The organism is Nocardiopsis sp. LOL_012 (genome assembly GCF_048060475.1).
Taxonomy (GTDB): domain Bacteria; phylum Actinomycetota; class Actinomycetes; order Streptosporangiales; family Streptosporangiaceae; genus Nocardiopsis.
Genome location: NZ_JBHMIV010000014.1, coordinates 1 through 55,821 on the forward strand (window position 1 = coordinate 1; position 55,821 = coordinate 55,821).

The window sequence follows — 55,821 nt, forward strand, 5'->3', positions numbered from 1 at the left end:
GGTGGTCTGCGGGGACTCGGGCTCGGGGGCGGCCGGTGCGGGTGCCGGTGTGTAGGGGCGGCCGCGCGCGGGGGCGGCGAGGTCGCGCGGGGAGGACCGGAGGAGGTCAGCGCTAAACTGAGCCATGTCGGCAATCCTTGTCGTGAAAAGAGTTGTAGTTGCTGGCCACGGCCCCGAGCGCTGAGAAACGCTGCGGGGTCATTCTTCTGCTCGGTTCTTTCGAGAAGAAGCGTAGGGCATGTTCGGGGTCGATGGCACCGCTACCGCGAAGTCGTCGCCTTTAGTCCTTGATTTCGCTGTTCCCCCAGTTCAGTGCCTATTTCAGGCTTAGATATAAAGCAGTATGAATTGATATGTATGCCTGATTTGTTCATGGTTGTTCGAGGGGTGTCGCTGGATTCTCAGCCGCCCACGGTCCCGGCTTCGACGACCTCACCGTGGTCGCTCTCCACCACCACGTGCACGCCCCTCGGCACCTTTCCGTCGAGCGCGGTGAGCAGGTCGTCGGTCGACGGCAGGTCGTCGGGGGTCCGGACGTCGATGTACATCGTCTTCGACACCATGTCGACGTCGCTGACGGAGGCTCCCGGGGTCTCGGAGAGCCACTGTTCGGCCGCCTTCTTGGCGTGTCCGCTCCAGGAGGCGATGAGGAACGTGGTGGTGGTGTTGACCGCCATGGGGATGAACACGGCGATGAACAGCAGGACCAGGACGGCCCGGGTCCGGCGGGCGGTGTTGCGCCTGGCGCCGCCGGGGCCGTAGCCGACGAACGCGAACACCACCATGCCCGCGGTGGCCAGGCCGAAGAAGTTCGACAGGAACAGCACGAGCGCGCCCAGCGCGGGCCACAGCGCCCCGTGTTCCAGGCACACCCCGACCACGACCAGCGGTGGAACCAGGGAGATGGCGATGGCTACCCCGGGCAGCACGGCCGCGACATCGCGTCGGGCCAGTGCGACGGCACCCGCGAAACCCGTCGCGATGGCGGCCAGCAGGTCCATCAGGCGTGGTGACGTGCGGCCGGAGATCTGGCTGTTGGAGAGCAGGTCGTAGCTCTGGGGCAGGGACAGCGACATCACCGTGCCGACCCCGATCACCATCAGGCAGCCGAGGACGACGACCTTGAACGACCCGGTCCCGCGCCGCTGCAGGGAACCCAGCGCCATCCCCATGATGGGGGTGGACAGCGGGGCGATGATCATCGCCCCGATCACCGTGGCCGTCGCGTCGGTGATCACCCCCGCCGCCGCGATGACCGACGACAGCAGCAGCATGGTCCAGAACGAGGAGCGCTTGGCCCGCGCGTCCCCCACGGACAGGTCGAGATCCTCCGCCAGTTCGTCCACGGTCCGGCGCTGGGACTCGGGGACGACGCGTTCGAGAATTGCGCTGAGCATGGGCCGAGTATCGCCGCCTGTGCGGCCCCGACCAGGGGTGACACGTCGGGGACCGCGGTCTTCGCGCTGTGTTCGCCCTCGCTGTCCACAGCCTCGGCGGCCACTGTTCACGCGAGGTATACATGGTGTGTATAGTCGCGGCTACGTCACTCCCGCAGACCCTTCTCGGGTTACTGGAGACCGGCCTCCAGCACGGAAGCGCGGCTACGACGTGCTCTTCGAGGTGGCCGGAGGCACGGAGGACCCGCTGAGCGGTATGCGGAGCATGCTGCTCGCCGGGGCGGTCGCCTGCCTGGCCGTGGTGGCGGCAGGGCTGCTGGTGGGAACCGTTGGAGCAGGTGCGCGAACGCAAGCGCGTCCACGCGGTGCTCACCGCGTTCGGTACCCGTAGGCGGACCATGGCGGGCTCCCTGCTGTGGCAGACCGCTCTGCCGCTGCTGTTGGGCATGGCCGTCGCGACGGCGGCGGGGCTGGCGCTGGGCGCTCTGCTCATGAGGCTTGCCTTCGTGCCCGTCTCTTTCGACGGGGTGTGGGTGCTGGCCCTCGCGGGCTCGGGCGCCGCCGTCGTCCTCGCGGCGACGCTGCTGGCCCTGCCCGCGATGCTGCGCACGATGCGTCCGGAAGGACTGCGCACGGAGTAGCGTCCCGGGCGGCAGGCAGCAGACACCGGACGTCGGGGAAAGGAACGGCGATGCCCGACTACACCGTGACCGTCACACGCGAGGGGGACCTGTGGGCCGTGATTATCGACGGCCTGCCCGAGGGCGTCGCGGGTGCGATCGACTACACGCGCCTGGACCGGGTGCGCGACGAGGTGCCCGAGGCGATAGCGGACCTGACCGACTCCTCCCCCGAGGACTTCACGGTCACCTGGCGGTGGGAGAGGGAGCCGTGAGCGCGGTGTCCCGCGTCAGTCGGGGGCGGGGCCGGTGGAGTCGCGGATGACCAGGTGCGAGGGGAGCAGCACGTTCCGGTCGGGGGCCTGGACCGTGGAGCGGGACCGGTTCTCCAACAGCAGTTCCACCGCCCAGCGCGCCGCCTCGTCCTGCGGCCCGGCCAGGGTGGTCAGCGCGGGCACGCAGAAGTCCGCGCCGAAGATGTCGTCGTAGCCCACCACGCTGACCTGCTCTGGCACGGCCACCCCGCGTTCGGCCAGGCGGCGCATCACCCCGATCGCCAGCAGGTCGTTGTGCGCCACGACGGCGGTCGCCCCCGTGACCAGCGCGGCGTCGGCCGCCGCGCCGCCGCCCTCCACGTAGGGCGGGAACGGGCCCAGGCGCCGGGCCTCCAACCCCAGGTGTTCCGCGCTCGCGCCGAGCGCCTCCCACCGCTGTCCGGCCAGCCACGAGTGGTGCGGTCCCGACAGGTACACCATGGACCGGTGCCCCAGTGAGGCGAGGTGCTCCACGATCTGGCGGCTGCCGTCGCGGCTGTCGACCACGGCGCTCGGCAGGCCCCTGACCTCGCGGTTGACCAGGGCCAGGTTGTGCTCCTCGGCCAGTTCGCAGATGCTCTCGTCGCTCATGCGGCTGGAGGCGAGGATGAACCCGTCCACGGACCGGGCCAGGTGCTCGATCTTGCTGCGCTCGGTGTCGGCGGACTCCTCGGTGTAGCTCAGGATGAACGAGATCCCCGCGGCGGCGGCGCGCCGCTCGGCGCCCCGGATCGTGCCGAAGAAGTGCGGGTTGGTGACGTCGGGCACCAGCATCGCGACGGTGGCGGTCCGTCCCGACTGCAGGGCGGTGGCCAGCGGGCTCGGCCGGTATCCCAGGCGTTCGGCGACTTCGAGAATGTGTTCCCGGGTGGCGGTGTTGACCCTGCGGGGGGTGCGCAGCGCGCGCGAGACCGTGGAGGCGGCGACGTCCGCCTCGCGCGCCACGTCGTAGATGGTGATCCGCTTCGGGGAGTTCATGGGCCTTTTCTACTCTTTATGGCAACTTTTGGCAATCGCTTGCCATGGAACGAACACGAAACCTAGGGTTCACAGAAGCTTCTAGTGAGGGGCGTCACGCGGCCCTCACCTGCGCAGACGTCCGTAACAGTCGAGTGGAGCCCCTCCGGATGGCAGACACACCCCCACAGCCCGACAACCGGCCGCCGCGGTCACGCCCGCGTCCGGTGCGTTGGCTGGAGACGGCCGAACTGGTCACCGGAGCCCTGCTCCTGGCGATGGTGTTCGTGCTCATGCTCGTCCAGGCCACCCAGCGCCACCTGCCGGTTGAGGGCTGGGCCTGGACCGGTGAGCTGGCCCGCTTCGGGCTGGTCTGGCTCACGTTCTCACTGGTCGGCTACCTGATGGGCCGCGACGAGCACATCACGCTCAAGGTAACCGACCTTTTCCTGGGCGACCGCGCGCTGCGCGTCGTGTGGGTCTTCGCCAACCTCGTGGTCGCCGCGGTGGGCGTGCTGCTCTTCCTGGAGGCGGTCGAACTCGTCTTCGGCGGGTCCCCGCAGAAGACCTCGATCCTCCAGATCCCGCTCACCTGGGTCTACGTCATCCCGCTCGTCGGCGTGACACTCATGACGCTGCGCGCCGTCGCCAACGCGGTCCTGCTGCCCGCACCTCCCCAGCGCGAGCACCGCACCACCGAGGAAGGGGAGGCCGCCTGATGGAAGCCCTGCTCGTCATCACCGGCATCCTGGCCCTGCTCCTCCTGCGGGTGCCCATCGCCTTCGCGATCCTGGGGCCGTGCCTGGCCTACATGCTCATCGGCGGCCAGTCCACCGGGCTGAGCCTGCGCACCGCGGCCATGGAGGCCAACAGCTTCCCGCTCCTGGCGGTCCCGCTGTTCATCCTCCTCGGCGTCGTCGCCAACCACACCGGCATCGCCGACCGCCTCTTCGGTTTCGCCCGGGTGCTGCTCGGCCGTACCCGCGGCGGCCTGGGCTACGTCAACATCGGTGTGAGCGTCGGCTTCTCGTGGATCAGCGGCGCTGCCCTGGCCGACGTCGCGGGCATGGGCAAGATGATGGTCCCCGCCATGACCAAGGCCGGGTACCCCCGCCGCTTCTCCCTCGGTCTCACCGCCTCGACCAGCCTGATCAGCCCGATCATGCCGCCCAGCATCCCCGCGATCATCTACGCGTCGGTCGCGGCGGTCTCCACGGCCGCGCTGTTCGCGGCGGCGGTGGTGCCCGCGCTGCTCACTGCAGGCGGGCTGTCCCTGCTCGTGTTCCTGTGGGCGCGCAACAAGCCCCACCTGGCCGGTGAGAAGGCCGAGAAGGGCGAACTGGGCCGCGCCACCCTGCGCGCGCTGGGCCCGCTGGGCGCCCCCGTCATCCTGCTCGGCGGCATCCTCAGCGGACTGTTCACCCCGACCGAGGCCGCGTCGGTCGGTGCCGCCTACGTCCTCGTCCTGGCTTTGTGCTACCGCAAGCTCAACGGACGGGCCCTGTGGACGATCGCGGTGGAGACCGTCACCACGGCCGCCTCGATCACCGTCATCCTCGCCGCCTCCGGCCTCCTCGGCTGGGTGCTGGCGCGCGAGCAGGTGCCTCAGCAGGTCGCGTCCTTCCTACTGGGCGTCACCGACAACGCCACGGTCCTGCTGATCCTGGTGGCCCTCGTGCTCATCCTGATCGGGACCGTGCTGGAGCCGATCGCCGCACTGGTGATCACCGTTCCGGTCCTGCTCCCCGTCGCCGTGCAACTGGGCGCGGACCCCGTCCACTTCGGCGTGATCACCATCATCTGCCTGATGATCGGCCTGCTCACACCGCCCATCGGAGGGGTGCTCTTCGTCCTCGGGTCGGCGACCCGAACGCCCATGCACGAGGTGTTCCGCGGCACCGCGCCGTTCCTCGTCCCGCTCGTGGCGGTCCTGCTGCTGCTGATCCTGTTCCCCGACCTGGTCCTGTTCCTTCCCGGACTGCTGAACCTCTGACCCGACCGACATCCGTCGCACCCTTCACTAGGAGGAATCCCCCGTGAGCAAGACACGTTTCCTGGCCCTGATCCCCGCCGTGGCACTCGCCGCGACCGCGTGCAGCGGTTCCGGCGGAGGCGGTGAGGACACCGCGGACGGCGACATCACCCTCAGCTTCTCCAACAGCTACACCGAGGACCACCCGCACACCCGCTGCGGCATCGACCTCGTCGCCGAGCGTGTCGCAGAGTCCGACTCGGGCATGTCCGTCGACACCTTCCCCAACAGCCAGCTCGGTGCCAACACCGAGACCTTCGCCTCCGTGATGTCCGGTGACATCGACCTGGACGTGCAGGGCTCCTCCGCGCTCAGCGCCTCCTACTCGCCGATCGGGGTCATGGACTCCGCCTACGTCTTCCGGGACGCCGACCACCTCTTCTCCTTCTTCGACTCCGAGGCCTCGGCCGACATGAAGGCGGAGTTCGAGGAGGCCACCGGAACCAAGATCCTCGACGTCTGGTACTTCGGCGACCGCCACTTCACTGCCACCGAGCCGATCCGCAGCCCCGAGGACCTCGACGGCCTGCGGATGCGCTTCCCCGACTCGCCCACCCACCTGGCCAACGCCGCGGCCCTGGGTGCCGACCCGACCGCGGTCGCCTTCGAGGAGGTCTACCTCGCCCTCCAGCAGGGCACGGTCGACGGCCAGGAGAACCCGATCCCGACCATCGAGGGCATGAACTTCGTCGAGGTCCAGTCCCACGTCAGCCTCAGCAGCCACTCCGTGGGCTCGCAGATGATCGTCGTCTCCGGCGAAACGTGGGACTCCCTGTCCGCCGACCAGCAGGAGACCCTCCAGCAGGCCGTCAGTGAGACCCGCGCCGACAACCGCGCCTGCATCGAGGAGGCCGAGCAGGAGATCACGGACCGCTGGGAGTCCGAGGGAGCCATCGAGATCGTCGACGACGTGGACGTCGAGACCTTCCGCAGCCAGGCGCAGGAGTACTTCGCCGAGAACATGGACGCCGAGCAGTACGCGCTGTACGAGGCCGTCCAGGAAATCGAGTAGGCGAAGCGGGACGAGGGGGAAGAAAGGCCACGACGCATGCTGCGTTCCATTGCCACCGTGTCACTCAGCGGGACCCTGGAGGAGAAGCTCCAGGCCGCGGCCCGGACCGGGTTCGACGGTGTGGAGATCTTCGAGAACGATCTCATCGGGTCGGCGCTGCCGCCCCGGGAGATCCGGGCCCTGGCGGAGTCGCTGGGACTGACGATCGATCTTTACCAGCCCTTCCGTGACTTCGAAGGTGTGGAAGAGGCACTGCTGGAGCGCAACCTCCGGCGCGCCGAGGCCAAGTTCTCCCTCATGGTCGAGCTAGGCGTCGACACGGTCCTCGTGTGCTCGAACGTCGCCACGGCGACGGTCGACGACGACGCCCGCTCGGCCGCCCAGCTCCGCAGGCTCGCCGAGACCGCGGAGCCCTACGGGGTCCGCGTCGCCTACGAGGCGCTGGCGTGGGGGACCCACGTCAGCGACTACCGCCACGCCTGGCGCCTCGTCGAGATGGCCGACCAACCGGCCCTGGGCACCTGCCTGGACAGCTTCCACATCCTGTCCCGCGGCCACGACCCGGCGCAGATCCGCGACATCCCCGGGGAGAAGATCTTCTTCCTCCAGCTCGCGGACGCGCCCCTCATGCCCATGGACGTCCTGCACTGGAGCCGCCACCACCGCTGCTTCCCCGGCCAGGGCGCGTTCGACCTCACCGCGTTCACCGGCCACGTCCTGGCCGCCGGCTACCGGGGACCCCTGTCCCTGGAGGTGTTCAACGACGTCTTCCGCGCCTCCGACACCGAGCGCACGGCCGCCGACGCGTTCCGGTCCCTGGCGGTGCTGGAGGACGACGTGGCCCGGGCCGGGGCCCGCGCTGATTCATCCGATGGTCCGCCTGTCGAGCTCACCCGCCTGCCCACCCCGACACGGGCGCGGGGATACGCGTTCGCCGAGGTCGCCGCGCCCGAGCACTCCATCGACACGGTGCGCGGCGCCCTGCGCGCCCTGGGACTGCGCCACACGCGCGACCACCGCTCCAAGCCGGTCCAACTGTGGAGCGGCGGGGGCGCGCGCATCCTGCTCAACGCCACCGACCCCCAGCTCGGGCACACCTGGAGCGGCGACGCCGCGGTGACGGCGCTCGGGGTCGACGTCGACGACGCCCGCGAGGCGATGCGGCGGGCCGAGCGGCTGCTGGCCCCGCCGCTGCCCCGGCGGCGCGACCCGGCCGAGTCGGAGCTGGACGCGGTCGCCGCACCCGACGGCACGTCGGTCTTCTTCTGCCCCGCCGACGCGGCGGAGACCGAGGGCTGGCTGGCGGACTTCTCCGTCCCCGGCCCGGACACCGAGGAGCCCGGGGAAGGGGAGGCGCCGCTCACCGGGATCGATCACGTGGGCCTGTTCCAGCCCTTCGACCACTTCGACGAGGCGTCGCTGTTCTACCGCTCGGTGCTGGGCCTGACGCCCGACGACGGCGTCGAGCTGGCGGCTCCCGACGGCATGGTGCGCAGCCGGGCGATGAGCCGGGACGGTGCCGTGCCGCGGATCGCGCTGAACGCCTCCCTTCTGGGCCGGGGACCGTTCGAGGACCCGCGCGGGGGGCCGCAGCACATCGCGTTCGCGTGTGCGGACGTGTACGCGGTCGCCGCCCGGATGCGGGGCCACGGCGCGCGCCCGCTGCGCATCCCGGACAACTACTACGACGACCTCGCGTGCCGGACGGAACTGGAGCCCCAGGAGATCGCGCGCATGCGGGAGGCCGGTGTGCTCTACGACCGTGCGGGCGACGGCGAGTTTCTGCACTTCTACACACCGATGCTCGACGGGCGGCTCTTCCTGGAGGTCGTGCAGCGCGTCGGTGGGTACGCGGGCTACGGCTCGGCCAACAGCCCGTTCCGGATGGCCGCCCAGAGAGCGGAGGAGAGCCGGTGAGTGACTCCTTCCTCGTCGGGCTCATCGGGACCGGGATCGGCCCGTCGCTGACCCCGCCGATGCACGAGCGCGAGGCGGCCGAACTCGGGCACCGGCTCATCTACCGGACCATTGACATCGCCGAGCTGGGCCTGCCGCCCGAATCGGTGGGGGACCTGGTCCGTACCGCCCCCCACCTGGGGTTCAACGGGCTCAACATCACCCACCCCTGCAAGCAGTTGGTCCTGCCGTCCCTGGACGGGCTCACCCCCGAGGCCGCCGCCCTGGGCGCGGTGAACACGGTGGTGTTCGACGCGGGGCGGGCGGTGGGCCACAACACCGACTGGTCGGGGTTCGCCCGGTGCCTGGAGCGCGGGCTGCCCGATGCCGCGGTGCGTGACCGCGTGGTGGTTCTCGGTGCCGGGGGCGCGGGTGCGGCCGTGGTCTACGCCCTGCTCGACGCGGGTGTGGGCGAGGTGACCGTGGTGGACGTCCGCGCGGAGCAGGCCGAGGAGTTGGCCGAACGCCTCGGCGCGCACTTCCCGAAGGCGGTGTGCCGGGGGCGTGGGACGGGGGAGCTCCCGGACCTGCTGAGCCGGGCGGACGGCATGGTCAACGCCACGCCGATCGGGATGGCGCACCATCCGGGCAGCCCGGTGCCCGGGGACCTGCTGTGCCCGTCGATGTGGGTGGCCGATGTGGTCTACCGTCCCCTGGACACCGAACTGCTGGGGCTGGCCGCGTCGCGGGGCTGTGTGACGGTGTCGGGCGGCGAGATGGCGGTGTTCCAGGCCATCCACGCGTTCGGCCTGTTCACCGGCCTGGAGCCGGACAGTGGCCGCGTGCTCGCGCACTTCCACAGCCTGCTCGACTGAGCCGGGTGTTCGGGAGGGCCGCCGGAGTGCTGACCGGCGGCCCTCCCGTCGTCTCCGGTGCTCAGCCCTCGCTTCGGCCCGACCGCTCACGCGGCCCCTTCGGCGTCGTGGGCGAGGGCCGAGGGGGTCAGTCTGCCGACGATGGCCGGGGCCTCGTGGACGAGGGACCCGTCCTCCACCGCCTCGACCATGAAGCGGGCGTAGTCCACGCGCCGGGTGATGTTGCTGGCCAGGACGGGGTCGCCCACGTGTCGGCTCCAGACCGGCAGGCCCTGGCTCTCGCCCTCCTCCAGGTCGCTACCGCGCACCACCGTCCACCGGGTGTCACTGTCGAAGACCCGTCGGCACGCCTCCACCTGGTCGTCCACGTCCACGACGCGCAGGAGCTTGGCCAGCCGCCCGAAGACCGCCTCGTAGAGCTTGAACCGGCGGCTGTACACGTCCTTGCCGTCGCGGCTGATGTGCCAGCCGCAGGAGAACACCAGACGGGCACCGGGACGCGCGTGGTCGAGTACGGCCTGGGCCGTGCCGGAGGCGTAGTGGTGCACGCCCCACGGCACCAGCACCGTGAGCACGGCGTCGCACCCCTCCACCGCCCGGGCGATGACCGCTCGGTCGTCGGTCATGCCGGGGACCACCGTGATCCGGTTCTCGAACTCGGCGAGCTTGTCCGTACTCCGCTCCCGGCAGACTCCAGTGACCTCGTATCCGCGCTCCAGCGCGTGGCGCACCATGTGGCGCCCGAGCTTCCCGGACGCGCCGACCACGCAGATCCTCTTCCCCGCCCCCGGAAGTCCGGTCCGTTCTCCGTGTGCCATGGCCCTCTCCCCACTCTCGACTTACACCGTAAGTTACAGCCTTGCGGTGTAAGGTTGTCAAGGTTCGCGAACGAGGAAGGGAGACCTGTGTCCACGGATCCGGATGGTGCGCCGCGCCGCGATCCGCTCAGCGAGGAGGCGGTGCTGCGCACGGCGGTCGCCATGGCGGACGAGTCGGGCGCCGGAGTGCCGAGCATGCGCGGGCTCGCCAAGCGGCTCGGGGTCGAGGCCATGTCGCTCTACCACCACGTCCGCAACAAGGAGGCGGTCCTGGACGGCATGGTCGACCTCGTCTTCGACGAGATCGAACTCCCGCCGGAGGGCGCCGACTGGCAGGAGGCGATGTGGCGGCGGGCGGCCTCGGTGCACGGCGCCCTGCTCCGCCACCGGTGGGCGGTTGGCCTGATGGACTCGCGGACCAGTCCCGGACCCGCGACCCTGCGCCACCACGACGCGGTCATCGGCTGCCTGAGGTCGAACGGTTTCTCGACCGCGGGGGCGGCACACGCCCTCTCCGTGCTGGACGGGTACGTCTACGGCTTCACCCTCCAGGAACTCAGCCTGCCCTTCGCCTCGCCCGAGGAGTTCGAGGACGTGGCGGGATCCATGGCGCAGCGGGTGTCCCGGGAGGAGTTCCCGCACCTGGCCGAGATGATCGCCGACCGGGCCGTCGGCTACGACTACTCCGAGGAGTTCGGTATCGGGCTCGACCTGATCCTCGACGGGCTGTCGCGGCGGCGCGAGCACTGGCGCTGACCCATCCCCGTCCGGTCGGGTGTGATGCAGGGATCCCTTACGGGACAGGCGGTTCGTCTTGCGGAGGAAAAGGAGGTCGCCCGCTTCTTCGAGGAGGCGGAACTGCTGGAGCCCGGTGTGGTGTCCGCGTCGCCGTGGCACCCGAGTGCGACCGGGGCCGGTGGCATCAGCGAGGTCGACCAGCACGGGGACGTGGCCTGAAAGCGCTGAGAGTGCTCGCGTTGTGACCCTTCAGTAAAAATGCTCTTTGTGCATGAATGCGCATCGTGTATTTATTGACGCCTCCGGGAAGGGGGTCATCAGCGGTGGACGGCCCGCCGCGTACCCGCCCGTGCGAAGGACGTGGTGACGATGGCCTCCCCAGGACAGACGTCGAACATGAGGATCAGCCCCACCGAACTGCGCCGGTTGATACCCGCGGACCTGCTGGAACGGGACAAGTGCCCGTTCGACCCGCCCGAGGGGCTGCGTGAACGCCGTGGCCGCGGCCCCGTGCAGCCGCTGGAGCTGGCCAACGGCGCCACCGCCTGGCTGGTCACCGGGATCGAGGAGGCCCGCACCGTCCTGAGCGATGTGCGGTTCAGCTCGGACCGGACACGCCACCCGGCGGCCACCAAAGCGGATGGGGCCGCCCCCGACGGAGGGGACACCGCTGAGCAGGGCCGCACCGACGGGATGTTCATCTTCATGGACCCGCCGGAGCACACCCGGCTGCGGCGGCTGCTCACCGGCCAGTTCACCGTCCGGCGGATGCGGGCGCTCGAACCGCACATCCGCGACATCGCCGTCGAGCACATCGAGGCGATGCGCGCCGCCGGCACCGGGGCCGACCTCGTCCCGTCCTACGCGCTGCCGATCCCCTCGCTGGTGATCTGCGAGCTGCTCGGGGTCGACTACGCCGACCGCGCGCAGTTCCAGGAGCGCACCGCCGTCACCCTCGACTCCAGCGCGCCCGCCGAGGACCGGGCCCGCGTCGGCCTGGAACTGTACGCCTACATCCAGGAACTGGTCGCCGCCAAGCGCACCCGGCCGGGCGACGACATCCTCTCCGGTCTCATCCACGACACGGACCCGCCGCTGACCGACGCCCAACTGACCGACATGACCCTCGTCCTGCTCGGCGCCGGCCACGAGACCACCGCCAACATGCTCGCCCTGAGCGCCTTCGTGCTGCTGGAGAACCCCGACCAGTTCGCCGCGCTGCGCGGGGACCCGGCGCTGCTGGACCACGCGATCGAGGAACTCCTGCGCTTTTTGTCCATCATCCAACTGGGCGTCACCCGGGTGGCCGCCGAGGACCTCACGGTCGCCGGTACGCGGATCCCCGCGGGCTCCACCGTCATCATCGCCACCCCCGAGGCCAACCGCGATTCCCGGCACTGGGAGGGGCCCGATCTGCTGGACGTGCGGCGGCCCCGCGCCTCGCACCTGGCCTTCGGCCACGGCGTCCACCAGTGCCTGGGCCAGCAGTTGGCGCGGGCGGAGATGAAGGCCGGACTGGGCGAGCTGCTGAACCGCCTGCCCGACCTGCGCCTGGCGGTCCCGGCCGAACAGGTGCCGCTGCGCGACGAGATGCTGGTCTTCGGTGTGCACTCCCTGCCCGTGACCTGGTCCTGACAGCCGCCCCGTAGTCTGGCCGACAGGTCGGTCGTGAGGGAGGGCGTCACTGTGGTTCGGTCAGCGCGGTCGGCCGCCGCGGTCCCGGCAGGGGCCGGACGGCGGGAGCGCAAGAAGGCGGCCACCCGCACCGCGCTGCTGGAGGCGGTGCTGCGGCTGGTCGAGCGGCACGGTGTGGAGGAGGTGACCGTCGAGCGGATCACCACCGAGGCCGACATCGCCCCGCGCACCTTCTTCAACTACTTCTCCGGAAAGGAGGAGGCGATCGTCGCGCCCCTGGAGTTCGGGGCCGAGTCGCTCATCGCCGGGTTCCGGGACCGACCGCGGACCGAATCGGTTCTGACCGCCCTGCGTCAAGCCGTGCTGACCGTGCTGCCCGACACCGACCTGGGCCGGGAACGGGTCTGCGCTCTGCGGCTGATCGTACGGGCGCCCTCCCTCAAGCCCCAGCGGCTGGCCGTGTTCTCCGCCCAGGAAAGGGTGCTCTCCGAGGCCGTCGCCGAGCGCGTCGGGGCTGTGTCCGGTGATCTCTACCCCGACCTGTGCGCGGCGACGGCCCTGACGGCGATGCGCGTCGTCGTGGAGGGGTGGCTGGACCAGGCCGAGGGCGTCGGCGCCGCCCCTTCCCTGGCCGTTCTGCACGAGAGGGTGGAGGAGATGTTCGTCGAACTCGCCGCCGGGTTGGACCGGCCGGGCACGGAGTGAGCGCGCTCCCGGGTCCGGTCGAGGGATCCGCACCCGGGGCCGGGGCTCAGCGCGGCACCGGCAGCGCGCGGTCGAGGAACCGCTCCGCCATCCGGCGGTAGCCGTCGGTGTCGGGGTGCAGGCCGTCGGGCAGGGCGGAGGCGTCGCCGGGACCGAACAGGTCGAGGCCGTCGACGACGTGCAGGCGGGTGTCGCCGCTCTCCCGGCGCACGGCGGCGTGGTGGTGCAGCAGTTCCCGGATCCGGCCCAGGGACAGGGCGCCGTCCGCCAGCGGCTCGGGGCGGTCGACGGTGCGCACGCGGCCGTCCGGTCCGAGGAGGGTAGGCCCGGGACGGTCCTCGGCGGCCGGGCAGACGATCGGCGTGACGACGAGGATCGGGGTCTCGGGGTGGCCGTCGCGGACGGTGTCCAGGAAGCCGTGGAACGCGGGGACGAACGTGCGCAGGCGCATGGTGTCGCCGTTGACCACGTTGATCCCGAGTTCGAGGCTGATGGTGTCCGCGGGCAGGTCGCGGATGGTGCGCGCCATGAACTGGTCGAGGTGGCACTGGCCGCCCAGGCCGAGGTTGAGCAGGGAGTGCCCGCTCCGGCGGGCGACGATCGCGGGCCAGGTGGCTGTGGGGCGCTCCGCCTCCGAGCACTGGCTGATCGAGCTGCCGTGGTGCACCCACAGGGGGCCGCCCCCGGGGGCCGGCTCCAGGGACGCCCCCTCGGGGACGCGCGCGTCGATCAGCTCCAGCGCGGCCGAGGCGGGGAACCAGATCTCGACACGGCGCGGACCGTCCGCCCGGCCGAGGTCGAACCGTACGGTGACCGGGTCGGCCTCACGGCGCTCCACCTCCGCGCCGGTGGCGGGGTCGACGACGACCACGGTCGCGGTGTCCACCACCTCCGGTTCATGGAGGCGGCCGTCGACCACCGCGTCGAAGGCGCCGCCGCCCTCGGGTCGCGTGCCGCGTGGCAGGCGCACGGTGAGCCGCACGTCGAGTTCGATCTCCGGCGCGTCGGTGAGGGCCTCGATGCGTACACCCGAGGTCGTGGCGCTCATCTGGTCGAACCGGGGTTCGCCCAGCAGGGCCCGGCCCGTGGCTGGCGTGCGGTGGAAGACGGCGCCGCTGGGGCCTTGCGCCGTCTCGATCGCGCCGACGACGCAGTCGAGGAGGGGTGCGAGTACGGAGGGCACGGGGCCGCCCTTTCCTTGTGGTGGTGTCCGGTGGGGAATCGGTGTCAGAGACCGCGTGCGGGGTCCAGCAGCACGGAGCGGGCCTCCATCCAGTTCTGTCCGGTGAGGCGGCGGAACGCCTGGACGAGGTGCTCGCCGAAGTCGAAGGAGGGGTCGAGGAGCCACTGTGCCTGCAAGCCGTCCCAGACCGCGACGAACTGGCGGGAGACCTCGGCCGGGTCGAGGCCTGGATGGGCCAGCCCGGCCTCCTGGCGGTGGCGCACCAGGCGGGTGAAGCCCGAGGCGACCTCCCGGTTGCGCCGGGCGAGGAACTCCTGGGCCGGGTGGTCGGGGGAGGTGGCACGTCCCAGGAGCGCGGTGTGCAGGCGCATGATGTTGGCCCGTTCCTCCGTGGTGGCCACGAACTCGCGCAGGTCGTCCAGGATCGTGCCGGGGGAGCCGGGGAAGGGGCGCAGCGCGGCCTGTTCGTCGGACAGTTCCAGGGCCGCGACGAGCAGGTGCTCCCTGGTGGGGTAGTGGTACAGCGCCGTGGCCTCGCTGGTCGCGGCGCGTCGGGCGACCTCGGCGACGGTGACCCTCGCGTGCCCCTTCTCGCGCACGGTGTCGAGGACCGCGCGGGCGATGCTCCTGCGGCGCTGAGCCGAACGTGCGTAGGGGCCGCGCGACCCGGCCGGGGTGGTGGTCATGGGGATCACTGTAGGCCGACCCAAAACTTCTTTCCACTCGACTTTCATTCGGATGACATTGGCTGATCGCCCGGATTCTGCTCACTTCATCCTTGATCGCGCGTTATTTATTAGTACATACTCAGTTTTCATGAGGCCCGCGTCACATGAGGCTCATGAGCGTCGCCCAATGGGACAGGACCGCCGAACCGAAGGAGCCAGCCTTGACCACGCATCCCGACACCGCCCGCCTCACCCTGGAGGAGAGGGCCGCGCTCGGCAGCGGCGCCGACTTCTGGACGAGCAGGGCACTGGGCGGGATCCCCTCGCTCGTGCTCACCGACGGGCCGCACGGGGTGCGCCGCCAGGCCGGAACCACCGACCACCTCGGCCTCGCCGAGAGCCTGCCCGCCACCTGCTTCCCGCCCGCCGTCGGCCTGGCCCAGAGCTGGGACCCCGGCCTGGTCGGACGCGTGGGCGCCGCACTGGGTGCCGAGGCGCGGGCGCTGGGCGTCGACGTGCTCCTGGGGCCGGGGATCAACATCAAGCGAGACCCGCGCGGCGGGCGCAACTTCGAGTACTACTCCGAGGACCCCTTCCTCACCGGAGTCCTGGGCGGCGCCTGGGTGAGCGGCCTCCAGGGCATCGGCGTGGGCGCCTCCCTCAAGCACTTCGCGGCCAACAACGCCGAGCACGACCGGATGCGCTCCAGCTCGAACGTCGATCCGCGCACGCTGCGCGAGATCTACCTGCGCGCCTTCCAGAGGGTGGTCCGCACGTCCGCCCCGTGGACGGTGATGTGCTCCTACAACCGGATCAACGGCGTCTACACCTCCGAGGACCGCTGGCTGCTCACCACGGTGCTGCGCGAGGAGTGGGCGTTCGACGGCGTGGTGGTGAGCGACTGGGGCGCGGTGCAGGACCGCCCCGCCGCCGTCCGCGCGGGCCTGGACCTCCAGATGCCCGGCGACGGCGGCCGGAGCGACGCCCAGCTCGTCGCCGCCGTGCGGAGTGGCGACTGCCCGGCGGAGGCCGTCGACACGGCCGCCTCCCGCGTGGCGGCGCTGGCCGCCAAGGCAGCGGAGGCCCGCCCGGACACGGCGGGGCCCCTTGAAGTCGGTTCCGCCGACGCCGAGGCCCACCACGCGCTCGCCCGCGAGGCGGCGGCCCGGTGCCTGGTCCTGCTCAGGAACGAGGGCGGCCTCCTGCCGCTCGAACCGGGCGGCTCCGTCGCGGTGATCGGTGAACTGGCCCGGAACCCGCGCTACCAGGGCGGAGGGAGCTCCCACGTCAACCCCACGCGGGTGGACGCCCCGCTGGAGGAGATCCGCGCGCTGGCCGGACTGGTCGCCTTCGCCCCCGGCTATGCCGTCGGCCGGGACGGTGAGGCGGAGCCGCGCGGAGAGGCGGAGCCGCGCCGGGAGGCGGTGCGCATGGCGCAGGGCGCCGACACCGCCGTCGTCTTCCTCGGGCTGGCCGAGCACCAGGAGTCCGAGGGCTTCGACCGGGAGGACATCGAACTCCCCGCCGACCAGCTCGCACTCCTCGCCGACGTCGCGGCGGCCCAGCCCCGCACGGTGGTCGTCCTCTCCCACGGCGGCGTGCTCCGGCTCGCCCCGGTGGCCGACCTCGCTCCGGCGATCCTCGACGGCGCCCTCCTGGGCCAGGCGGGCGGCGGGGCGGTCGCCGACGTCCTGTTCGGCCGGGTCAACCCGTCCGGGCGGCTGGCCGAGACCGTGCCGGTCCGGCTGGCGGACGTCCCGGCCTACCTGAACTTCCCCGGGGAGAACTCCGCGGTGCTCTACGGCGAGGGGCTGTACGTGGGCTACCGCTGGTACGACGCGCGGGACACCGATGTGGCCTTCCCCTTCGGGCACGGTCTGTCCTACACCTCCTTCGCCTACTCCGACCTCGTGCTGGAGTCGGACGCGGCCGGGGTCCGGGCGCACCTGACCGTCACCAACACGGGCGACAGATCCGGTCGCGAGGTCGTGCAGTTCTACGTCGCCAAGCCGGACTCGGCGGTGTCCCGGCCGCCGCGCGAGCTGAAGGGCTTCACGGACGTGACGCTGGAGCCAGGCGGCAGCGAGCGTGTCTCGGCCCTGCTGGCCAGGGAGGACCTGGCGTACTGGGAGGTGCGGGCCGACCGCTGGGTGGTGGAGGGCGGCGCCTACACGGTGTCGGCCGGTGCTTCCAGTCGCGACCTGCGCGCCACCGCCACGGTCGAGGTGGAGGGGGACGCGCTGCGGCTGCCCGTGACACTCGACTCCACGCTCGGCGAGGTGATGGCCGATCCCAGGGCCGCCGCCGTCCTCGTCGAGCACGCCGAGGCCCTCACCGGGGGCGGTGACGGGTACGCGATGGGCACCGACATGGTGCGCATGATGGCCTCGATCCCCCTGCGCCGCCTGCTCGCCTTCGGGCAGGGGGACACCGCCTCCCTCGAAGCGCTCATCGCCGACCTCAACAGGGAGGGGTGAGGCGAGGTGCCGTGCCCGGCCGTAGGCGGCACGGGTCAGCACGTGCGTGCACGGTTTCGGCGGCCGTGGCGGCGCCGATCACGTTCGGCCGCACGGGGTGTCCGGGCGCCGGGTGCTCTGGTGTGGACACGGCTCATGGAAGGGTCCGTCTTCGGAGCCGCACGAACACAGATCAAGCCAATTGATTTGTCAAGGGCGGTGGTCCGTGCCCGTGCACAACGGCATGCCCCGTGGTCTCGGCCACGGCAGCGGGTGCCGGAACGGCCGACCGCACCCCGGAAGGGGGTTCCGCCAGTACCCCGAAGAACGGGCACTCCCCTCAAAAAGGGTTGGCCGGTTCTCTGGAGTGGCAAGGAAGGCATGAGTGGTGTTTCTTCGCTCCTGCTCCACCTAATGACTCGGGGGTAACCGATGAGAGCGACATTCATGTACGGCGCGGGCGACGTGCGGGTGGAGGAGGTGCCCGACCCCGTCATCCAGCAGCCGACCGACGCGATCGTGCGCGTGGTGCGCGCCTGCGTGTGCGGCTCCGACCTGCACCCATACCACGGGATGCCCGCCTCTGGGGACCCGGCCCCGATGGGCCACGAGTTCCTCGGCGTGGTCGAGGACCCGGGCTCGGAGGTGGCGAACGTCAAGCGGGGCGACTTCGTCATCGGCACCTTCGCCTACCAGGACAACACCTGTGACTTCTGCCGGGAGGGCTTCCAGACCGCCTGCCCCAACGGCGGCTGGTACGGGGCCGGCGGTGTGGGAGGTGCCCAGGCTGAGGCCGTCCGCGTGCCCCAGGCCGACGGCAGCCTCGTCAAGGTGCCCGCCTCCGTCGACTCCGACCTGCTCCCGTCGCTGCTGACGCTGTCGGACGTCTACCTCACCGGCTACCACGCCGCCCACATGGCCCGGGTCGCCCCGGGCAAGACGGTCACCGTGGTCGGCGACGGAGCCGTCGGGCTCTCGGCCGTCCTCGCCGCCAAGCGGAAGGGAGCCGAGCGGATCATCCTCATGGGCCGCCACAAGGTCCGTACCGACCTCGGGGTCGAGTGGGGCGCCACCGACGTGGTCCCCGAACGGGGCGAGGAGGGCCTGGCCAAGGTCATGGAGCTGACCGGCGGCCAGGGCTCGCACGTGGTCCTGGAGGCGGTCGGCCACATGCCCGCCTACGAGATGTCCTACGGTGTTCTGCGGCCCGGCGGCGTCATCTCCCGTGTGGGCGTCCCGCAGTACGAGGAGGCCCCGATCGGGTTCGGGTCCCTGTTCGGCAAGAACGCCACCCTCAACGGCGGCCCCGCGCCGGTGCGCGCCTACATCGACGCGGTGCTGCCCGACGTGCTGGAGGGCCGCATCGACCCGGGGAAGGTCTTCGACCAGACCGTGGACCTGGACCACGTCGCCGACGGCTACCGTTCCATGGACGCGCGCGAGGCGCTCAAGACCCTCGTGGTCCCCTGACCGGGACGGCGGGCCCCGGGGCCTCCTGCGCCCGCCTTTCGTCATCACAGGTCATATCCGCCGTTCAAGGGGTCAGGTGGCCCGGGGGCGCCGTACTGCTCATCGGTGACCCGCTCCAGCCACACCGTCTCCGGGGCGTCCGGATCGCCGGACCCCTCCCACAGGGCCAGGTGCTCCATGAAGGCGTCCGGAGCGGCGCCGTGCCAGTGCTCCTCCCCGGGAGGGGTGTACACCGTGTCGCCGCCGGGCCTCGATGACGGGCCCGCCCCGGGACTGGATGAGCGCGATGCCCGACACGATGTGCAGGGTCTGCCCCAGGACGTGGGAGTGCCAGTGCGTGCGGGAGCCGGGCGCGAAGCGCACCAGGTTCAACCGGGCCCGGGACGGCTCCCGGCCCGCGTCGACCACGTCCCACCAGGCGTCACCAGTGAACACCTCCCCCGGTGCCTTGGTGCTGGGCTGCCGATTCAGGATCTCCACGGGGTGACTCCTCGGATACGTGGATCGTGTTGGCCACCATTCAGGCACGCCTGACCGCTTCCCGTGTGGAAGACACGGCCGTCGCCGCCGATTTCCCGAGGCGGTCCGCCCGAAGACGAGCCGAGCGCTGCCGCACGGAGGCGGGAGCCCCTGGCGTTCGGGGTAACGGCACGACCTCCCCCGCCGCCGGGACGCCTAGCCTGGAGGCATGGACCAGGACGACCACCGCGCCGAGGTCCGCGAGTTCCTGAGCTCGCGGAGAGCGCGCATCACACCCGACCAGGCCGGGCTGCCCGCCTACGGCGGAAACCGCCGCGTCAAGGGGCTGCGCCGGGAGGAGGTCGCGATGCTCGCCGGGGTCTCCATCGACTACTACGTCCGGATGGAGCGCGGGAACCTCTCCGGCGCCTCCAACGGGGTTCTGGAAGCTCCGGCCCGCGCCCCGCAGTTGGACGGGGCCGAACACGAGCACCTGTTCACCCTCGCCCGGACCGCGGGCCGCAGCCGCCGATCGCGCCCCAAGCCCCCGGACAGCGTGCGGCCGCCGGTCCAGTAGATGTTCGACGCCATCACCGACGCGCCGGCCTGGGTGCGCAACGGCCGCCACGACATCGTGGCCATGAACCGCCTCGCCCGCGCCCTGTACTCACCCGTCCTCGCGGACCCCCGGCGCCCCGCGAACACCACCCGGTTCGTCTACCTCGACCCGGCCGCGCGCGACTTCTTCGTCGACTGGGAGAGCGTCGCCAACGACGCCGCCGCCATGCTCCGCCTGGAGGCGGGCCGTAGCCCGCAGGACCGGCTCCTGTTCGAACTCGTCGGTGAGCTGTCCACCCGCAGTGAACTCTTCCGGCAGCGCTGGGCCTCCCACGACGTGCGCTACCATCGCAGCGGCCGCAAACGGCTGCGTCACCCGGTCGTGGGCCAGTTGGACCTGGACTACGAGTCGATGGAGCTGATCTCGCAGCCCGGCCTGACCCTCAACGTCTACACCGCACCACCGGATGGCCCCGCCGCCGACGCGCTCGCCGTGCTCGCCTCCTGGGCCGCCACCCAGGAGACGGCCGACGAGGCGTCGGCGGGGGAGTAGCGCTCTACTCGGTGGCCGAGGCTCAGACCAGCGTGAACGTGGCCCGTGCGAACCGGGGGCCGGAGTCGGCCGCCGACGGCCGGTCGGCCACCACACGGACCACCGGGACCCCGTCCCCGGCCCAGGCCGGGGTGCCCCTCAACCATCGCAGCTTCTCGGTCACGTCGAAGCTGAACGTCAGACCTTCCCCGTGCGGCCCCGCTCCGACGTTCTCGAAGAAGGTCAGCAGCCCCACGAAGGCGAAACCCCTCGGGTCGGTGTCCTGCCGGTCGCCGCCGAGGAAGACACTGAAGGGCGGGCAGGGGCCCCGGGAGGCCCGCACATCCTCGAAAGTGAGCAGGACCCGGCCGCCGCGGTCGCCTTCCGCGGCCCTGTGGAGCATCTCCGTCCCGCCCGGTGCGGGCTCGGCGGTGACGGTGGTCCGTGCGGTCAGACGTGTCTCCCCCTTCGTTGCCGCGACCGGTGTGTCCGTTCGCCGCGGCGGGAACGTGGCCGGAGCGAACCTCGACCCGGCCGTGCCGGTGCCGTCGGTCAGCGAGTCGTACGTGTAGGTGTCGGAGGGGAACGCGAACAGGTCGCCGCGCAGAACTCGCCTGGACCCGTCCGCGTCACGCAGCAGATAGGGCTCGCCGGGTCCCCTGCGGCCGTGACCGGGCCGTACCGCCGGCCACCGCCAGCCGGTGGGCAGGGTGTGCGAGGGGTCGGACAGCCAGGCGTCCCACAGACGGTCGATGTTGCAGTGGTGCAGCCAGAACAACGGGTCCCCGGCGGCCGTGGGTGTCCGGCCCATCAGTCCGCCGACCGCGCTGTGCACGGCGTCGTGCGGCTGCCGTTCGAACAGGCGGGAGAATCCGAGGGGAGCACCGGGGGCGTCCCGGGGCGGGCGGAAGTGCCGCTGTGCCATCGCCTCACCCGGATCCACCTGGGCTGGAGACAGGGGTTCGGCGTCCCTGGACCGGCCCCCGGAGTCGTGCGGGGGGAGGTAGAGCGGGTTCTCCTCCGACCTTCCTCCGGGGCCGCGCAGGGTCCGCTGCCGAAAGGGGAGCGGGATCCTGCGGTACTCCGCCGAGCCTCTGCCGGGCTCCCGGTGGGCGTAGTTCCAGTACGGGAGCGCCCAGTCCGACTGGTCGCTCCGGCCCAGTTCCTCCACGATGACGCGCCGGACGATCCGTTCGAAGGAGTAGAGGTACCAGCGGTGCCACGGTAGGAAGTACCGGTTGCCGTGCGCGCACTGCCCCCACTCGGGTGGATCACCGGCACGGCGCGGTCCGGGCTTGCCGTGGGTGTACCACTGGAACACCCAGGAGTCGTACCGGTGCGGTGTGCGGTCCCGCCGCTGCATCCAGCCCACGGCCCTGGCGTACCAGTACAGGTGCGGATGCCAGGCGCCGGTCTCGGAGTCGAAGAGCGTGGCCACGTCTCGGCGCACGGAAGGGCCCAGGTGCGACTGCCGCGGCCGAACCGGTGCCGCGGCCTCGGCGTTGCCGGGCAGTCCCGCGCCGACGGCGAGGGCACCGGCGCCCGCTAGTAGGAGGGAGCGTCTGGACAGGCTCATGTCGTTCCTCCGGGGATGGTTGTCGGGGCCTGGGCACACGCGTCCCTCCCGGGGCCCTGTGGAACCGTCGCCGAGAGGCCACGGTTCTTGGCAAGGAGCGGAGAGCAACCCAGATTACTCACTCTGAGTGATTATAGTTACTAAGAGTGATAATTCTGGGTTGCTCCTGTGCGGTTTCCGGTGTTGCGCCCGCTCACCGCTCCGCGGGGTGTCGGCGAATGGCCGGTGTCCGGCTCGATGCCACCGGGGCCGACGCATTCATCGCGCGCCTTCCTGGGCTGTGGGTCCTGCGCCGTCGGGCGTGGTGAGGTGTCCGGCGGCGTCCAGGGTTTCCCGAATGTGCTGAGCGAGGTGGCGGCGGCCGGGGTCGTTGACCCAGCGCTCGAAGGCGACCTTGAACACGGCGATCCCGATTTCGGCCGCGAGCGCCGCGGTGGCGGCCTCCAGGCCGCGTGCGCACAGCGCGTGGGTGAGAGCGGAAGCGATCGCGGCGAGTTTGGCCAGTTCGCGTTCCTGGAGTTCGGGGTTGGCGGTGATGACGGCCTGACGTTGCCGTACCAGGTCAGCGCGTTCCTCGAAGTCGGGAGCGGCTTCGTTCAGGGCATGGGTGATCGCCTGGAGCGGCGGAAGTGCGGCGGGGGCGGTGGCCGCGGCGTCCGCGAGGGTCTCGGCGAGGGGGTTGCCGCCCGGGAAGAGGACCTCCCGTTTGTCGGCGAAGTGCCGGTAGAAGGTCCGTTCGGTGAGTCCGGCGCCGCTGGCGATCTCCGCGACCGTGGTGGCATCGAAGCCCTTGTGGTTGTAGAGCTCCAGCGCCGCCTTCTCCAGGCGGCCTCGTGCGTCGGGTTTCCATCGGCTCATGGTGCGACCCTACACCGCGATGGCAGGATCTGACATTAAAGTGATGACAGGGACTGTCGTCAGTGCTACGGTGATGTCATCAACTGACATCAGGGTTCCCTCCTCGCGGGACCCGCATCGGGAAGGCACATACCATGCTCGTATTCGTCACCGGAGCCTCCGGACACGTCGGTTCCGCCGTCGTGCCCGAGCTTCTCGGCGCGGGACACCGGGTCGTAGGTCTGGCCCGCTCCGACGAGTCCGCCGCCGCGTTGGCGGCTGTCGGCGCACAGGCACACAGAGGCGACCTCGACGACCCCGGCAGTATCGCCGAGGCCGCGGCCTCGGCCGACGGTGTCATCCACCTGGCCTTCAAACACGACGCCATGTTCGCCGGTGACTTCGACAGCGCGGTCGCGGCGGATCTGCGTGCCATCGAGACCCTCGGGGCCGCGCTTGAGGGCACCGGCAAGCCCCTGGTGAGCACGTCGGGAACCATGCTGCTGGCCTTCGCGGGGCTGGAAGGCGCCGCCACCGAAGCCGACGCCCTCGACGCGGGGCCGCGGATCGACGCCGAGAACGCCGTGGTCGGGTTCGCGGAACGCGGTATACGTTCGTCCGTCGTCCGGCTCGCCCCGACCGTGCACAGCAAGCTCGACCGCCACGGCTTCATCCCGGCCCTGATCTCCATCGCCCGGGCCAAGGGCGTCGCCGCCTACGTCGGTGACGGCACCAACCGCTGGCCCGCCGTGCACACGCTCGACGCGGCACGCCTGTACCGGCTGGCACTGGAATCCGCACCCGCCGGAGCGCGGCTGCACGCCGTCGACGACCAGGGGATCCGATTCCGGGACATCGCCGAGGCCATCGGCCGCCGACTCGACCTGCCGACGGCCAGCATCCCCTCGACGCGGGCCGAGGACCACTTCGGCTTCCTGAGCACTCACGTCTTTGCCGACAACCCGTCCTCGAACGCACTGACGCAGGAACTCCTCGGCTGGAAGCCAGCCCAGCCCAACCTCATCGAGGACCTCGGCCAGAGTCACTACTTCGACACCCCGGCGGGCACCACGGGCTGAGCCCGCCTCCCAGCCCCGCGCCGCACGGTTCGGCGTCACCACATCCGAACGGCACGGGCGAACCGGGACTCGGGGCCCAGAGATCCACGCGAGCGGATCGCACCGGAACCCGCCGAGGCGATCGCGGCTCAGAAGCCGGGGCGGTCGAAGAGATCGGGGTGTCCCATCCGGACGGATCCACCCCCGTCATCCGGCTGCCGCGACTGCGACCGGATCCGGCACAGGAGCGGCGATAGCGTCGTCATCGACCATCGGGCCGTCCGGCGTTCCACGGACACCCCGAGCACAGGGAGACCCCCATGGCTCCGACCGCCAGCCCGTACCGAGACGACCGCGCCGCCGGTGTGCTGCTCGCCGCCGCCTGCGGCGACGCCCTCGGCGTCCCCTACGAGTTCCGCCCCCGCCTCACGCAGGACCAGACCCCGCGGATGGTCGGGGGCGGACTCGGTCCCTACACCCCGGGCGAGTACTCCGACGACACCCAGATGGCCGTGTGCATCGCCCGCGCCCTGACCGAGACCGCCCCGGCCGCCATCCAGGAGAGCCGGGTCATCAGCTTCCCGCTACGGCTGACCGGGTCAGACGGGCGGCGCGGACGGCCTCCCTATTCGTCGTCCGCCGGTGATACTCGGCTCACACGGAGATGAGGCGGACCCGTTCGCCGCAGAGCTTGGTCATGTCGTCTATGTCGGAGGTCAGCATGACCACAGGCCGTTGCTGCCGAAGCGCGATCTCGGCCACAGCCGCGTCGATGGCGTACTTGTGGCCGTGCCGCCCAGCCCCCATCAACAGTGCTGAGGCCGCCTTCGCCTCCTCGTCGCCCACCGGAACGGCGCGCAGACCCGACAGCACCCAGTTCAGCCGGGCCTTGTTGGTGCGAGTGTGCACGGCCTCGATGATGGTGAGCGCGCAGATCACCACCTCCATGCCGCGCGAGCGTGCCTCCGCGATCAGGGACACCACAGTCTCGTCATCAGTGAGCAGCTTGGAGAGCCCTTCGCTGTCCAGAACCAGTGTCCCCTCGTGGCTCAGCCTGCGGCGGGCCACTGGTCTTCCTCAGCGAATACCTCGTCGAACACCTGCCGCGCCCGCAGCCGCGCCTGCTCGGACACCGGCCCCTTGCGGCTCTCGTAGTCGGCCAGATACTCGTCCAGTACCTGTCCCCGCAGCTCCCGTTCGACGGCCGTGGCGATGAACGCGGAGAACTCTCGCTTGCCGACCCGAGCCCGGATCGCCTCCGCAGTCCCCTCAGGAATGGACAGGCTGACCCGAGTCGCCGGCCCCTCACCGATGCTGTACGTCGTCTCGGACATGGCGCCGATTGTGTCAAACAAGTAGGAAACCAGCAAGCCTTGTGGAACACGCCCCGCCCCCACGGTGTCGGTGATGATCACCTGTCGCCATAAATGAGGTCCTCACCAAGGCCCGGCAGGCTGCCCCCCTCGCTGGGGCCCTACGACCTGCGGCATGCCTGCGTCTCCACCTGGTTGAACGCGGGGCCCCGGGTTTTTCACCACGTATTCGCCACAGCCATCCGTAAGCAGCCGGATCCGGCCGCCGCCAGCCGGGCCGTGAGTGTACGGACAAAAGAGAACGCCCGGCCTGTTGGTGCAGGTCCGGGCGTTCTCTCCACTGTCTCACGGTGGCGCACTCGGGAGGACTCGAACCCCCAACCTTCTGATCCGTAGTCAGATGCTCTATCCATTGAGCTACGAGTGCAGGTCTTCAATTGTGTGTCGCCCGGCGGGCCGTGCCCCCTGGCGACGTCTTCGACTCTACCACGGTGCCAGGAGGGGTTCGTGCCATTTTCCGGTGTGACCCGGGACATCGGGTGCGGGCGGGTTCAGGAGTTGCCGTCGGGGCGGTCCGCAGACAGCAGTTCCCCCGAGGCCAGGGCGCGCTCGACCTCCTCGCGCCCCTGCGGGGTGCGCAGCGCCTCCTCGATCACCTTGCCGTACTCCAGGATGCGGTGCCGCTGCCTGGACAGCTCACGGTACTCCTGCTCCTGCTGCTCGTACTGTCGGGCGAGCGCCGAACGCTCCTGCCGGTCGGCGGCGCGGGCGGCCTTCTTCAGGTACTCGGCCCGCTGGCGCTGGTAGCGGTGCAGGGACGAGGCGATCCGCCACTCCTCGGCGCGCAGCGCCGACAGGGGCTCGGCGGCGTCGAACTCCTCGCCTGCCTCCTGCAGGCGGTCGACCGTCCGCTGGACGTCGGTGAGCAGGGCGGAGTAGGAGGAGCTGAAGTCCTCCGGAACCAGGTACCGGTGGGCGTGGGCCGTGGCGAAGCGGTCACGGGCGGTCCACCCGAACGCCACCCACAGGGCTGCGGCGGAGTACACCGACAGCAGGGCGGCGGCCGGCGGCCACCACAGGGAGCCGAGGACGAAGACCGTGCACGACAGGGGGAGCGGCGTCGCGCAGAACAGGGTCCACAGGTCGCGCCTCCTGCCCTCGCGCAGCGCCTCGGGCAGCCACGAACGGGGGGTGGTGCGCAGGGCCGCGATGCCGGCGGCGCCCACCAGGGCGGCGTGGGCCAGGGCGCCGGGGATGTACGCGCCGAACGCACCCGCCTCGACGGTGGGGGTGCTTGCGGCCGCCCAGGCGAGGTTCAGGGCGGCCAGGGCGGTACCGCCCGCGACGAGCAGGGGGCGGCGCAGGGGGCGGCGGTCGGTCAGCCTGCTCTTGGGGATCAGGACCTCGGGGTTGTCGCGCAGCCGTGCGGCGACGTTCGGGGGCAGGCCGGGGTCGAACACCGGCCGGACATCGCGGCTCGCGGGCATGGGGAACCTTTCTGGCGCTGGGGGAGGGGCGCGCACCGGACGCGCCCGGGGCCGTGTGCGGTCCCGGGCGCGCCGTCGGTCCGCCCGGGGCCCGTCGGCCCAGCGCCAGACTACGGGGCACCTCTGTCTCAGGAGGAGACCGCCTCCTCCACGGAGGCCGCCCACAGCGACACCGCGTTGTCGACCTGTTCCCCGTTGACGATGAGGGCGGGGATCATCCGCACGACGTTCCCGGCGGGGCCGCAGGTCAGCAGGAGAAGACCGTTCTTCGCGGCGATCTGCTGGGCGCGCTGCGCGGTGGCGGCGTCCGGGGAGCCGTCGGGCGCGGTGAACTCGTTGGCGACCATCAGGCCCCGGCCGCGCACGTCGCCGATCACGGGGTGGGACCCGGCGACCTTCTCCAGGCCCTCGCGCAGCCGCTCGCCCATCCGGGCCGCGTTCTCCACGAGGTGCTCCTCCTGGATCACGTCCAGGGTGGCCAGAGCGGCGGCGCAGGAGACGGCGTTGCCCCCGTAGGTGCCGCCCTGGGAACCCGGCCACGCCTTCTCCATGATCGCGGCCGGGGCGGCGATGGCGGAGAGCGGGAAGCCGCTCGCCAGGCCCTTGGCGGTGATGACGATGTCCGGGCGGATGCCGGAGGGCTCGTGCCCCCAGAAGGTTCCGGTACGTCCGAAACCGGTCTGCACCTCGTCCGCGACGAGGAGGAAGCCGTGCCGGTCGGCGCGCTCACGCAGCCCCTGGAGGAAGGCGTCCGGGACGGGGACGTAGCCGCCCTCGCCCAGGACCGGCTCGATGAACACCGCCGCGGTGTCCTGGGGGGAGGACACGGTGGCGAACTGGTAGTCCAGTTCGCGCAGGGCGTGGTCGACCGCCTCCTGCTCGGACATGCCCAACCGGTAGGCGTACGGGAAGGGGGAGACGACCACCCCCGGGACCAGGGGGCCGATGCCCGCCCGGATCTTCACGCCCGACGTGGTCAGGGACGCCGCTCCCATGGTCCGCCCGTGGAAGGAGCCCTGGAACACGACGGCGTTCTGCCGCCCGGTCGCCTGGCGGGCCAGGCGCAGCGCCGCCTCCACGGCCTCACTGCCGGAGTTGACGTAGAAGAGCCGGTCCACACCCTCGGGCAGCACGTCGCCGAGGCGCTCGGTGAGCTTGAGCAGGGGGCGGTGCATCACGGTGGTGTACTGGGCGTGGACCAGGGTCGCCACCTGCTCCTGGGCGGCGGCCACGACCTTGGGGTGGCAGTGCCCGGTGCTGGTGACGCCGATACCGGCGGTGAAGTCGAGGTAGCGGCGGTCTTCCTCGTCGTAGATGTAGACCCCCTCGCCCCGGGCCGCGAGGACCGGGGTCGCCTGCTTGAGGATCGGGGAGAGTTCCGCCATGAACAGGCCTCAATTCCGTGGTTGCGAAATCCGTAGGATTGTTGACAATCGACAGTGCTATGGAAGCATCCGTACCGGGCGGTGTCCAGAGCGCGCTGGGCAATTCCGACCGTGGCTCCGGGGTCGACCGGAGCGGTTCGCGACTGGAAGTGGGGAACATGTCGGATCAGGAAGCACGGGTCGTCGCACAGGTGGACAAGAGGCTCTTCCTCGGGGGCCGGTGGCGCGACGCCGCGTCCGGCGCCACTTTCGGGGTGGAGGATCCCTCCACACGGACGATCCTCTGTGAAGTCGCCGACGCGGGCAAGGAGGACGCACTGGCCGCTCTGGAGGCGGCGCACGGTGCCCAGTCCTCGTGGGCGGAGGTCGCGCCCCGGGCGCGCGGCGAGATCCTGTACCGGGGGTACGAGCTGCTCATGGAGCGCCAGGAGGACCTGGCCCTGCTCATGACCCTGGAGATGGGCAAGCCCCTGGCCGAGGCCCGCGGCGAGATCGCCTACGCGGCGGAGTTCTTCCGCTGGTTCTCCGAGGAGGCCGTGCGGATCGAGGGCGGGTTCGCCACCTCACCCGACGGCAAGTCGCGGTTTCTCATCATGCGGCGCCCCGTCGGCCCCTCCATGCTCATCACCCCCTGGAACTTTCCGATGGCGATGGGCACCCGCAAGATCGGGCCCGCGATCGCCGCCGGGTGCACGATGGTCCTCAAGCCCGCGCACCAGACCCCCCTGTGCGCGCTGGCGCTGGCCGGGATCCTGGCCGAGGCCGGGCTGCCGGAGGGCGTCCTGAGCGTCATCCCCACCACCGACCCGGGTTCGGTCACCGAACCGCTGCTGAGCGACGGCCGCATCCGCAAGATCTCCTTCACCGGCTCCACGGCTGTGGGGCGCAAGCTCCTCGAACAGAGCGCCGGGCAGGTGCTGCGCACCTCCATGGAACTGGGCGGCAACGCGCCGTTCCTGGTCTTCGACGACGCCGACCTGGACGCGGCCGTGGACGGCGCGATGCTCGCCAAGATGCGCAACATCGGTGAGGCGTGCACGGCGGCCAACCGCATCTACGCCCAGTCCGGGGTGGCCGAGGAGTTCTCCCGGCGGCTGAGCGAGCGCATGGGCGCGCTGCGCCTGGGGCGCGGGGTGGACGACGGCGTCGACGTGGGCCCGCTGATCGACGACAAGGCCCGCCAGAAGGTCCAGGGGCTCGTGGACGACGCGGTCGGCCGGGGCGCGCGCGTCCTCGTCGGCGGCGGCCACGGTGAGGGGGAGGGCCACTTCTACCAGCCGACCGTCCTCGCCGACGTGCCCATGGACAGCGAGCTGTCGTTCACGGAGATCTTCGGCCCGGTGGCGCCGGTGCTCACCTTCGAGACGGAGCAGGAGGTGGTGGCGGCGGCCAACAACACCGATTTCGGTCTGGTCAGCTACCTGTACACGCGGGACCTGAACCGCGCGTTCCGGGTCAGCGAGGCGCTGGAGACGGGCATGGTCGGGCTCAACCAGGGCGTGGTCTCCAACCCGGCGGCGCCCTTCGGCGGGGTGAAGCACTCCGGCCTGGGCCGTGAGGGCGGACGTGTGGGAATCGACGAGTTCCTCGACACCAAGTACGTGGGCATCGGCGGCCTCTGAGTAGGTCGGCTTTTCCGTGGGAATGTCGTACGACATTCCCACGGAAGTCTCGCGTGATGGTGTTATGGGCACGAGAATCTCCCACCCGATGGGTGTCGACGAAGCGCGAAGCAGACTCTCTGAGCTACCGGCGGCTCTGCCGAACGAACCGGGTGCAGATCCCGTGGTCATGGGTTCGTACCGGCGGCCTCAAGGGGTCCTGATCTCGGTGCGGGAGTACGAGACCTTGATGGAGGTCTACGAGCGGCACCTGCGGAGGAACGAGACCGAAGCCGCGGTCGCCTCCGTGCGCGCCGAAGGCATCGAACCGGCTCCGGCCGCCATCGCTGACGTGGAACGTGCGGCTGAGGGAGAGATCAGCTATGACGAGGCGAAGGAACGGATAGCCGCACGGGCACGCCAGTGGAGAATGCCCCCTACGGGATCCCCGGGAACCGGGGACGCGTGAACGACCGTGGAAGAGGGCCTCGCGTTCGTGAACCGCGCCGTCCAGGCGATCGGCCCCTGGCCGGTGGCCGCGACCGTCCGTGCCGGTGGCCTGGACCGAACCCGCCTCAGGCGTCCGTGCTGTGTTCGGCGTCGATACGCGCCACGGTGTCCATCAGGTGCGACTCGATCAGCTCCAGCAGCCGTTCCTCGTCGCCGTCGACGATGGCGTCGAGGATGCGCTGGTGCTCGTCGAGGAGTTCCCCGGGCTCGGGGTAGACCTTCTGCATCACCGTCAGGCACATGCGGGTCTCCACCAGCAGCGTCTGTGTCATGCGCTCCAGCCTGCCGTTGCCGGAGCAGCTCACCAGGGTCCGGTGGAAGTCCTGGTCGGCGTCGCTCATGGCGTCGCGGTCCCCGGTGCGCGCCGCCTTAGCCAGGGCCTCCAGCGCGGGGGTGAGGCGGGCGAGCGCCTCACCGCGGTTGCCCCGCATGATGAGTTCGCAGGCGGTGCGCTCCACCGCGAGCCGGGCCACGTACACGTCCCGGACGTCCTGGTCGGTGAGCTCGCACACGAACAGGCCCCTGTGCCGTTCGCTGCGCAGCAGCCCCTCCTGGACCAACCGCTGCATGGCCTCGCGCAGCGGACCGCGGCTGACCCCGAGTCGGCCGGCGAGCTCCGCCTCCCCGAGCTGGTCCCCCGGGGCCAGGGTGCCGTACATGATCGCCGACCGGAGCTGGTCGGCGATCAGTTCGGCGGTGGACCGCCGGGGCACGGGCCTCAGGTGTCCTGGAGCGGGCATGGGCCGCTGTCCTTTCGTGGGCGACAAGGTCAAAACAGTACCTAACGGGTGGTCGGCGCACCGGTGAAGGCCCCGGAACCGGACCGGAACAGAGCGCCCGGCCCCGGCTGGGCACCGGTCGCGCCCGCCAGGCGCAGCCCCTCCCAGATGCTCACCTGGTTGGCGGTGAGCACGGGCTTGCCCAACAGGGCCTCCGCCGGTCCGATGAGGCCGGCGCTGTGCAGCGCGGTGTCCGGGACGAGGACGGCCTCGGCCCGCGGGTGGTCGTTGGAGACGACGAAGTCCAGGGCCTGGTCCGGGTCGAGGCGGCCGACCTCCGCCGCGGTGACGATGCCCCGGCTGGCCAGCGAGAGCACGGTGGTCCCCCCGGTGCCCAGGAACTCGACGAACCGCTCGGCGACGTCGTCGGGGTAGGTGGCGGCGATCGCCACCCGGGAGACCCCGAGCCGCTGGAGGGCGTGCACGAACGCGAACGAGGTGCTGGAGGCGGGCGCCCCGGCGGCCTCGGCCACCCCGCGGACCTGCTCGCGGGCGCCGTCCCAGCCGAAGACGAAGCTGCCGCTGGTGCACGCCCAGACCGCCGCGTCCACCCCGGCCTCGCGGAGCTTCGCGGCGCCCTCACCCAGGACGTCCGGCCCGCCCACGTCCAGCAGGGCGTCCACCCGGTGGGCGTCCTCGCGCATGAGCGTGTGCACCACGGTCAGGTCCACGCCGTCGCCGAGCGTGGCTGAGAACGCCGGGTAGTCGTCCTCGGCGCTGAAGCCGGGGTAGAGGAATCCGATCCTGGGCATGGCGCTCCTTCCTGCGGGTCCGGGGTTCACACCGCGCTCGGGGCGGCGACGTCGATCAGGCTCTGGCCGCGGGCGACCGCCTGGCGGCCGGCCTCCCGCAGCAGCGCCCACATGGTCACCTGGTTGGCCGCGATGACCGGCTTGCCCAGTTCGCGCTCCAGGGGCGCGATGATGTCGTAGGTGAGGACGTTGGTGCAGCTGATGTAGATGCCCTGGGCCTCGGGGCGGTCCGCGGCGTGCACCGCCTCGGACACCTCGGCGTAGGTGACCTTCCAGATGTGGCTGAGCAGGCCCAGCCCGACGCTGGAGGTCACCTCGGTGCCGTGCTCGCCCAGGTAGGACAGGAGGCGGTCGGTCACGCTGTCCACGTAGGGGGTGACGACCGCGATCCGGGTGAGGTTGAGCGCCTCCAGGGCTCTGATGAGCGCCCCCGACGTGGTGACGGCCGCCGGGGCGCCGGCCTCCGCCATCGTCCGGTGCAGGCGACGCTCGCCCTCGGCCCCGTGCACGAAGCTGCCGGACGCGCACGCGTAGCCGATGGCGAGCGGCTCGGGGGCGAGGAGCGCGCGGACCGCCGGATCCACGGTCTCCGCCACGCACAGGGCGGCGGCCTGGTCCACGGTCACGGGGACGTGCACGTAGGGCAGCCGTGTGACGTGCAGTGACACGTCGTCGGGTGTCCAGCGCCAGAGCTCCCTGTCGAGGGCGAAGTCGTAGGGCGCGATCACCCCGACCCCCGACTGCCACGGGGTCGGCCTGCTCGCGGCCAGTTCGACGACCTCGTGCTCGGCGCCGGTGCTCTCGGCGTGGTCTCCATCGGTCCGCATCGGTCACTCACCTCCCTGGGGAAAGCGTCGCGGTGTGGGGTTCGGTCCGTGGCCCGGCCGGAGGGTGCCCGGCGGCCGGAGCGGTCAGCGGTCGAGGCGTTCGTAGAGCAGGCGCTCTCCGACACTGCCCGAGCGCCAGACGTCGTGGCAGGCCTCGGCCATGGCGGGCAGGTTCTCCACGACGGTGGCGAATACGTTGCCGGGCACCCAGCCGACGTCGCCGTTGAGCAGGAGGTTGTTGCGGCCGTAGAACAGGGCCAGGTCGACCACGCCGGGCAGGTGCCCGATACCGGCGTCCTCCTTGAAGCCCCGGTCGAGCATGCCGTCCTCGAAGAGGAAGTAGACGACGTCGCCGGGGATGGGGGTGACCGTGGGGTTCTCCCGTCCCGGATCGGGGTCGGCGAACCGCGGCACCATCGTGTAGACCTCGTTGCGCGCGTACTTGGCGTGTTGGACGGCGTCCCCCTGGGGAAGGGCGTTCCACACGGCGTCGCAGGTGCGCGGTGCGTCCTTGTCCAGAAGCTCGGCCACGCAGGAGACACCGCGCTTGGCCAGTGTGATGGTCATGTGCCTGGGCAATGGGTTCCCCCTCGGCGGGTGCTGTGCGGGAGTGGTGGCGCGTCGGCGGATGAATCCGCTGATTGTCGACAATATTATGATCCGCAGAGTCGGGCGGCAAGGGGTGTGCTGCGCGGAATGTCCGATTTCCGGGCGCGCCGCGACCGTCTTCGGGTGTGCTGTCGAACAACCCATTTGTGGATTGTTGACAATCCTCTTCCGGCTCCCTAGCGTTTCCCCTGACAGGGCGGAACATCCCCATCCCAGACGACAGCACAGGCCCACGTCGCCGATCGGAGTGCACGTCCTTGAACAGCCCCAACGCGCCCCAGCGGCCCCGCCTCCTCGTCTTGCAGGGGGACGAATCGCCGCCGGGGCACGAACGGATCGACGGCCATCCCGGACTCGGAGAGGTCGTCTACACGACCGCCGACGGCCTGGCCTCCCACCTGCCCGGTGCCGACGTGCTCCTGGTGTGGGACCTGTTCTCCGAAGCGCTGGCCTCGTCCTGGCCCAAGGCCGACACCCTCTCGTGGGTGCACGCCGCCACCACCGGTGTGGACAACCTCGTCTTCCCCGGACTGGTCGAGAGCGACGTGGTGCTCACCAACTCGCGCGGCGTCTTCGACGAGCACATCGCCGAGTACGTGCTCGGCCAGGTGGTCGCCTTCGCCAAGGACTTCCACCGCACCTGGGACCTCCAGCGCGAGCGCCGCTGGCTGCACCGGGAGTCCGAACGGGTGGCCGGGAAACGCGTCCTGATCGTCGGCACCGGCCCCATCGGCCGCGCCATCGGCCGCAAGCTCGCGGCGGTGGGCATGGAGGTCAGTGCCTCCGGCAGCCATGCCCGCGAAGGTGACCCCGACTTCGGGTCGGTGGTCGAGTCCACCCTCTCCGAACGGGGCGCCGACGGCGGCCCCACCCTCGTTGACGCACTGCCCCGGTCCGACTACGTCGTGGTCGCCGCGCCGCTCACCGACGCCACACGCGGTCTGGTCGACCACGCCTTCCTCGACCTGATGCCGTCGCACGCACGCCTGCTGAACGTAGCGCGCGGGCCCATCGTGGCCGAGGACGACCTCGCGGCGGCCCTGCGCGGCGGGCGTATCCGGGGCGCGGCGCTGGACGTGTTCGAAGGCGAGCCGCTGCCGGAGGGCTCGCCGCTGTGGGACCTGCCCGGCTCGGTGGTCTCCCCGCACATGTCCGGCGACGTGGTCGGCTGGCGCGCGGACCTCGCCGACCTGTTCCTGGACAACCTCGCCCGTTACATGGACGGGCGCGCACTGCTCAACGTCGTCGACAAGAGCCGCGGCTACGTGCCGGGCTGACCCTTGACCACCGACCACGGGGTGACCTGGAGGCTGAAGTGAGGATCCGTACCGAGGGGACCGGGGCCGACGGAGGGGCCGTTGGCGGAGGCAGTCCCTCCTCCGAGGTGCCGCGCGCACGGGGCGGCGCGCCCGAGAGCCCGGCCGACCTGTCGGCGGAGCGGCTGCTCGCCGCCTACGCCTCCGGTGAGCTCTCCCCGGTGGAGGCCGTGGACGCGGTGCTGGAGCGCATTGAGCGGGACAACCCGGCGCTCAACGCCTTCTGCCTGGTGCGCCCGGAGGAGGCGCGCGAGGCGGCCCGGGCCTCGGCGGAGCGGTGGCGCCGGGGTGAGCCCGAGGGGGCCCTGGACGGCGTGCCGACCTCGGTCAAGGACATCCACCTCACCCGGGGCTGGCCGACCCTGCGCGGTTCGGTCACCGCGTCGCAGGAGGGCCCCTGGGAGGAGGACTCCCCGGTGGTGGCCCGGCTGCGGGAGCAGGGCGCGGTGTTCGTCGGCAAGACGACCACGCCCGAACTCGCCTGGAAGGGGGTCACCGACAGCCCGCTCACCGGTGTCACCCGCAACCCGTGGGACCTGTCCACGACCCCCGGCGGCTCCAGCGGGGGGTCGTCCGCAGCGGTCGCCGCGGGGATGGGGCCGCTGGCCACCGGTACCGACGGCGGCGGCTCCATCCGCATCCCGGCGAGCTTCACCGGGATCTGCGGCATCAAGCCGACCTGGGGACTGGTGCCGCACTACCCGGCCAGCCCGTTCGGCTCCCTGGCGCACACCGGGCCGATGGCCCGCACGGTGGGCGACACGGCCCTGATGCTGGAGTGCATGACCGGGTTCGACCCCCGCGACTGGATGGCCCTGCCGCAGCCGGGGACCGGGATCGGGGACGTGCGGCTGCGCTCGGACGCCGAGGGCCTCGTGAGGGGGATGCGCATCGCCTACAGCCCCACCCTGGGAGGTCTGGACGTCGACCCCGAGGTGGCGCGTGCTGTCGCCGCGGCGGCGGCCGTGTTCGAGGAACTGGGCGCCGTGGTGGATGAGGCCGACCCCGGCCTGCCGCCGTCCGCCGACGAGTTCCACGTGCTCTGGTACTCCGGTGCGGCCAAGAGCACCGAACGGCTTACCGAGCGCCAGCGCGACCTGCTCGATCCCGGGCTGCGGGAGATCGTCGAAGAGGGGCTGACCTACTCCGCGCAGGACTACCTGACGGCGATGGCGCTGCGGATGGCGATGGGCGAGCGGATGGGCCGGTTCCACACCGAGTACGACCTCCTCCTCACCCCCGCCACGCCGATCACCGCCTTCGAGGCCGGACGGGAGTCCCCTCCCGCCCTCAAGGGGAGGCGGTGGACGTCCTGGGCGGGGTTCAGCTATCCGTTCAACATGACCCAGCAGCCGGCGGCGAGTGTGCCGTGCGGGTTCACCGAAGCCGGGCTTCCGGTGGGGCTCCAGGTGGTCGGCCCCCGGCACGCCGACGCCCGGGTGCTGGCGGCCTGCCGCGCGTTCGAGCTGGCCCGCCCCTGGGCGGACCGGCGTCCGTGAGGGCGTTCCCTTCCTCTGCGAACCGCTGCTTCCGGTCTTCCCGGGTGGGGATCGTCCCGTTCCGGGACCTTCGCCCGGGGAATTTCATGCCATAGGGCCCACATTCGTTTTCCATCAAGCGCTACCGTCTACTTCGGAGTGGTGTCGGATCCGGGCACGAGGAAAATGGGGACGTGCGGATGGCGGGTAGCGAAGCCGGAGGCGGGGCGATCAGGGTCTTCCTCGTGGACGACCACGAGGTGGTCCGCCGCGGTGTCGCGGCGCTGCTGGAGAGTGAGGAGGACATGGTCGTCGTCGGCGAGGCGGGGACCGCGGAGCAGGCGCTCTCCCGCATCCCGGTGGTCCTGCCCGACGTGGCAGTCCTCGACGTCCGCCTGCCTGGCGGATCCGGGGTCCAGGTGTGCCGGGAGATCCGTTCCGGCAGCCCTCAGATCGCCTGTCTGATGCTGACCTCGTTCGCCGACGAGGACGCCCTCTACGACGCCGTCATGGCGGGCGCCGCCGGGTACGTGCTCAAGCAGATCCACGGCGCCGACCTCGTCGGCGCCGTGCGTACGGTGGCCGCCGGCGGGTCGCTCCTGGACTCGGGCAGCACGGGGGCCATGATGGAGCGCCTGCGCGGCACCCAGGCCGAACCGGACCCCCTGGCGGAGCTGACGCCGCAGGAGCGGCAGATCCTCGACCTCATCGGGGAGGGCCTGACCAACCGGCAGATCGGCGAGCGGCTCTACCTGGCGGAGAAGACCGTGAAGAACTACGTCTCCGCGCTCCTGTCCAAGTTGGACCTGAAGCGGCGCACCCAGGCCGCCGTGCTGGTCGCCGAACTACGCGGGCGCCGCTACTGACCGTCCCGCCGGTCACAGGGGGTCGTCGGCGCCGGGGACGGGCACCTTCCACACGAGCACGGTCCCGGCGGACTCGCCCCGCTGGGCGGTGAACCCGCCGCCCAGGGCCTGGGCGCGCTCGTCGAGGTTGCGCAGCCCGCTGCGGCGCCCCTCCGCGGGCAGCCCGATCCCGTTGTCCACCACCGTCAGGGTCAGCGTGCTGGGCCGTCCGGTGACCGACCGCTCCTCCATGGCCACGGACACGTGCACCTCGCTGGCCCGAGCGTGCCGGGCGACGTTGCTCAGGCCCTCCCCGAGCACCGCGAGCAGTTGCTCGCCGACCTCCTCGGGCACCGAGGCGTCGATCGGCCCGTCCAGGCTCACACCGGGGTGGCAGCCCAGGCTGTGCGCGGCGTTCTCGGCCAGCCGCAGGATGCGTCCTCGCAGCGAGGTGTCCCGGCGGTTCGGGGGGTTCTGCAGGTCGAAGATGGTCGAGCGGATCTCCCGGATGGTGGAGTCGAGTTCGTCGATGGCGCGCCGGATCCGCTCCTCGGCCTCCTCCGAGCCGATGAGGCGCATGGTGCTCATCAGTGTCATCGCCGAGGCGAACAGCCGCTGGATCACCACGTCGTGCAGGTCCTTGGCGATCCGGTCCCGCTCCTCCAGGACGGCCAGCCGCTCGGTGTCCCCGCGGACCTCGGCCAGTTCCAGTGCCACCCCGGCCTGCGCGGAGAAGCTGTGGACCATGCTCTTGACGGTGGCTGTGAAGGCCGCGCTGTCGGCCGCCTTGCCGAGGACGAGCGTGCCCCGGGTGTTGCCCGTGGTCCCCAGCGGTACCACCAGACCGGGACCGAACCCGCGGTGCGAGAGCATCGGGCAGTCGGCCTCGGCCAGGTCGGGGACGCTCATGGGCTCGCCGCTGTCGAACACCTGGCCGCAGACGGTGTCGGTGATCTCCACGGGGCTGCCCAGGACCTCCTTGGCGAGGGGACCGTCGGCGACCTCGGCGAACAGGTGGCCGCGAGCACGGCTGTCGGGGAGCATGACCACCGAGATGTCGGCGCCGCTGATCTCCCGTGCCTGGGCGGCGACGTACTCCAGGACCTCGTGGGGGTCGGCTCCCGACAGCAGGCGGGTGGTGATCTCGGTGGAGGCCGTCAGCCACTTCTCCCGCAGGCGTGCCTCCTCGTACAGGCGCGCGTTCTCGATCGCCACACCCGCGGCGGTCGCGAGCGCCATGACGACGGTCTCGTCCTCCTCGTCGAACTGGCCGCCGCCGGTCTTGTCCGCCAGGTACAGGTTGCCGAAGAGTTCTCCGCGCACCTGGATGGGCACGCCCAGGAAGCTCGACATCCTCGGGTGCCCGGCGGGGAAGCCCACGAAGTCGGGGTGGTCGCGGATGTTCGCCAGGCGCACGGGCGTGCGTTCGACCATGGGGGCGGCGAGCAGGCCCCTGCCCCGGGGGGAGCCGTCGATCCGCCCGGCCGCCTCCGCCGAGAGGCCCACGAAGACGAATTCGGCGAACCCGCCGTTCTCGTCGATCACCCCCAGGCCCGCGTAGCGGGCGCCGGCCAGGTCCGCGGCGGCCTCGGTGAGCCGGCGCAGGACGGAGGCGAGGTCCAGGTCGCCGCCGATGGACAGCACGGCCTGGAGGAGGGAGCGGACGCGCCCCTCGGGGGACATCCCCGGTCCGAGACGTGAGCGTACCCCGGTGAGCAGGTCGTTCAGTTGGTCGGGGGAGGCCGGGGGGCTCTGGGGGACTTCGGTCATGTCTCGAATCAACCTCCGCAGAGCCGTGGGACGGTCTCTGTAGGAAATGCACTGATCGGGCGTATTGATCGAATTGTCGTCGTTTTTTCCAGTGGGGGCCACATCGCCGTGCGGTTCGCGGAAGAACGGACGGGGAATCGGTTCGGAACCGCGAAGACACCGGCACAATTCATGCTAACGTCGCCAGCGACGGAAGGCAGAGGACCTGGTCCGGGTCCCTCTTCCCGGTTCGGGCGCACTGTGTCCGTACCCCTGTCCCCCTTCTCCACCCGCCGCGTTCCGTTCGGCGGGTACCCGCAGCGGAAGGAACCCCCGGTGTTCGGATACCACGGCTTCGCGAGCGCCTCCGGCGTCCGCGCCGCCGTGTGCGCCGCACCGGTCCGGCGGTTCCTGCTTCTGGCGGGGCTGCTCGCCGCAGGGCTGATCGTCCTCTGGACGGCGTCGGCCGTGCCCGCCCACGCGGAGCAGACCGACACCGGCTCCGCCCTCCCGGCCGCTTCGGCGGTCCTGGCGGGCGCCGCGGGCGAGCGGCACGAGGAGGTGTCGGCCCCCGTAATCGGGGTGCCGCCCCTGCGTACGGGCCTCCAGAGCACGGATACCGCCGCGGACACCGTGGCGGGCGCGCTCGGGGACGCCTCCGGTACCCCCTCCCTGGCGGACGGGGCAGCCGACGTGGTCGGTGCTCCGGTCGCCGCGACCGTCCGACAGGTCTCCGACACGGTCGCCGCGCGAGCGGTGGACGTGCCCGTGGACACCGTGCCGGTGGTCCGGCGGGTCCGGGACACCGTCGGCGCGACGCTCGCCTCCGGGACCGCGGACCGCGCGTCCTCCCACCCGGACGCCGTCGAGCACGGGGCCGGTTCCACCGCCTCCTCCGTGGCGGGCGGGTCACCGCACCGGGACACGCGCGCCGCCGGCGGCGTCGCGGACTGCGCGGAGGCGCACCGCGGCCAGGACGCGGGCGGCATACCGGATGACGGTGTCCGCGCCGTGTCCGCCGAACGGTCGGTCTCCGTCCCCTCCGCCACACCCGCCGCCGCCCCGTCGGCTGCGGTCGGTGGCCTGGGCGTCGTCGGCTATCTGCCGACCACCGCCGCACCCTCTCCGCTCCCCGGCCTCTACGAGGCCGCCCGGCACGTCCTGCGCTCGGTTCCCGCCGACTCCGCCGACGAGCCGACCTTCTCCCCGGACTAGCGGCTCCGCTCTCCCACCGGTCGCAGAGCGACCCCGTCTCCGGCACGCATCCCAGCCCCGGGCCGTCCGCCCCGTCGTGGACCGAGCACCCGGCTCCTCTGGGAGCTGACGTGAGCCGCGCACCCGCACAGCGAGGTTCACGTCAGTCAGTGGTCCGCCAGACCAGGGACTGAACCGGCGCACACCCACCGCTCCCCCCAGGCGCGACGGTATCCGCCGAGCAACAGACCACAACGCAACGCAACGGAACGTGTCCCCCCGGCCAGGGGGCCCGGACCGTGGCGGAGCACCGCTCCGCCGAGTACACAGCCCGAACCACACAAGCCTGCGAAAGGAACCACCCATGTTCAAGACCGCGCGTACCTCTGCCCGAGCCCTCCTCATGGCCGCCGGCACCGCCGGTTTCGTCGCCCTCGGATCCGGAGTCGCGGGTGCCGACGTCCTGGGCGCCGCGGACACCCTTCCCGTGGGGGAGGTGACCGCTCCGGTCGCCGGTGCGCTCGCCCAGGGCGTTCCCGCCCCGGTCGACGGTCTCGGCGACCTGGCCCGGGTCCAGCCTGGCCAGAACTCGGTCGACCCCCGGATCCAGCACCACTCGGCCCCCGCGGGCGACATCGTGGACAGTGTGACCGACGGGACCGGCCTGCCCCTCGACGCTGTCGGGGACGCCGTGGACACGGTCGGGGGCGCGACCGGCGCCGTCGAGGGCGCCACGGGAACCGTGCCCCTGGCCCACCCTGCCGGCGACCCGGTCTCCGACCTGCTGGGCGGCGGACTTCCCGACGTCGGCGGCGTGCTGCCCGCCGCCGACATGCCCGTGGACCTGGACACCGGCGGCACCCTGCCGCTGGCCGCACCGGCGGACGGCCCCCTGGCGCTGGACAGGGAGAACTTCGACGCGACCGGCGGCCTGGGCACCCTCCTCGGGGTGGCCGAGACCCTGCCGATGGCCGCGCCCGAGTCCCTGACCGGCGGCCTGCCCGTGGACGAGATCGGTTCCCTGGGCGGGGACGTGGCCAGTGTCCAGGGCCTGCCCGAGGTCGGTCGGCCCGAGGTCGACCCCCGGCAGGTGACCGGGCTGCTCCCCGGAGCCCTGGTCTAGCCCGTGTCTCCCTGAACCCCTGCCCGCTCAGGGGGGGGCGTCCTCGCGATGCCCCCTGCGGCACGGCGGCGGGTTGACGGCCGGCCCTCTGACGTGAGGGGTCGGCGGCTCCGGGGATCGGTACCCGGAGCCGCCGGCGCCCGGCCGGTCAGTAGCCCCTGCCCGTACCGAAGCCGAGGCCGTCCACGCACGGGTCGGAGGTCGCGTCCCGGGCCTCTCCGGCGCTGGCGGTCGGCGCGTCCTCGGCCCCGGACATGCCGTCGTCGGGGACGGAGGACGCCGGTGGTGACGGTGTGCCGGACCCCTCGGGCACCGGTGCGGGCAGGGGGCGGTCCTCGCGGACGGCGGCGAACAGCGCCGCGGCCTCCTCCCCGTCCCACATGACCCGGTTGGGGTCCTGCGGAGCCTGGTACCAGGGCACGGTCCGGAATTCGATGTCGGCGAGGTCGACGTCGGAGAGCGAGAAGCCGATGGAGAGCATCCGGTCGAGTGTGAGCCGCTGATCGGTGGCACTGTGCTCGGCCACCGACCTGAGGATCTCGTTGAGCCTGGCGGGGTCGGTGAGGGCACCGCTGCTCCTCAACTGTTCGGCGAGCGCGCTGAGGAACATCTGCTGGCGGTCGATGCGGCCGATGTCGCTGCCGTTGCCGATCTCGTAGCGGGCACGGACGAAGGACAGGGCCTCGTCCCCGTCGAGGACCTGTTCCCCGGCGGGCAGGTCGAGACCCGAGCGCTCGTCCCGCATGGGCCGGGGGATGCACATGCTGACCCCGCCGATGGCGTTCACCGTGTCGCGGAAGCTCATGAAGCTGAGGTGGACGAAGTGGTCCACCCGGATGCCCGTCAGAGTCTCCACGGTGTGGACGACGCAGGGCGGTCCGCCGTGGTACATAGCGGCGTTGATCATGCCCTCGTAGGCGCCGCTGCCCTCGGCCTTGCCGTAGGGAGGGCATGCCGGAAGCCGCACCAGGGAGTCGCGCGGGAAGCTGATGACGGAGACGTGCTCCCCGCCGGGTGAGATGTGCGCCAGCATGAGGGCGTCGGAGCGCTCGCCCTCGAACTCCCGCGCGTAGGCGGTGGAGTCCTCCTCGTAGCCGTCGGTGCCCATGAAGAGGACGTTGACGGCGTCGTTGAGTTTCTCAGGCCGGTTCTTGCCGCCCAGAGCGGCGTCCAGGTCGTGCTGGATCATGCCGGAGCGCAGCAGCAGGTAGTAGCCGTAGGCGGTGCCCACGGCGGCGACCAGGACGACGGCGAGGCACGCCGCGATCCACAGGGCGATCCTGTGCCAGAGGCCGCGCTGACGGGGCAGGTCCACCGGTATGTTGGCCGACTCGCGGCCGGTGGAGGAGTGGTCGTCGCTCATCAGGCAGCCCCCGTGGGTTCGGACGGCGGTAGACGCCGGAGGTCCCGGATACGGAGGAGGGCGTGCGAGGCCGCGACGAGGGCGCGGCAGGGAGCGGACGGGGGGCTGGGGGCGGGGGATCGGGGCGGTTCCGTGTCCGGGACGGGGCACTCCGCAGCGGCGGCGGGGCCGGGGCCCGCCGGACGCGTGTGCCGTGGATCAGCACACGGGGTCGACCACGAGTGCGCCGCATGTGTCCTTCATGGGATCGCCGGACTCTGTACAGTCGACTTTCTCACGATCGGGCGCTATATGCACCGATGACCCGCCGAAGGGTGTGAGTCCCCGCGATCCGCGGACAGAAGCGACGCGCACCCGGTGGCGCGCCGGTTCAGTCGTCCCAGAAGGTGCTGTGCTCGGGGTCCTTCGGCGTGGGCTCCTCCGAGGAGGTGGCCGTGCGGTTCTTGCCGCCCGACTTGGCCGTCGTGCTCTTGGCAGGGGTGGTCTTGGTGGGCGTGCCCTTGGCTCCGCTCTTGCGGGCCGCCGGGCTCTTGGTGCCGGTGTGCCGGGGGCGGGCGGCGACCGGGCTCTTGGCGATCGGTTCGTCCGCCTGGGGGCTTGCGCCGGAGTGGATGCTGAGGGCCTCCTCCTCGATGCTCAGCATCTTGCGGATCTCGGGGGGCGTCGCGGGCAGCCGCTCGGAGCGCAGGTGGGCGCCGAGGACCTCCAGGGCGTGGTCGCACAGGATCTGCCGGGCCCGGGTGGAGGGGACGCCGCTGAGCTTCTCGATCTCCGGCAGATCGCGCTCGCGGAGCAGCCGGACGACGTCGCGCAGGCGTTCGCGGGTCTTGCGGTCGGTCATGGACATGACCGTCATCTCGGCTTCGGTGAGGTAGCTCTCCTTGGCGTCCTGGGCGTCGCGCTCGGCGATGAAGGCGCTCGTCAGGTTGCGGGCGGAGGCCCGGGAGGAGCTGCGGACGTTGTCGCGCCGGATCAGGCGCGCCTGGACGGCGGTGACGACGACGCTCGTGACCAGGCTGATGCAGGCGCCCAGCAGGATGAGGAGGAGGGGGTTGTCGAGCACGGTGGGGACCTTTCCGGGCGGGGGGCCGCACGGGTGGTGGTCACGGACGTGACGGGGGTGTGCGGGGCGGGGTCAGGTGAAGGGTGACTATTCGTCACCAGCAGGCTTTTTGTCAAGTGTGCCCAGTATGGACGCATAAGAACACCCTGTCCCCATCGGCCTCATGTACTTCTGGCAAAGCCGGTCCCGAGGGGTCCGTGTCCACAACCTGTGGACGGGTGCTCCGACACCTCGCCGAGGGCCCGCGTGGGGCGGGTCTCACCCGTTCAGGAGTGCGTTCACCGCCTCCGGGGACAGGATCTCCTCGGCCACCATGGCGGAGCAGCCGCGCACCCCGGCCTCGTCCCATAGAGCGCTGGGCACGACGCGCAGGTGCCGGGTGGCCAGCGCCGTGCACTGCTGGAAGACCACCTCGCGGACCCCGGCCACCAGGTGGTCGTAGGCCTCGGACAGGTCCCCGCCCAGCACGATGACCTCCGGGTTGAGCAGGTTGACCGCCCCGGCGAGCGCCTCGCCCAGCCTTCGTCCGGCGTCGCGGACGAGGGTCACCGCCACGGGGTCGCCCTCGGCGGCCCGGGAGACCAGGTCCTTGAGCCCCGACAGCGGCAGGCCCTGCGCCGCGGCGCCCTCCAGCAGGCGACGCCCGCCCGCCACCGCCTCCAGGCAGTCGGTGTTCCCGCAGCGGCACGGCGTCCCCCCGCCGTCGCGGACGGGGATGTGTCCGATCTCTCCGGCCGCGCCCAGCGCGCCGCGCAGCAGGTTCCCGCCGGAGACCAGTCCGGCGCCGATCCCGGTGGAGGCCTTCACGAAGATCATGTCCTCGGTGTGGCCGTGCGCGCCCGCGGCGTGCTCTCCGAGGGCCATCACGTTGACGTCGTTGTCCACGGCCACGGCGACCGGGAAGCGCTTCTGGACGAGGGGGGCCAGGTGGACCCCGGCCCACATGCCCAGGGAGGGCAGGTCCTCGGCGCGGCCCGCGCGGAACTCGACGGTTCCGGGCAGGCCGATACCCGCGCCGCGTACCTCTTCCGGTGCGCGCCCCAATCCGGTGATCTGCTCGGACCAGGTGTCGAGCAGCCAGGAGACCACGGCCTCCGGCCCCTGGTCCAGGTCGAGCGCGCCGGGGGTGCGGATCAGGACATCGCCGTCGAGGTCGCACACGGCGACCTGGCTGCGGGCCATGCCCAGGGCCGCGGTGAGCAGGAGGCCGCTCGCGGCGTTGAACTCCAGGAGCGTGGGTGGCCGGCCGCCACTGGAGACCGCCCTCGTGCCCTCGACGACCAGGCCGCTGTCGATCAGCTCCGTGACGCGGAGGGCGACGGTGGGCCGCGAGAGGCCGGTGGTGCGCGCGATCTCCGCGCGGCTGGTCGCCGTCCCGCTCCGGATCATCTCCAGGATGTGGCCGCTGCTGGCCATCGAGGACGGTCGTCCAGAGGTTCTAGGCATGCGCTTCATTCAACCATTAAGCCGTGGTAGCGGCGTGATGGACAGGGGGTTATGTAAAAAAGTGATCTGAAGAGTGCTTGGTTTTTTACCATAGTCGGGCGTAAAGTTGGAAGAGTCGAGTCGAATCCACTCCTGTGGTTCGTGGGAGGCCCCGCTCCCGCGCCCCGCCCTCGCTCGTCTCCCCTACCTTCCTCTTCGCTGGAGCAGTACGAAATGTCGCAGCAGTCCGCATCCGGCCCCACAGACCTGGTGGTCTTCGGGGGCACCGGCGACCTGTCCATGCGTAAACTCCTGCCCTCCCTCTACCTGCTCGACCGCGACGGCCACCTGGACGGCGGGACCCGCGTGGTCACCGTCTCCCGCGACGGCCTCACCGACGCCGACCTGCGCGGCAAGGCCGCCGCCGCGGTCCGCGGACACCAGGCGGTCCAGGTCGCCGAACCCGACGTCCTCCACCGTTTCCTCACCCGCCTCTCGCACGTGACCGTCGACGTGGGCGGGGACCTCGCCGGGTGGTCCGACTTGGCAGACACCCTCGGCACCGGCCGCGACCGCGTCTTCTACCTCGCCGTCCCGCCGATGATCTCCGGACCGATCTGCCGGGGCCTGAGCGACGCCGGACTGGTCACCCCCGGATCCAGGGTCGTCATGGAGAAGCCCCTCGGCCGCGACCTGGCCTCCTCGCAGGAGGTCAACGACGCCGTCGGCGCCGTCTTCAGCGAGGAGCAGACCTACCGGATCGACCACTACCTGGGGAAGGAGACGGTGCAGAACCTGCTGGTCCTACGGTTCGCCAACGTCTTCCTCGAACCCCTGTGGAACTCCCGCTGGATCGACCACGTCCAGATCACCGCCGCCGAGACCGTCGGCGTCGGCGGTCGGCGCGGCTACTACGACACCTCCGGCGCCATGCGCGACATGGTCCAGAACCACCTGCTCCAACTGCTGTGCCTGACGGCCATGGAGCCGCCCTCCAGCTACGACCGCGAGGCCGTCCGCGACGAGAAGCTCAAGGTCCTCCAGTCGCTGCGCCCCCTGAGCGGCGACCTCGTCGCCCAGGACACCGTCCGAGGGCAGTACGCGCCCGGGCGGATCCACGGCACCGAGGTGTCGGGCTACCTCGACGAACCGGGCGGAGCGCCCGGTGCCACCGCCGAGACCTACGTGGCCCTGCGCGCCGAGATCGCCAACTGGCGGTGGGCCGGCGTCCCCTTCTACCTGCGGACCGGCAAGCGCCTGGCGCGCGACCGCTCGGAGATCGTCATCCGCTTCCGCGACGTCCCGCACACGATCTTCCCGGGCATCGAGACCCCGCCGGGGGCGGCCAGCCTCGTCATCCGCCTCCAGCCGGACGAGGGCATCCACCTCACCATGCTCGCCAAGACCCCCGGCGCGGGGGCGCTGCGACTGCGCCCCGTCCCGCTGGAACTGAGTTTCGCCGACACCTTCGCCAACCGCGCTCCCGAGGCCTACGAGCGGTTGCTGGCGGATGTGCTGGCGGGGGACTCCACCCTCTTCATGCGCCGAGACGAGGTCGAGGCCGCCTGGCGCTGGGTGGACCCCATCATCGAGGCCTGGAACGGCCTGCACACGAGCCCCGAGACCTATCCGGCCGGCAGCCCCGGGCCCGTCGGCGCACACCGACTCATCGGTCGCACCGGCCGGACATGGTACGAAGAGGAGCAGTCCCGATGACCGCGAACACCGACACCAGCACGTCCGGCGCCGTCCACCGGGTCGTCGACGACGTCACCCGGCGCCTGGCGGAGCGCAGCGCCGACACCCGGGCCGCCTACCTGGAGAGGATCCGCGCGGCGATCAGTGAGGGCCCCGCGCGCGGAGCGCTCGGATGCGCCAACCTCGCGCACGGGTTCGCGGCCTGCGCCATCCCTGAGAAGAAGGCGCTGTCCGGGAACGTCACCCCCAACGTGGCGATCGTCTCCGCCTACAACGACATGCTCTCGGCGCACCAGCCGCTGGAGTCCTACCCGGCCGTCATCAAGGCGGCCCTGGCCGAGGCGGGCGGCGTCGGCCAGTTCGCGGGCGGCGTCCCCGCCATGTGCGACGGCGTCACCCAGGGCCGGGCCGGAATGGAGTTGTCCCTGTTCAGCAGGGACGTCATCGCGATGGCCACCGCCGTTGCCCTCTCGCACGACATGTTCGACGGCGCCCTGATGCTCGGCGTGTGCGACAAGATCGTCCCCGGCCTGCTCATCGGCGCGCTCTCCTTCGGCCACCTGCCCGTGGCGTTCGTGCCCGCCGGTCCGATGCCCTCGGGCCTGCCCAACAAGGACAAGGCACGCGTGCGCCAGGAGTTCGCGCAGGGCAAGGTGGGGCGCAAGGAGCTCCTCCAGGCCGAGTCCGCCGCCTACCACTCGCCCGGCACCTGCACCTTCTACGGCACCGCCAACTCCAACCAGATGCTCATGGAGGTCATGGGCCTGCATCTGCCCGGCGCCAGCTTCGAGCAGCCGGGCACACCGCTGCGCGAGGCGCTCACCGCCGAGGCCGGTCGGCGCGTCCTCGCCAACACCGCCCTGGGCGAGAACCACACCCCGGTCGGCGAGCAGATCGACGAGCGGGCGATCGTCAACGCCGTGGTCGCGCTGCTGGCCACCGGCGGCTCCACCAACCACACCCTGCACCTGGTGGCCATCGCCCGCGCGGCCGGGATCCAGTTGACCTGGGACGACTTCGCCGCGCTGTCCGAGGTGGTGCCGCTGCTCACCCGGATGTACCCCAACGGCTCCGCGGACGTGAACCGGTTCCACGAGGTGGGCGGCATGGCCTACCTGATCGGGAGCCTCCTGGACGCGGGCCTGCTCCACGAGGACGTACGCACCGTGTTCGGTGAGGGGCTCGGCGCCTACCGGCAGACCCCGCGCCTGGAGGGCAAGTCGCTGACCTGGGGGGACGGGCCCAAGGAGAGCGCCGACACGACCGTCCTGCGCGGTGTGGAGGAGCCCTTCGCCGCTGACGGCGGCCTGCGCATGCTCTCGGGCAACCTGGGCCGCGCGGTCATCAAGGTGTCGGCGGTCGCCCCCGAGCGCCACGTCGTGGAGGCGCCCGCCCGGGTCTTCGCCGACCAGTCCGAGCTCCTGGCGGCCTTCTCCGCCGGTGAGCTGACCGGTGACTTCGTGGCCGTGGTCCGCTTCCAGGGTCCGCGTGCCAACGGCATGCCCGAACTGCACAAGCTGACGCCCCAGCTCGGGGTGCTCCAGGACCAGGGCCAGAAGGTCGCCCTGGTGACAGACGGCCGGATGTCGGGGGCCTCCGGCAAGGTGCCCGCCGCCATCCACGTCTCCCCGGAGGCCGAGGCGGGCGGTCCGCTCGCCTTCGTGCGCGACGGCGACCCCATCCGGCTGGACGCGGTGAAGGGGACCCTGGAGGTGCTGGCCGACCTCGAAGGCCGCGAGGCCGCGCGGCCGAGCGTGGACTCGTCGACCGGAACCGGCCGTGAGCTGTTCGCCGCCATGCGGGGCGCGGTCGGCCCGGCCGAGACCGGCGCCGGCGTCTTCGGCCTGTGAACCACGATTCCACCGACTTTGGAGACGTACACATGACGACGATCCCCCGATCCGGTGCCGACGTGCTCGGTCTCGCCCCGGTCCTGCCCGTGGTGGTGCTCTCGGACGCGGAGGCCGCCGTACCGCTGGCCCGGGCACTGGTGGCGGGCGGGGTCCCCGGCGTCGAGGTGACGCTGCGCACCCCCGCCGCACTGAGCGCGATCGAGCGGATCGCCGCGGAGGTGCCCGACGCCGTGGTGGGCGCGGGCACGGTGGCCACCGCCGAGCAGGCGGAGGCCGCGGCCAAGGCCGGGGCGCGCTTCCTGGTCAGTCCCGGGTGCACGCCGGACCTGGCGACGGCCATGATCGACACCGGCCTGCCGTTCCTGCCCGGCGTGGCCACGGTGTCCGAGGCGCTGGCGCTGCTGGAGCGCGGGATCACCGAGATGAAGTTCTTCCCGGCCGAGGCGGCGGGCGGCGTCCCGTTCCTGAAGTCGCTGGGCGGCCCCCTGCCGCAGGTGCGGTTCTGCCCGACCGGGGGGATCACCCCAGCCTCGGCGCCGACCTACCTGGCTCTGCCCAACGTGGGGTGCGTGGGCGGTAGTTGGCTGGCCCCCGCCGGCCTCGTGGCTGCCGGGGACTGGGACGCGGTCACCGCCCTGGCCCGTGAGGCGGCGTCCCTGGAGCGCTGACCCTGACACGGGACGGGCGCCCCTCCGCTCCGGGAGGGGCGCCCGTCGTCTCTGAGTGCCGGCCCTCGGGGGCCGCACTCGGAGGACCCGTCCGGGAGGCGCTCCCCACGCCTCCCGGACGGGTCCCGGTCACAGCTCGGCCTGGCCGTAGGGCAGCAGCCGCACCGGGCCCAGCAGGCCGTAGTCCTGCCGCCGCACGGGGCCGTAGACGTCGGGGCGGAAGGCCCGCATCCGGTTGATCAGGGTGGTGGCCACCTCGACCGTGATCGTGTTGGAGCCGTTCCGGAGCCAGGGGCCGATGTCGACCACCGGGTCCAGTTGGTCGCAGGGCGGCAGGTCCGTGCCGTTGACCGTCACCCGGAAGGTGTCGCTCACCCGGCCCAGGTCCAGGTAGGCGCCGTGGCCGCCGGTCCATCCCTCGCCCAGGTCGACGGTGGTGGTGTAGCGGCCGATACCGGAAGTGTCGGCCAGGCCCGCGATGTCCTTCCAGGGTGCCAGGGAGGTCAGGGCCCGCTCGTGCAGGACCACGTCGGTCTCGGTGGCCGAGCCGCCCGGCTGCCAGTCCTCCACCTCCAGTTCCCACGAGGTGAGGTCGACGGGGTCGCCGACGCTGTCGATCGCGGTGGTGGCGGTGCGCCCGCTCTCATAGGTGGTGGTGTAGGTGCCCGGTGCGGAGGCCCGGACCAGGGTCTTCCTGCCGTCCACGCGCACGGCGTCGGCGTCGGTGCCGGACAGGCGCAGCTTCTTGAGCTGTCCCGGCGGCATGGCCTGCCCGGAGTTCCCGTGCTTGACCGACCACGAGGGCCGGGCCAGGGCGATGACCGTCGAGGCCCCCGGGGCCAGGCGCACGCCGACCTCGACGGTCCCGTCGCCGCTGGTGTGCACGGGAAGGGGGTCGACCCGCCCGCTCCACAGGTCCAGCTCGAAGGGGTAGGCGTCGCGGACGCCGGTGGGCAGGGTCACCTTGTGGTCGACCGTCTCGGAGTCGGAGCCGTTGGTGAAGTAGTACAGGTCCAGGTCGTCGTCCCGGCGCCGCAGGTGCAGCAGCGGGGAGTCCTCGGAGTAGGAGACGGCGGGCCGTGCGCCCAGGGCCTCCAGCCCGGCGGGGATGTCGTCGCGGCTGTCCACGCGGTGCACGGTGGGCTCGGCGAGCAGTTCCGCCATGGCCTGGGACAGCTCCTCGGCGGAACCCTGGTCGTTGCCGGGCTGCTGAGGTGAGCTCCAGTCGCCGACGACGAGGATCTTCAGCCCGGCTCGTGCGTAGCCCACCAGGCGCTGTGCGGTCTCCAGCTCCATGGTCGGAATCCGGCCGCTGAAGGCGTCGCCCTCGAAGACCATCAGGCTGTAGGCGGGGCCGTCGGGCGCCAGGCGCCCGTCCTTCACCTCGGGGTCGGTGATGCGGAGCAGGCGCGGGCTGACGAACTGGTGCGTCCAGCCCTTGCGCACGCCCTCCTTGGTGAAGTAGGCGGCGCCGAAGCCCGAACCGGCGTAGCCCTTCTGGCGCAGGAAGGCCATGTCGATCTTCGGGGTGCCCGTCTGGAGCGTGTGCTGGGCGCGCGCGAAGAACCCGGAGACGTCGGACACGTGCTGCCAGGTGGGGTGGCGCGGCCCCCAGGACTCGCTGTAGCCGACCCCGCCGTTGTAGGGGGTGAAGGCGGCGAAGCCCGGCCACTGGGCGCCGGGGGCGTCGGCGTAGGAGAACCCGTGCAGGACCGCCATGTTCACCCCGGCGGCGTACTCGCGCGCGATGGTGCGCACGGTCTGCTCCCACGTGGTGCTGTAGGAGCCGCCGTAGACCGCTCCGGCCTCGCTGCTCAGGATCTTCTTCCCGGCCAGGTCGCGGCCGCCGGCCAGGGAGCGGAAGTCGTCGAGGTTCTTGAAGCCCAGGGACTCGCCCTCAGCGTTGTCGACCACGGCGGCCTTGGCCACGGCGTCGGTCTGGAGGCCGTAGGGCTGGATCCGGTAGCCCATGCCCAGGCTGTGCGCCCAGTCCTGGATGGGGGTGATGTGGTGGTCGATGTAGAGCTGGGAGAGCAGGTCGTTGAAGTCGTTGAGCACCCGGCGGTCGGTGTCGGGGTCGAAGCTGAAGACCTGGTCCTCGTCCACGCGCACCAGGACCGGCAGGTAGGGCATCGGGTCGTACCCGTTGTGGCTCTCGAAGGCCGCGGGCAGGTCGCGGGTCCACAGCGTGGCCTCGGTCTCCATCTCGATGGAGTCCTCGAAGATCGCGCCGCCCGCCGACCCCCGGAGGAGGCGGCGGATCCGGGAGGTGAGGATGTTCTCCTCCCAGAAGTCGATGACCGCCTGCGCGCCCGCGCTGCTGAAGTGGTCGACGACGTAGCTGACGGGTTCGGTGTGCGGCCCGGCCTCGGGGCGCTGGCCCGAACCGCGCTCCCAGTAGGCGAAGAGCGCCCAGGTGGAACCGTCGCCCTCGCCCGGCGCGGTCCAGGTGAGCTCCTCGCCCTCGACGGAGGAGGTCAGGTCCTGGAGGGTGTCGGCCTTGAGCTTGCAGCGCCGGTCGCCGGGTGAGGCGCCGTCGGCCAGGCGCACCGCCTGCACCGCCACGAGCGTGCGGGCCTCCACCCCGTGCTCCGGTGCGACCTCGGGTTCGGGGAGGGCACCGGAGACCTCCTCACCGGAGGCGAGGTAGCGCACGCCGTGGGCGAGTTCGCGCACGGCCGCCTCGTCCTGAGGGGTGATGGTGGGCACCGCGGCGGGCCAGGAGGGGCCGATGGTGATGTCGACGACGATGCCGCGCTTCTCGGCCTGGGCCAGGGCGGTCGTCAGGGCCTCGCGCCAGGGGAGGGTGCCCCAGCCGTGTCCGGCGGGGTCGAGGTCCTCCTCGGCGCTGTGGTGGACGTCGGCCACCTCCATGCCGCCGAATCCGGCGTCGGCGGCCTGGTCGATCTCGCGGGCCACCTCCTGCGGGTCGACCAGGCCGTGTGGCCACCACCAGCGGAACTTGGCTCGGGCGGCGGCCGACGGGTCGGGGAAGGCGCCGGCGAAGGAGCGCGGGGAGGCCGAGGCCGCGGGAGCGCCGACGGTGGTGGACAGTGCGGCCGCCGTGCCCGCGGCGGCGCTCATGCCCAGGAATAGGCGGCGGGAGGGGGTGAAGCCGCTGCGGGGGTGTTCCGCGGACGGTGTGTCGTGCATGGGACTTCCTTTGCTGCGCTCGCTGGGGTGGGGAACGCCAGGGGACGGGGCAGGGGTGTGCGCACACGTGCGGCCTGTGACGGCCGTCTCTTAAAACGTTTCAGTGAAGTTACCAACAGATGGCTCATGGGATCAATGCATCCGTGCGGAAATCTGGAGGTCTCCCCGTATCGATCCTATGAACAGTGGTGTCACTGTGTGTGTATGAGCGTGTGGGTACTGCCGGAAAGTAAGAACGTTTCACTTCCCTGCCTCCGGCTGCGCGCAGCCCCGGCCGCGGAGCGCGCCGTCCCGTGGACGGGCGGGGCTCCGTACAACGCCTGGGGCGCGAACGCGGTCGCGCGGCCTCCACACGGTCCGCGCGGGCGCGGGCACCCTCCACTACAGTCCCGAACGCGGCGGGGAAGCGGCCGGCCGCTACGTCCCGGTGGGCGAACCGCCCCTGGAGGGGGGCCTGCCCCGCGAGGACCCGTACGTGATCGGCGGCTGGCCGCCGTACGCCCTCCCGCGCCGCGAGCGGGGCTCGGCACGGGAGGGCGCGGCGGAGGTCACCAGCGGACGGGGACCTCGTTCAGACCGCCGACGACCAGGCCCTCCACCCGCCTGAGTTCGTCGGCGGGTACGGCCAGCTCCAGTGTGGGCAGTCTGCGCAGCAGCACCTCCAGCACCACCTGGAGTTCGGCGCGGGCCAGGGACTGCCCCACGCAGGAGTGCGCCCCCGCACCGAAGGCCAGGTGGGGGTTGGGCCTGCGCTCCAGGTCCATCTCGTCGGCGGAGTCGAAGGCGCCGGAGTCGCGGTTGGCGGCGCCCATGTTGCACATCACGGTGGTGCCGCGCGGCAGGACGGTACCGGCGATCTCGGTCTCCTCGGAAAGGTAGCGGGGCAGGCCGATGCCGGAGTTGGCGTCCATGCGCAGGCACTCCTCGACGGCGGTCCGGACGAGGGAGCGGTCCTCCAGCAGCCGCTCCCACCGGGACCGGTCGGCCAGCAGCATGGAGGCCATCTTGCCGATCATGTTGGCCGTGGTCTCGTGGCCGGCGACGAGGAGGCCGACGCCCGTGACGACGAGCTCCATGTCGGAGAGGCGGCCCTGCTCGCCGGCCTCCTCGATCAGCGCGCTGATGATGTCCTCGCCCGGTTCGGAGCGCTTGGCGGCGATGTGCGCGGACATGTACGTGAAGAACTCGGCCTGGGCCGTCTCCGACTCCGCGCCGCTGTAGCGGGTGAGGTTGAGCAGCATGTCCGACCAGGTGGAGAAGCGGTCGCGGTCCTCGGCGGGCACGCCCAGCATGTCGCAGATGACGAACACCGGCAGCGGGAAGCCCAGGCCCGCTCTGAGGTCGGCGGGCGGCCCCTGCTCGACCATCGCGTCGACGAGCCCGTCGGCCATGCGCTCGATCTCCGGGCGCAGCGCGTTCATGCGCTTGGTGGTGAACCACTTGCTGATCAGGCGCCGCCACCGCTGGTGCGCCTCCCCGGAGCTGGGCAGCACCGTGGCCATCTCACCGCCGAACAGTCCGCCCGATTCGGAGTCGGTCAGCCGGGCCGCGTCCTCGGCGTCGAGCACGCGGCTGAAACGGGGGTCGGCGAGCACGTCCCTGACGTCCTCGTAGCGGGTCACCAGTCGGGCCTCGTCGCCGCTGGGCAGTCGCACGCGGGCCACCGGGCACTCCTGGCGGAGGCGGGACCACTCCTGCGGCGGCTCCAGTGCCGAGTCGGACGGGATCGGGTAGTCGAGTGCCTGCTCGTGCTGGCCCATCAGGGTCTCCTCGGGGGGCGGTGTGCCGTGGTCGGGGGCGCCGAAGGGGGCAGGGACGGCGGAAGGACGCGGGACCGGCCGGATGAGACACCGCGAATATAACCCGCAGTATTCGAATGGTCCACATGAGTACGCGGACTTTTCTCCATGGGGTACACGGGATCCAGGTCAGGGGATGGGCCGCGCCCGTTCGGGGGCCTGGTGTCAAGTAAGGTTAGACTCGCCTCACTGTCGCTTTCGCGGGCCTGCCGCGGACGACACGGCCCCGACCCCGACCCGCCCCCGTCGCAGGAGGCACCGTGGCCCAGCAGCTCGCCGCCACCCGCCCCGTCGCGCCGCCGTCCGCACCTTCGCCGTCGCGGACGTCTCCCGGCCCTCGCCGGGCTTCGCCCGCGTCACCCTGCTCAGTACCGGCGACGGCTTCGAGGAGGAGTTCGAGCCCCTCGGCCACGACCACTGGTTCCGCCTGTTCCTGCCCGCCCCCGACGGCTCCCTGGACCTGCCCTTCGGCCCGGCGGAAGGCTGGTACTCGCGGCTGCTGAAGATCGACGGGGAGCGGCGGCCCGTCGTGCGCAACTACACCATGCGCGAGGTCCGCAGGGCGGGCCGCGCCTGGGAGGTGGACGTGGACTTCGTCGTCCACCGCTCGCCCGCCACCGGCGAGGTCGAGGGTACGGCCGCCCGCTGGGCTCTGGCCGCCCGGCCCGGCGACCCGGTGGGCCTGCTCGACCAGGGCCGCCTGTTCAACATGGACGACCACACCGGACCCGTCCTGGTGGTGGCGGACGAGAGCGGCCTGCCCGGGGTGGAGGGCATCGCCCGCTCCCTCGCCGGAGCGCCCGCCGAGTACGTGCTGGAGGTCCCCGACCCCGCCGACCGCCGCCCCCTGGCCGACGCCGACCCGGTGTGGCTGGTGCGCGGCCCCGGCGAGGACGTGGGCGGGCGCGCGCTGGAGCACCTGAGTTCGGCCGCCATCACCCCGGAGACGGGGGTGTACATCGTCGGTGAGGCGTCGTTCGTTCTGGCGGCGCGCGCCATCGCCCTGAAGGCCGGCGTGCCCAAGGGACGCGTCCAGTTCTGCGCCTACTGGCGTATCGGGCGCCGCACGGAGGACCGGGACTGACGCCCGCGCCGACCCCGGTCGACGGCCCGGCCGGAGCGCGGACCAGCCGGAAAAGGTAGAAAAAGGACGCGGTACGCTCGTGACGCCAGTCGAACTCCACCATATGGAGCAGGGAACCCGGTGTGAATCCGGGACTGACGCGCAGCGGTGAGGGTGACGGGCGGAGCAGGCCCTGGGGACGCGGTCCCCGGCGGCGGCCACTGGGGCACACGCCCCGGGAAGGCGCCCCGCACCGGTCGATCCCGAGTCCGAAGACCTGCTGGCACTGGCGGTGACCGGCCGCCAGGTCGACCGCGGACCCCGCGCACCGGGTCCCTGACCCCGAAGGACGCCATGCCGCCGACGGACTCGCCGCCGTCCGCCGCCCGTACCCGCCGCGACCGCTGCCCCGGCGCGCTGCGGCCCTGGACCGCCGACGACGGGCTGCTCGTCCGGCTCCGGCTGGTCGGCGGCCGGATCCCCGCCCCGTCGCTGCGCGCCCTGGCCGCCGTGGCACAGCGGTTCGGCGACGGGCGGATCCACGCCACCGGCCGCGCCAACGTACAACTGCGCGCCCTGCCCGGCCGGGACGGGACACTGGAACCCGGGGTGCTCCGGGCGATCGGGGAGACCGGGCTGCTGCCCTCGCCCGCCCACGAACTGGTCCGCAACATCATGGCCTCCCCGTGCACCGGCCTCACCGGTGGCCGGGCCGACCTGCGCCCCGTCGCCGCCGCCCTGGACCGGGCGCTGTGCTCGGAGCCGACCCGCGCCGCCCTCCCCGGACGCTTCCTGTTCGTCCTCGACGACGGCCGCGGCGACCTGGCCGAACGCCCCTGCGACCTCGGCCTGACCGCCCTGGACGCGGAGACCGCGCAACTGCGGATCGGAGAGCACCACGGCCCCCGGGTCCGGCTCGACGGGGCCGCGGACGCGCTCACCGGGCTGGTCGATGCCTTCCTGGCCCGGCGC

General features: G+C 71.7%; 50 protein-coding genes, 1 tRNA gene, 1 pseudogene and 1 riboswitch (1 of these 53 only partly in view). Of the genes and pseudogenes, 29 read left to right on the forward strand and 23 right to left on the reverse strand.

The window, feature by feature from the left end; genetic code table 11:
- Window positions 1-401: 401 nt before the first annotated feature.
- The gene (locus ACFHWE_RS11110) at window positions 402-1,397 is read right to left on the reverse strand and encodes a DUF389 domain-containing protein (RefSeq protein ID WP_416600862.1); all 996 of its coding nucleotides are present in this window, start codon (window positions 1,395-1,397) and stop codon (window positions 402-404) included.
- A 338-nt stretch (window positions 1,398-1,735) separates the two neighbouring features.
- On the opposite strand from ACFHWE_RS11110, the gene ACFHWE_RS11115 reads away from it, so the two are divergent.
- Both ACFHWE_RS11115 and ACFHWE_RS11120 read left to right on the forward strand, forming a co-directional pair.
- Window positions 1,736-2,038, forward strand: a complete 303-nt coding sequence (locus ACFHWE_RS11115) for an FtsX-like permease family protein (RefSeq protein ID WP_416600863.1) — start codon at window positions 1,736-1,738, stop codon at window positions 2,036-2,038.
- Between the two features lie 50 nt (window positions 2,039-2,088).
- A complete protein-coding gene (locus ACFHWE_RS11120; protein WP_416600864.1) occupies window positions 2,089-2,292 on the forward strand; it encodes a hypothetical protein in 204 nt (67 codons plus the stop codon).
- 15 nt (window positions 2,293-2,307) lie between these two features.
- On the opposite strand, the gene ACFHWE_RS11125 is transcribed toward ACFHWE_RS11120, so the two are convergent.
- Entirely contained in the window at window positions 2,308-3,309 is a 1,002-nt protein-coding gene (locus tag ACFHWE_RS11125) for a LacI family DNA-binding transcriptional regulator (protein ID WP_416600866.1), read from the reverse strand.
- Between the two features lie 149 nt (window positions 3,310-3,458).
- On the opposite strand from ACFHWE_RS11125, the gene ACFHWE_RS11130 reads away from it, so the two are divergent.
- The 5 genes from ACFHWE_RS11130 to ACFHWE_RS11150 are packed head-to-tail and all read left to right on the forward strand — an operon-like array spanning window position 3,459 to window position 9,103.
- A complete protein-coding gene (locus ACFHWE_RS11130; protein WP_416600868.1) occupies window positions 3,459-4,007 on the forward strand; it encodes a TRAP transporter small permease in 549 nt (182 codons plus the stop codon).
- On the forward strand, window positions 4,007-5,281 hold the full coding sequence (locus ACFHWE_RS11135; RefSeq protein WP_416600870.1) for a TRAP transporter large permease: 1,275 nt from the start codon (window positions 4,007-4,009) through the stop codon (window positions 5,279-5,281). The genes ACFHWE_RS11130 and ACFHWE_RS11135 overlap by 1 nt, the downstream gene beginning before the upstream one ends.
- A gap of 43 nt (window positions 5,282-5,324) precedes the next feature.
- Window positions 5,325-6,332, forward strand: coding sequence for a DctP family TRAP transporter solute-binding subunit (locus ACFHWE_RS11140; RefSeq protein WP_416600872.1), 1,008 nt, complete (start codon window positions 5,325-5,327; stop codon window positions 6,330-6,332).
- Between the two features lie 36 nt (window positions 6,333-6,368).
- Window positions 6,369-8,249, forward strand: a complete 1,881-nt coding sequence (locus tag ACFHWE_RS11145; RefSeq protein WP_416600873.1) for a bifunctional sugar phosphate isomerase/epimerase/4-hydroxyphenylpyruvate dioxygenase family protein — start codon at window positions 6,369-6,371, stop codon at window positions 8,247-8,249.
- Window positions 8,246-9,103: a shikimate dehydrogenase gene (locus ACFHWE_RS11150; RefSeq protein WP_416600874.1), complete on the forward strand. Its 858-nt coding sequence runs from the start codon at window positions 8,246-8,248 to the stop codon at window positions 9,101-9,103. Before ACFHWE_RS11145 ends, ACFHWE_RS11150 begins: the two co-directional genes overlap by 4 nt.
- 86 nt (window positions 9,104-9,189) lie before the next feature.
- On the opposite strand, the gene ACFHWE_RS11155 is transcribed toward ACFHWE_RS11150, so the two are convergent.
- Entirely contained in the window at window positions 9,190-9,921 is a 732-nt protein-coding gene (locus tag ACFHWE_RS11155; RefSeq protein WP_416600876.1) for an NAD(P)-dependent oxidoreductase, read from the reverse strand.
- Between the two features lie 87 nt (window positions 9,922-10,008).
- Here ACFHWE_RS11155 and ACFHWE_RS11160 point away from each other — a divergent pair, with 87 nt between their 5' ends.
- The 4 genes from ACFHWE_RS11160 to ACFHWE_RS11175 all read left to right on the forward strand — a co-directional run bounded on the left by ACFHWE_RS11160 (window position 10,009) and on the right by ACFHWE_RS11175 (window position 12,999).
- Window positions 10,009-10,677 (forward strand): TetR/AcrR family transcriptional regulator, encoded by a 669-nt coding sequence (locus ACFHWE_RS11160; RefSeq protein WP_416600877.1) that lies wholly within the window; start codon window positions 10,009-10,011, stop codon window positions 10,675-10,677.
- A gap of 24 nt (window positions 10,678-10,701) precedes the next feature.
- Entirely contained in the window at window positions 10,702-10,878 is a 177-nt protein-coding gene (locus tag ACFHWE_RS11165) for an SAM-dependent methyltransferase (RefSeq protein WP_416600878.1), read from the forward strand.
- Window positions 10,879-11,055: 177 nt separating this feature from the next.
- Entirely contained in the window at window positions 11,056-12,294 is a 1,239-nt protein-coding gene (locus tag ACFHWE_RS11170; protein WP_416600879.1) for a cytochrome P450, read from the forward strand.
- Window positions 12,295-12,345: 51 nt separating this feature from the next.
- Window positions 12,346-12,999, forward strand: coding sequence for a TetR/AcrR family transcriptional regulator (locus ACFHWE_RS11175; protein WP_416600880.1), 654 nt, complete (start codon window positions 12,346-12,348; stop codon window positions 12,997-12,999).
- Window positions 13,000-13,045: 46 nt separating this feature from the next.
- Here the strand turns inward: ACFHWE_RS11175 and ACFHWE_RS11180 are convergent, their stop codons facing one another.
- Window positions 13,046-14,182: an SGNH/GDSL hydrolase family protein gene (locus ACFHWE_RS11180; RefSeq protein ID WP_416600882.1), complete on the reverse strand. Its 1,137-nt coding sequence runs from the start codon at window positions 14,180-14,182 to the stop codon at window positions 13,046-13,048.
- Between the two features lie 44 nt (window positions 14,183-14,226).
- Window positions 14,227-14,868 carry a TetR/AcrR family transcriptional regulator gene (locus tag ACFHWE_RS11185; protein WP_416600884.1) on the reverse strand — a complete coding sequence of 214 codons (642 nt, stop codon included), beginning with the start codon at window positions 14,866-14,868 and terminating at the stop codon, window positions 14,227-14,229.
- A gap of 203 nt (window positions 14,869-15,071) precedes the next feature.
- On the opposite strand from ACFHWE_RS11185, the gene ACFHWE_RS11190 reads away from it, so the two are divergent.
- On the forward strand, window positions 15,072-17,327 hold the full coding sequence (locus ACFHWE_RS11190) for a glycoside hydrolase family 3 C-terminal domain-containing protein (RefSeq protein ID WP_416600885.1): 2,256 nt from the start codon (window positions 15,072-15,074) through the stop codon (window positions 17,325-17,327).
- A gap of 411 nt (window positions 17,328-17,738) precedes the next feature.
- Window positions 17,739-18,776: an alcohol dehydrogenase catalytic domain-containing protein gene (locus tag ACFHWE_RS11195; protein ID WP_416600887.1), complete on the forward strand. Its 1,038-nt coding sequence runs from the start codon at window positions 17,739-17,741 to the stop codon at window positions 18,774-18,776.
- Window positions 18,777-18,820: 44 nt separating this feature from the next.
- On the opposite strand, the gene ACFHWE_RS11200 is transcribed toward ACFHWE_RS11195, so the two are convergent.
- On the reverse strand, window positions 18,821-19,009 hold the full coding sequence (locus tag ACFHWE_RS11200; RefSeq protein ID WP_416600889.1) for a hypothetical protein: 189 nt from the start codon (window positions 19,007-19,009) through the stop codon (window positions 18,821-18,823).
- A 455-nt stretch (window positions 19,010-19,464) separates the two neighbouring features.
- On the opposite strand from ACFHWE_RS11200, the gene ACFHWE_RS11205 reads away from it, so the two are divergent.
- Together ACFHWE_RS11205 and ACFHWE_RS11210 are read left to right on the forward strand one after the other, a co-directional pair.
- Window positions 19,465-19,812, forward strand: a complete 348-nt coding sequence (locus ACFHWE_RS11205; RefSeq protein ID WP_416600891.1) for a helix-turn-helix domain-containing protein — start codon at window positions 19,465-19,467, stop codon at window positions 19,810-19,812.
- Window positions 19,813-20,346 (forward strand): hypothetical protein, encoded by a 534-nt coding sequence (locus tag ACFHWE_RS11210; protein WP_416600892.1) that lies wholly within the window; start codon window positions 19,813-19,815, stop codon window positions 20,344-20,346. It abuts the gene before it with no gap.
- Between the two features lie 22 nt (window positions 20,347-20,368).
- On the opposite strand, the gene ACFHWE_RS11215 is transcribed toward ACFHWE_RS11210, so the two are convergent.
- Both ACFHWE_RS11215 and ACFHWE_RS11220 read right to left on the reverse strand, forming a co-directional pair.
- Complete coding sequence (locus tag ACFHWE_RS11215; RefSeq protein ID WP_416600894.1) at window positions 20,369-21,901, reverse strand: tyrosinase family protein; 1,533 nt, start codon at window positions 21,899-21,901, stop codon at window positions 20,369-20,371.
- A 258-nt stretch (window positions 21,902-22,159) separates the two neighbouring features.
- Window positions 22,160-22,759: a helix-turn-helix domain-containing protein gene (locus tag ACFHWE_RS11220; RefSeq protein ID WP_416600896.1), complete on the reverse strand. Its 600-nt coding sequence runs from the start codon at window positions 22,757-22,759 to the stop codon at window positions 22,160-22,162.
- Between the two features lie 134 nt (window positions 22,760-22,893).
- Here ACFHWE_RS11220 and ACFHWE_RS11225 point away from each other — a divergent pair, with 134 nt between their 5' ends.
- Window positions 22,894-23,817, forward strand: a complete 924-nt coding sequence (locus ACFHWE_RS11225) for an SDR family oxidoreductase (RefSeq protein WP_416600898.1) — start codon at window positions 22,894-22,896, stop codon at window positions 23,815-23,817.
- A gap of 299 nt (window positions 23,818-24,116) precedes the next feature.
- A pseudogene (locus ACFHWE_RS11230) lies at window positions 24,117-24,335 on the forward strand (ADP-ribosylglycohydrolase family protein); the annotation flags it as partial.
- Window positions 24,336-24,450: 115 nt separating this feature from the next.
- Here the strand turns inward: ACFHWE_RS11230 and ACFHWE_RS11235 are convergent.
- The 5 genes from ACFHWE_RS11235 to ACFHWE_RS11255 form a co-directional block, all read right to left on the reverse strand.
- Window positions 24,451-24,864 (reverse strand): DNA-binding protein, encoded by a 414-nt coding sequence (locus ACFHWE_RS11235; RefSeq protein ID WP_416600900.1) that lies wholly within the window; start codon window positions 24,862-24,864, stop codon window positions 24,451-24,453.
- Window positions 24,846-25,130: a hypothetical protein gene (locus ACFHWE_RS11240; protein WP_416600902.1), complete on the reverse strand. Its 285-nt coding sequence runs from the start codon at window positions 25,128-25,130 to the stop codon at window positions 24,846-24,848. Before ACFHWE_RS11240 ends, ACFHWE_RS11235 begins: the two co-directional genes overlap by 19 nt.
- A gap of 330 nt (window positions 25,131-25,460) precedes the next feature.
- Window positions 25,461-25,536, reverse strand: a tRNA-Arg gene (locus ACFHWE_RS11245).
- A gap of 124 nt (window positions 25,537-25,660) precedes the next feature.
- Complete coding sequence (locus ACFHWE_RS11250) at window positions 25,661-26,596, reverse strand: hypothetical protein (protein WP_416600903.1); 936 nt, start codon at window positions 26,594-26,596, stop codon at window positions 25,661-25,663.
- A 128-nt stretch (window positions 26,597-26,724) separates the two neighbouring features.
- Window positions 26,725-27,981, reverse strand: a complete 1,257-nt coding sequence (locus tag ACFHWE_RS11255; protein WP_416600904.1) for an aspartate aminotransferase family protein — start codon at window positions 27,979-27,981, stop codon at window positions 26,725-26,727.
- 158 nt (window positions 27,982-28,139) lie between these two features.
- On the opposite strand from ACFHWE_RS11255, the gene ACFHWE_RS11260 reads away from it, so the two are divergent.
- Window positions 28,140-29,603 (forward strand): NAD-dependent succinate-semialdehyde dehydrogenase, encoded by a 1,464-nt coding sequence (locus tag ACFHWE_RS11260; RefSeq protein WP_416600906.1) that lies wholly within the window; start codon window positions 28,140-28,142, stop codon window positions 29,601-29,603.
- A gap of 22 nt (window positions 29,604-29,625) precedes the next feature.
- Complete coding sequence (locus tag ACFHWE_RS11265; RefSeq protein ID WP_416600908.1) at window positions 29,626-30,051, forward strand: antitoxin VbhA family protein; 426 nt, start codon at window positions 29,626-29,628, stop codon at window positions 30,049-30,051.
- Between the two features lie 106 nt (window positions 30,052-30,157).
- Here the strand turns inward: ACFHWE_RS11265 and ACFHWE_RS11270 are convergent, their stop codons facing one another.
- The 4 genes from ACFHWE_RS11270 to ACFHWE_RS11285 all read right to left on the reverse strand — a co-directional run bounded on the left by ACFHWE_RS11270 (window position 30,158) and on the right by ACFHWE_RS11285 (window position 33,017).
- Window positions 30,158-30,832, reverse strand: coding sequence for a GntR family transcriptional regulator (locus ACFHWE_RS11270; RefSeq protein ID WP_416600909.1), 675 nt, complete (start codon window positions 30,830-30,832; stop codon window positions 30,158-30,160).
- Window positions 30,833-30,873: 41 nt separating this feature from the next.
- Window positions 30,874-31,623, reverse strand: coding sequence for a maleate cis-trans isomerase (locus ACFHWE_RS11275; protein WP_416600911.1), 750 nt, complete (start codon window positions 31,621-31,623; stop codon window positions 30,874-30,876).
- 26 nt (window positions 31,624-31,649) lie between these two features.
- Window positions 31,650-32,450 carry an Asp/Glu racemase gene (locus ACFHWE_RS11280; RefSeq protein WP_416600912.1) on the reverse strand — a complete coding sequence of 267 codons (801 nt, stop codon included), beginning with the start codon at window positions 32,448-32,450 and terminating at the stop codon, window positions 31,650-31,652.
- 84 nt (window positions 32,451-32,534) lie between these two features.
- Window positions 32,535-33,017, reverse strand: coding sequence for a DUF3830 family protein (locus ACFHWE_RS11285; protein WP_028648109.1), 483 nt, complete (start codon window positions 33,015-33,017; stop codon window positions 32,535-32,537).
- Window positions 33,018-33,316: 299 nt separating this feature from the next.
- Here ACFHWE_RS11285 and ACFHWE_RS11290 point away from each other — a divergent pair, with 299 nt between their 5' ends.
- The 3 genes from ACFHWE_RS11290 to ACFHWE_RS11300 all read left to right on the forward strand — a co-directional run bounded on the left by ACFHWE_RS11290 (window position 33,317) and on the right by ACFHWE_RS11300 (window position 36,719).
- Window positions 33,317-34,336, forward strand: a complete 1,020-nt coding sequence (locus ACFHWE_RS11290) for a D-2-hydroxyacid dehydrogenase (protein ID WP_416600915.1) — start codon at window positions 33,317-33,319, stop codon at window positions 34,334-34,336.
- Between the two features lie 38 nt (window positions 34,337-34,374).
- Complete coding sequence (locus tag ACFHWE_RS11295) at window positions 34,375-35,874, forward strand: amidase (protein ID WP_416600916.1); 1,500 nt, start codon at window positions 34,375-34,377, stop codon at window positions 35,872-35,874.
- Window positions 35,875-36,053: 179 nt separating this feature from the next.
- Window positions 36,054-36,719 (forward strand): response regulator, encoded by a 666-nt coding sequence (locus ACFHWE_RS11300; RefSeq protein ID WP_416600918.1) that lies wholly within the window; start codon window positions 36,054-36,056, stop codon window positions 36,717-36,719.
- Window positions 36,720-36,731: 12 nt separating this feature from the next.
- On the opposite strand, the gene ACFHWE_RS11305 is transcribed toward ACFHWE_RS11300, so the two are convergent.
- Window positions 36,732-38,468 carry a GAF domain-containing protein gene (locus ACFHWE_RS11305; protein WP_416600920.1) on the reverse strand — a complete coding sequence of 579 codons (1,737 nt, stop codon included), beginning with the start codon at window positions 38,466-38,468 and terminating at the stop codon, window positions 36,732-36,734.
- A gap of 315 nt (window positions 38,469-38,783) precedes the next feature.
- Between ACFHWE_RS11305 and ACFHWE_RS11310 the strand changes: the two genes are divergently transcribed.
- Window positions 38,784-39,662, forward strand: coding sequence for a hypothetical protein (locus ACFHWE_RS11310; RefSeq protein ID WP_416600922.1), 879 nt, complete (start codon window positions 38,784-38,786; stop codon window positions 39,660-39,662).
- Window positions 39,663-40,005: 343 nt separating this feature from the next.
- Window positions 40,006-40,764, forward strand: coding sequence for a hypothetical protein (locus ACFHWE_RS11315; RefSeq protein WP_416600924.1), 759 nt, complete (start codon window positions 40,006-40,008; stop codon window positions 40,762-40,764).
- 148 nt (window positions 40,765-40,912) lie between these two features.
- Here ACFHWE_RS11315 and ACFHWE_RS11320 read toward each other — a convergent pair whose 3' ends face one another.
- The 3 genes from ACFHWE_RS11320 to ACFHWE_RS11330 all read right to left on the reverse strand — a co-directional run bounded on the left by ACFHWE_RS11320 (window position 40,913) and on the right by ACFHWE_RS11330 (window position 44,636).
- Complete coding sequence (locus ACFHWE_RS11320) at window positions 40,913-42,127, reverse strand: LCP family protein (protein ID WP_416600925.1); 1,215 nt, start codon at window positions 42,125-42,127, stop codon at window positions 40,913-40,915.
- 370 nt (window positions 42,128-42,497) lie between these two features.
- Window positions 42,498-43,190 (reverse strand): hypothetical protein, encoded by a 693-nt coding sequence (locus ACFHWE_RS11325; protein WP_416600927.1) that lies wholly within the window; start codon window positions 43,188-43,190, stop codon window positions 42,498-42,500.
- Between the two features lie 258 nt (window positions 43,191-43,448).
- A complete protein-coding gene (locus ACFHWE_RS11330) occupies window positions 43,449-44,636 on the reverse strand; it encodes an ROK family protein (protein WP_416600929.1) in 1,188 nt (395 codons plus the stop codon).
- A gap of 213 nt (window positions 44,637-44,849) precedes the next feature.
- Between ACFHWE_RS11330 and zwf the strand changes: the two genes are divergently transcribed.
- The 3 genes from zwf to eda are packed head-to-tail and all read left to right on the forward strand — an operon-like array spanning window position 44,850 to window position 48,834.
- Window positions 44,850-46,331, forward strand: coding sequence for a glucose-6-phosphate dehydrogenase (zwf, locus tag ACFHWE_RS11335; RefSeq protein WP_416600930.1), 1,482 nt, complete (start codon window positions 44,850-44,852; stop codon window positions 46,329-46,331).
- Window positions 46,328-48,163, forward strand: a complete 1,836-nt coding sequence (edd, locus tag ACFHWE_RS11340; protein WP_416600932.1) for a phosphogluconate dehydratase — start codon at window positions 46,328-46,330, stop codon at window positions 48,161-48,163. The genes zwf and edd overlap by 4 nt, the downstream gene beginning before the upstream one ends.
- A gap of 32 nt (window positions 48,164-48,195) precedes the next feature.
- Window positions 48,196-48,834 (forward strand): bifunctional 4-hydroxy-2-oxoglutarate aldolase/2-dehydro-3-deoxy-phosphogluconate aldolase, encoded by a 639-nt coding sequence (eda, locus tag ACFHWE_RS11345; RefSeq protein WP_416600934.1) that lies wholly within the window; start codon window positions 48,196-48,198, stop codon window positions 48,832-48,834.
- A 129-nt stretch (window positions 48,835-48,963) separates the two neighbouring features.
- On the opposite strand, the gene ACFHWE_RS11350 is transcribed toward eda, so the two are convergent.
- Both ACFHWE_RS11350 and ACFHWE_RS11355 read right to left on the reverse strand, forming a co-directional pair.
- Window positions 48,964-51,987 carry a glycosyl hydrolase gene (locus ACFHWE_RS11350; protein ID WP_416600936.1) on the reverse strand — a complete coding sequence of 1,008 codons (3,024 nt, stop codon included), beginning with the start codon at window positions 51,985-51,987 and terminating at the stop codon, window positions 48,964-48,966.
- A gap of 548 nt (window positions 51,988-52,535) precedes the next feature.
- Window positions 52,536-53,747, reverse strand: coding sequence for a cytochrome P450 (locus ACFHWE_RS11355; RefSeq protein WP_416600938.1), 1,212 nt, complete (start codon window positions 53,745-53,747; stop codon window positions 52,536-52,538).
- Between the two features lie 175 nt (window positions 53,748-53,922).
- Between ACFHWE_RS11355 and ACFHWE_RS11360 the strand changes: the two genes are divergently transcribed.
- Window positions 53,923-54,870 (forward strand): siderophore-interacting protein, encoded by a 948-nt coding sequence (locus ACFHWE_RS11360; protein WP_416600940.1) that lies wholly within the window; start codon window positions 53,923-53,925, stop codon window positions 54,868-54,870.
- A 69-nt stretch (window positions 54,871-54,939) separates the two neighbouring features.
- A riboswitch (cobalamin riboswitch) is annotated at window positions 54,940-55,149 on the forward strand.
- A gap of 54 nt (window positions 55,150-55,203) precedes the next feature.
- Window positions 55,204-55,821, forward strand: partial view of a nitrite reductase gene (locus tag ACFHWE_RS11365; protein WP_416600942.1) — the 5' portion only. The gene runs 267 nt beyond the window's last position; only the first 618 of its 885 coding nucleotides appear in the window; its start codon is at window positions 55,204-55,206; its stop codon lies off the right edge, out of view.

Coding starts and splice junctions, on each gene's coding strand:
- ACFHWE_RS11110 (WP_416600862.1), bottom strand. CDS start 1,397: ATGCTCAGCGCAATTCTCGAACGCGTCGTCCCCGAGTCCCAGCGCCGG.
- ACFHWE_RS11120 (WP_416600864.1), top strand. CDS start 2,089: ATGCCCGACTACACCGTGACCGTCACACGCGAGGGGGACCTGTGGGCC.
- ACFHWE_RS11125 (WP_416600866.1), bottom strand. CDS start 3,309: ATGAACTCCCCGAAGCGGATCACCATCTACGACGTGGCGCGCGAGGCG.
- ACFHWE_RS11130 (WP_416600868.1), top strand. CDS start 3,459: ATGGCAGACACACCCCCACAGCCCGACAACCGGCCGCCGCGGTCACGC.
- ACFHWE_RS11135 (WP_416600870.1), top strand. CDS start 4,007: ATGGAAGCCCTGCTCGTCATCACCGGCATCCTGGCCCTGCTCCTCCTG.
- ACFHWE_RS11145 (WP_416600873.1), top strand. CDS start 6,369: ATGCTGCGTTCCATTGCCACCGTGTCACTCAGCGGGACCCTGGAGGAG.
- ACFHWE_RS11155 (WP_416600876.1), bottom strand. CDS start 9,921: ATGGCACACGGAGAACGGACCGGACTTCCGGGGGCGGGGAAGAGGATC.
- ACFHWE_RS11165 (WP_416600878.1), top strand. CDS start 10,702: ATGCAGGGATCCCTTACGGGACAGGCGGTTCGTCTTGCGGAGGAAAAG.
- ACFHWE_RS11170 (WP_416600879.1), top strand. CDS start 11,056: ATGAGGATCAGCCCCACCGAACTGCGCCGGTTGATACCCGCGGACCTG.
- ACFHWE_RS11185 (WP_416600884.1), bottom strand. CDS start 14,868: ATGACCACCACCCCGGCCGGGTCGCGCGGCCCCTACGCACGTTCGGCT.
- ACFHWE_RS11195 (WP_416600887.1), top strand. CDS start 17,739: ATGAGAGCGACATTCATGTACGGCGCGGGCGACGTGCGGGTGGAGGAG.
- ACFHWE_RS11205 (WP_416600891.1), top strand. CDS start 19,465: ATGGACCAGGACGACCACCGCGCCGAGGTCCGCGAGTTCCTGAGCTCG.
- ACFHWE_RS11210 (WP_416600892.1), top strand. CDS start 19,813: ATGTTCGACGCCATCACCGACGCGCCGGCCTGGGTGCGCAACGGCCGC.
- ACFHWE_RS11215 (WP_416600894.1), bottom strand. CDS start 21,901: ATGAGCCTGTCCAGACGCTCCCTCCTACTAGCGGGCGCCGGTGCCCTC.
- ACFHWE_RS11220 (WP_416600896.1), bottom strand. CDS start 22,759: ATGAGCCGATGGAAACCCGACGCACGAGGCCGCCTGGAGAAGGCGGCG.
- ACFHWE_RS11225 (WP_416600898.1), top strand. CDS start 22,894: ATGCTCGTATTCGTCACCGGAGCCTCCGGACACGTCGGTTCCGCCGTC.
- ACFHWE_RS11240 (WP_416600902.1), bottom strand. CDS start 25,130: ATGTCCGAGACGACGTACAGCATCGGTGAGGGGCCGGCGACTCGGGTC.
- ACFHWE_RS11250 (WP_416600903.1), bottom strand. CDS start 26,596: ATGCCCGCGAGCCGCGATGTCCGGCCGGTGTTCGACCCCGGCCTGCCC.
- ACFHWE_RS11255 (WP_416600904.1), bottom strand. CDS start 27,981: ATGGCGGAACTCTCCCCGATCCTCAAGCAGGCGACCCCGGTCCTCGCG.
- ACFHWE_RS11260 (WP_416600906.1), top strand. CDS start 28,140: ATGTCGGATCAGGAAGCACGGGTCGTCGCACAGGTGGACAAGAGGCTC.
- ACFHWE_RS11265 (WP_416600908.1), top strand. CDS start 29,626: ATGTCGTACGACATTCCCACGGAAGTCTCGCGTGATGGTGTTATGGGC.
- ACFHWE_RS11270 (WP_416600909.1), bottom strand. CDS start 30,832: ATGCCCGCTCCAGGACACCTGAGGCCCGTGCCCCGGCGGTCCACCGCC.
- ACFHWE_RS11275 (WP_416600911.1), bottom strand. CDS start 31,623: ATGCCCAGGATCGGATTCCTCTACCCCGGCTTCAGCGCCGAGGACGAC.
- ACFHWE_RS11280 (WP_416600912.1), bottom strand. CDS start 32,450: ATGCGGACCGATGGAGACCACGCCGAGAGCACCGGCGCCGAGCACGAG.
- ACFHWE_RS11285 (WP_028648109.1), bottom strand. CDS start 33,017: ATGACCATCACACTGGCCAAGCGCGGTGTCTCCTGCGTGGCCGAGCTT.
- ACFHWE_RS11300 (WP_416600918.1), top strand. CDS start 36,054: ATGGCGGGTAGCGAAGCCGGAGGCGGGGCGATCAGGGTCTTCCTCGTG.
- ACFHWE_RS11305 (WP_416600920.1), bottom strand. CDS start 38,468: ATGACCGAAGTCCCCCAGAGCCCCCCGGCCTCCCCCGACCAACTGAAC.
- ACFHWE_RS11315 (WP_416600924.1), top strand. CDS start 40,006: ATGTTCAAGACCGCGCGTACCTCTGCCCGAGCCCTCCTCATGGCCGCC.
- ACFHWE_RS11320 (WP_416600925.1), bottom strand. CDS start 42,127: ATGAGCGACGACCACTCCTCCACCGGCCGCGAGTCGGCCAACATACCG.
- ACFHWE_RS11330 (WP_416600929.1), bottom strand. CDS start 44,636: ATGCCTAGAACCTCTGGACGACCGTCCTCGATGGCCAGCAGCGGCCAC.
- zwf (WP_416600930.1), top strand. CDS start 44,850: ATGTCGCAGCAGTCCGCATCCGGCCCCACAGACCTGGTGGTCTTCGGG.
- edd (WP_416600932.1), top strand. CDS start 46,328: ATGACCGCGAACACCGACACCAGCACGTCCGGCGCCGTCCACCGGGTC.
- eda (WP_416600934.1), top strand. CDS start 48,196: ATGACGACGATCCCCCGATCCGGTGCCGACGTGCTCGGTCTCGCCCCG.
- ACFHWE_RS11350 (WP_416600936.1), bottom strand. CDS start 51,987: ATGCACGACACACCGTCCGCGGAACACCCCCGCAGCGGCTTCACCCCC.
- ACFHWE_RS11355 (WP_416600938.1), bottom strand. CDS start 53,747: ATGGGCCAGCACGAGCAGGCACTCGACTACCCGATCCCGTCCGACTCG.
- ACFHWE_RS11360 (WP_416600940.1), top strand. CDS start 53,923: ATGGGCCGCGCCCGTTCGGGGGCCTGGTGTCAAGTAAGGTTAGACTCG.